The organism is Dyella tabacisoli (genome assembly GCF_003350925.1).
Lineage (GTDB): Bacteria > Pseudomonadota > Gammaproteobacteria > Xanthomonadales > Rhodanobacteraceae > Dyella_C > Dyella_C tabacisoli.
Genome location: NZ_KZ857184.1, coordinates 123,963 through 175,492, shown reverse-complemented (window position 1 = coordinate 175,492; position 51,530 = coordinate 123,963). Strand labels below are relative to the sequence as shown.

The following is a 51,530-nucleotide window of genomic DNA, read 5'->3' as shown; positions in this document are numbered from 1 at the left end:
GCACTAACGCGAAACACCGCATTAGCCAACGCAGGCGCCGCACTAGGCATAGCCAAAAAGCTCGCCCCAGTAGGATCGCGGTCACCAGGCACGACAATCACTTCCACACTATTGGGTAGCTGAGCCATGTTGGCCAGCGGATAGTCTTTGTAGCTGCGTTGCTGGATCTGGCCATTCTTGAAGGTGATCGCGAGATTGAGCGCGGTCGATAGGGCATCGAGCGTGGCGCCGGCGATTTGGCCTTCCAATCCGGTCGGGTTGATCGCGCGGCCTACATCGACGGCGCATACGACCCGCTCAATGGTCAGCTTGTCACGCTGCAATGAGGCTTCGATCGCATGGGCCACGTAGGCACCGTTGATGTGCCAGCAGGCGATGCCTAGTCCGTTGACGGTGCGTAGCCAGTTTTTCCACTCGATGCGTTCGGCGACCAGATTGAGCACGTTGGTGAGTCGTGCGGTGTCCATGGTGGTGCCCAGGCCGTGTAGCGGTATTTGCCGTGGCTGGCCGAGCAGGCGCAAGCGGGTGTCGAGTGGGTTTTCTTTCAGCGAGTGGGCGATTTCGTCGATGAAACTCTCGACTGCAAACGCGTTGTTCAAATGCGGCATGCCGCGAGCGTGGCCGCCCGGTATCGACGACTGCAGGGCGTACCAGTCACTGCGGTAATTCGGTATCAGGCCGGCCGGCAGTTGGTTGGCATCGAGTTCGGACGTCCATAGCCGTGGCTCGGGTACGCCGCGGCGCGCGCGCGCGGAGGCGCTTGCCATGCGCTGATTCCAACTGATGACCTGACGCTTGTGGTCAAGCGTGGCCGTGAGTTTGTGGACGCTGGCGGAGCGGTAAAAGTCGTGGGTGAAGTCTTCGTCGCGTGTCCATAGCAAGCGCACGGGCTTGCCGGCGGCTTTGGCCAGCATCACCGTTTCGGCGACATAGTCGTGATCGAGTCGGCGGCCGTAGCCACCACCGATGCGAGGTACGCGTATCTCGATCTGGTCGGGTTTGAAGCCGGTCAGTCGCTGCACGACGGCCCAGGCTTGTTGCGGCGCCTGGGTGGGGGCGATCAACAGAGCGTGGTCCTTGTCGATGCGTGCGAGGCAGTTCATCGGCTCGGCGGTGGTGTGCGCCAACCAGGGCTGCAGATAGGTGGCCTCGACGCGGAAGGCTGCTTTCTTGTTGGCTGCATCGACGTCGCCGTCGTTGCGCACCCGCGTGGTCGGCGCGTGGTTTTTGTCGTTGAGCAGGTCGATCGCCTGCAATTCCAGCGCGGCGCTGTTTTCAGTGTTGCTGGCGCCTGGTTTCCATTGCAGCTTGAGCTTGGCGCGGCCCTGTAGCGCAGACCAGGTATCTTCGGCCAACACCGCAACGGCCGGAGCGATCACCGTGCTGCCGAGTGGCTGGCCTGGCTCGGGTATCAGCGGCAACACTTGCACTACGCCTTTGACGGCCTTGGTCTCGGTGGCATCGATGCCATCGAGCGTGCCATCGGGCCATGGGCAGTGCACCAGCACGGCGACCAGGGCATCGCCGAAGCGGTGGTCGATGGCGAAGCGCGCCTGGCCGGTGACAAAGGCGTGTGCATCGACGTCGCCGGCCGGTTTGCCGATCAAGGTATAGCGGTCGGGGGTTTTAAGCGGCACCGGATTCGCCGGCGGCGAGATCTTGGCGGCAGCTTCGGCCAGGCTGCCATAGCCAAGGCGACGGCCATCGGCTGCGATCACCATGCCGGCCTTGGTCTGCAGTTGCTCAGCCGGTACGCCAAGCTGGCGGGCCGCCGCTTGCAATAGCAGCCAGCGCGCCAAGGCGCCGACTTGACGCAGGTCGGACCAGGCGGCGGGAGTCGAGGTGCCGAGGCCGTCGAGTTGGTGCCCGTAGATCCAGTTCGGCTCGTCATTGCCGTTTTCCACGCCGAGACCAAGCGGGACCACGGTAACGCGCGGCCAGTCGGCATCGAGTTCATCGGCGATGATGCGGGGCAGGGTGGTGGCACTGCCGGTGCCGCTGTCGGGGTCGCGCGCACCGATCAGCACATTGCCGTCGGCATCGATACGCACATAAACGCCGAGGCCGTAGAGGGTGTCGCCTAGAAAAGCCGGTGGCAGCGGTGCGTCGGCCGCTGCGGCAAATGGGATACCAACCACCAGTGCACCGGCTGTACCGGCGAGCACCTTGAGGAAGCCGCGGCGCGAAAGCCCGTTCGTGCCGCTCATACCCGGCCTCCGTTGAGTGCGGCGGCGGCGCGCATGATCGCGCGTCGTACCCGAGTTTGGCAGCCGCAACGGCATAGGTTCGGCAGTTGGTCGATATCGGCATCGGAGGGGTCGCGCTTGCGATCGATCAGCTCTTTCGCGGCGATCAGCCAACCGGGCGTGCAATAGCCGCAGCCGATGGCGTCTTCGTCGATAAAGGCTTGCTGCAGCGGATGCAGTTTACCGTCGGTGCTGGCCAGCCCCTCCACGGTAATGACCATCTTGTCGGCCAGGTCCTTCATGGGCACGGTGATCGCGGAAACGGCTTTGCCGTTCACCAGCACCAGGTCGGTGCCATCGCCGCCGTGTGCGCTGCCGTACTTGGTACCGGTGAGCTGCAGCACGTCGCGCAGATACCACAGCAGCGGCATCTGTTCGTCGCCGGTATGGCGAAAACGCTTGCCGTTGATTTCCAGGTCGACACCCTCGCGCGCTTTCTCCTGCACGATTTTGCTGTTCGAAATGTCGGGTGGAACCGGGACTTGCGCGTGCGCCATCGGGAAATTCTCCTCACGTATCGCGCGCATTGTGGCATCGCGTGGGGTGGGCAGCCTACCTTGGGTGTGGATTGAGTAGCGGTGGTGGAGGCGCAAGCTCAGTAGCGCCTGGCATTTTGAGATGTTTCAAAACCATGCTGCCCACTGGCTGGAGGCTGGTTGCGACGGATGGGGATGGCATGTCGCAAGCCATCCTCCAAACCATTACTTGTCGCTAAACAGCCGTTGCCATACCCAATAAACCGGTACGCCGGACAACATGATAAGCACGCCGATGCCGGTGTTGAGCGGGCTGTCGCGCAGGCTTTGCACCACCACCAGCCCCACCGTAGCGATAAACAGCAGCGGCAGCAGGGGATAGCCCGGCACGCGGAAATCGACCGGGCCGTGGTCATGGCGGCGATACCAGAACAAGGTGCCTACGCCGAAAGCGCAGGCCAGCCAGTCACCGAAGGTGGCGTAATCGAGCAGTTGACCGTAAGAGCCGGATAGCGCCAGTACACAGGCCCAGCCGGTGAGCAGCAGCAGGGCCAGATTGGGCGTGTGATGCTTCGGGTGCAACTGCGCCACGCTGCGAAAGAACAAGCCGTCCGCGCCCATCACCTGCAGCACCCGTGCACCTGCGACCAGGGTGATATTGCAAAAACCCAGCGTGGATATCGCTATGCCGATAGCCATCAATTTGGCGCCCAGCGGGCCGGCGACCTGCTGCATCACGTCGGCAGCCGGCGTGCGGCTGGCGGCGAGGCCGGCGTGTCCGAGTACCTCTAGATAGGCCACGTTGACCAGCCCGTAGATCAGGATCACCAGCAGCATGCCGACAAACAAAGCGCGCGGCAGGGTGCGTTGCGGCTCGCGTACTTCGCCGGCCAGATTATTGAGATAGGTGAAGCCGCTGTAAGCGAACAACACGGGTAGCGCCGCGCCCATGAAGCCGACGCCGCTGCGCGCCGGATCTACCGCGAATATCGAATGACTGCCGCTACCCACGCCGGCTAAAAACAAACCGCAAACCAGCAGCATCGCCACCGCCAACAGTTTGAGCAGGGTGAACAGATTCTGCAGTTGCACGCCCAGGCGCAGACCGAACAGATTGATGCCGGCCACGAACACCAGCGCACCGGCCGCCAGTGGCGGTATCGCGGTCGTCGGTAAACCAAACACCGCTGCCGAATAACTGGCGAACACCGTCGCCACGGCAGCGGCCGAGCCGGAGTAGATCACCAGCAACATGGTCCAGCCGAACAGAAAGCCGGCCAACGGCCCCAGCGCGTCGCGTAGATAGATATAACTGCCGCCGGCACGTGGGCGGCGTGCGCCGAGTTCGGCGTAGCAGAGCGCGCCGATCAAGGTGAGTACGCCGGCGCCGACCCACATCAGCAGCAACGCCAGGCCCGAGTTGGTGCGTTGCGCGATGATGCCGGGGTTGAGAAAGATGCCGCCGCCGATGATGCCGCCGACCACGATCAGGGCGGCGTCCCACAGACCGAGCCGGCGGATGTAACCGCCGGACGAGGATGAGTCGCTCATGAATTTTTCGCTGCGGGAAACCGCAGTCGAGCATGGCGGTTGACTCGGGCGACGGCAAGTCCTCTAGGGGGCTTTTTTACCGTCCGGCCCTCCCCCGCAAGCAGGGGAGGGCTTTCATACCTTAGACGTTGCTATGTTAGAAGCCGCTACCCAAGAACAGCGCGAGATTGGTCACGTTAAGCGTGCCGATACCCGCACCCGGGTCGTAGCCCCGTACCCCGTGATAGAACCAGTTGTCCCCGGCGCGTATGTCGTTGAAAGCCGACCACGGGCCGTAGCCAAAAGCGTTCTGCAGGAAGTAGATCTGCGGATTCCAGAAGCCGACGCGATGGCCCGAGCTCTCGGTGAGCAGAGCGGAAATGCCGTTGAGCTGAGGCGCCACGAAACTGGTGCCGCCGCTGCCGCTGCCGACGCCGCCGTCAGCGGTGGAGACGACGATATAGCCGGTTTCAGGATCGGCGTTCAACGAAACATCCGGCACGTTACGGCCACGGAAGTTACCCGGCAGGGTCAGCAGGGTCAGTGGTGTGGTTTGCGTATTGCCAGGAAAGACCAGGCTCGGGTTCTGCGCAATCAGTGACTGATTCGTCTCAGTGCGTTTAATGCCGCGCGTAAATTGCTGATAGAACGGCTCCCGCCAGAATATGCTTACGCCGCCGCCGCCGCCCACCGAGAACAAGTCATAGCGACCTGGGCGAACCTTGTCGAGATAGGTCTGCAGATAATCCCAGCCCCATACGCCCTCTTCGGTGATCGAAGCAACCGGCCCACCGGCAAACTGAAAAGTGAAGGGCGTGGTGGTGCCGCCCGCTGCCGTGATGAACGGATCAGAGGCAGGCGCATCGACGGTCAGCGGCGCATTGAACAACTGGTGGCCTAGCGCACGTACCGTGTCGTAAGCACCTGAGTCGCCCGTGGCAGCGAACATCGATTGGCCCTGCGCGGCGGCCTCTAGAAACATCTGATGGAAGCTGCGCAATTCACCGGTGAAGTCGCCGCCGGTGAGTAGCGAGTTGTAATAGAACACCTCCGGGTTGCCCCAGCTCACCGAGATCGTGTCGGCGCGGTTGTCCGAGACGGCTGCATTGAACGCATCGAGAAAGCCGGCATCGGTATTGGGCGCGTCATACACCAGCACATCGGCGAAGGGCGCCAGGCCACCCGATTGCTCCACATCGAGCGAGGTCTCGCCGCTGCCTGCCGCGCCGCTGATGACGCCGCCGCCATCCACATGCATCTGGGTGATGCGATTGGGTTTGGTAACCAGCCCGATCATGTTCCAGTAGCTGTAGGCATCGGCTGGGTAGAAGTCGGCCAGCGTGACGATACCGATGGTCGAGCCCTTGCCGGTGACGCCTGCGTTGTACAGCGGGTTGATGTTGTAGAAGTTGGCGACGTCGCCCACCGTGTACTGCCCCGGCACGCCGGTAGCGGTGCCGTTGGTGGCCGCCTTATTCGTCAGCAGGCCGTTCGCCATCGGGGCGAGCTTGGTCAGTTGCGGCGAGGCGAGGCTGGAGTGCATGTGATGCGAGACATATTTCGCCTCGGTGCTGAGGCCGGCGGCCATCACCACGGTGCCGGCCAGCGCCGACGGCAATACCGGTTCGCGACTGGGGCGATGGAAGTGCGAGCCTTCGCTCGATTGGTAGTCGCGGATCGTGGTTTGAAAGGCGTTATTGAATTGACTGATGGTGCCGCGTGTTTTGATCGCAAGGTGATTGGCCGTCACTTCGGTAGTGGCGATACCGTTGTGTTTTAGAAAAGCCTGCACCTGCGCGATTTCATCATCGGTGGCGCCGTACTGTCGGGCAAACTCGGCGGTGCTGAGAAACTTGTGATACGCCGGATCGCCGGGCGTCACAGTTCGATAGACATAATTCTCCAGCGCTTCCTGATGATGCAGGTTGAGCACCAGGGTAACGTTGACGGTTTGCGCCGTATTGGCCGTTCCCATATCGAGTGCCGGCCGTACATCGCGCGCAGCGGATGTGCCGGCAACGCCGCAAAGCAGCAGGGCGAGAGCGGTGGTGAGGGACTTGCGATGCAACTGCGTAAACATGTGACTGTCTCCTGTAGCGAAGAACTCTGACGCGAAGCGGCGACATGAATCCGTGACGGCATCGTGAAGACACCGCCACCGCACTTCGGCCAGGCCGTGAAGCGCATCTACATAAAACCAGTAACCCCTAACTACGTGTTGCTGTCCTTGCGGTCACGTCCCCCTGTCGACTGACACCGCCCTGACCGGCGCAACGCTAGCGCGAGTGAGCGTTTCGTGAAAGTGTCTGTGTGGCGCAAATTTTTGCGAAATTCAGCGGATTCGCACCTGAAACATGGCGTGAAAGCGATCGGGTCACGCATTCATCGCATGCCTACAGCGCAACGCGGCCTGCGCTGACTTGTTTTGGCGCAAGAAATTTCTATAATCCGCAGCCCTCTTCGCCGGGACTCGCGAAAGAGCGCAATCACCAACTACAGGGATCATGTATGACCAAGCGTATTTTGATGGCCGCTTTGGCTGTCGCATTGGCTGCTGCCGCAACCACTTCTTTCGCTGCCGACACCATCGACGGCAGCTTCTTCGTCAACGGCAATCTAGGTCAGTCGGAGTACCGTGCCAGCAGACACGATTGGAGCGACCGCTCCGATACGGCCGCTGCCGTGCGGTTCGGCTACACCTGGTACAACACCGTGGATTTCGGTGTGGAAGGTGGCTATGTCGATCTGGGCAAGCTCACGAACAAATACGACGCTTTGTTTTACAACGTGAGCCAAAGCGTCAAGGTCAAGGGCTTTTTGCTCGGTGCGAACGGTAAGTATCGTTTTGCGGGCGACTGGTATGTCTCCGCTCACGGTGGCTGGTTCGGTTCCAAAACCGATTTTCAGACGCGGGTAAATTTCCCCAACGCTGGCGCATCGAGCTATTCCACCAACGACACGGGTAACGGCTGGTACGCCGGCGTCGGCGCAGGTTACGACTTCACCCCGAACTTCAGCCTCGGTGTGAATTACGACAACTATCACGCCAAGTCGAATGTCCGTATTGGCAACGTGAGCCAGGACATCACCGGCAACGTCGGCATGTACTCGGTCTTCGCCGAATACCGTTTCCGCTGATTTTTGCTTTTGTTTTGAGTTATGGGACGGCCGCCTTGTGCGGCCGTTTTTGTTTTCATAAACAATTAGTTGAAGCTATTTTGAGTGTCGTTGTTTGTTGTTCATTACAGAATATTTACAATGCGCGTCCCGCTCGGACATCCCCCATCTGTGGTTCGAGCGGTGGACTTTCAAAAAAATATAATGGAGTTCCCCCATGAATAAGTTTCAGACGGTCGCCGTGGCTTTGGCCCTCGGCGCAGCATCGACCGCCTCGTTTGCCGATACCGGCAATTTTTTCGTCAACGGTAACCTCGGCACGTCCGACTACCGCGTGAGCAACCCGGCCAGCGGTATCCCTGGCGTCCAGAGCAGTCTCGACAAGAAAGACGCCGCCGGCGCGCTGCGCATCGGTTATCGCTGGAACAGCGTGGTCGACTACGGTGTCGAGGCCGGTTACGTGAACCTCGGCAACGCCGAAGGCAAGCTCTCCAACAGCCTCGGTCAGTCCTACTTGAAGCAAAAGAGCCGCGGCTGGCTGCTCGGCGGCAACCTCAACTACAACATCAATGACAACTGGTACGTCTCCGCTCGCGGTGGCTGGTACCGTGCGCACAACGCGTTCCAGCTCCGTGCCTACACCCCCGGCGGCAATTTCCGCAGCTCGTCTTCCACCACCGGCACCGGTGAGTACGTTGGCGTTGGCGTGGGCTACAACATCAACAAGGCATTCAGCGTCGGCGTGAACTACGACAATTACCACAGCAACGGCAATTCGTCGGACGTGAACAAGCTCAGCACCAACATCGCGATGTACTCGGTGTTCGGCGAGTACCGCTTCAACTTCTAAGCGCCGGCTCTCAAAGCGCATGCTTGAAGTACCGCAACGGCCGCCTTGAGCGGCCGTTGTTTTTGGTCGGTTGACCCGCTTGCGGCACAATAGGCGGCTTATGCGTTGCAAACCGGTGGTTTGCGGCGCTACCCCATCCACGTAGCCACAGCCGCCGCCATGACCACGATCAAGCAAGACGACCTTATTCAAAGCGTTGCCGACGCTCTGCAATACATCAGCTACTACCACCCGGTGGACTACATCACCAACCTCGCCGCCGCCTACGAGCGCGAGGAAAGCCCTGCCGCGAAAGACGCGATGGCGCAGATCCTGATTAACTCGCGCATGGCCGCCGAAGGCCATCGGCCGTTGTGCCAGGACACCGGCATCGTCACGGTGTTTCTCAAGGTCGGCATGAACGTGCGCTGGGATGCCACGATGTCGCTGGAGGACATGGTCAACGAGGGCGTACGCCGCGCTTATAACGACCCCGACAACAAGCTGCGCGCGAGCGTGCTGGCCGATCCGGCCGGCAAGCGCAGCAATACCAAGGACAACACCCCGGCGGTCATCAATGTATCGATCGTGCCGGGCGATACCCTCGATGTGATCGTCGCGGCCAAGGGCGGTGGCTCCGAGGCGAAGTCCAAGTTCGCCATGCTCAATCCGTCCGATTCGATTGTCGATTGGGTACTCAAGACCGTGCCGACGATGGGCGCCGGCTGGTGTCCGCCGGGCATGCTTGGCATCGGCATCGGCGGCACCGCCGAGAAAGCCATGCTGCTGGCGAAAGAAGCCTTGATGGAGCCGATCGATATCCAGGACCTGATCGCGCGCGGCCCGAGCAATCGCGCCGAAGAATTGCGCATCGAGCTGTACGACAAGGTCAATGCGCTCGGCATCGGCGCCCAAGGCCTGGGCGGGCTCACCACCGTACTCGATATCAAGGTCAAGGATTACCCGACCCATGCCGCCAACTTGCCGGTGGCGCTGATACCCAACTGCGCCGCCACCCGCCATGCGCATTTCACCCTCGATGGCTCCGGCCCGGTGATGCTCGATCCGCCGTCGCTGAAAGACTGGCCGCAGCTTACCTACGACGCCAGCAAAGGCCGTCGGGTGAATCTCGACAGCGTGACCCCGGCCGATGTCGCGAGCTGGAAGCCCGGCGAAGTGCTGTTGCTCAACGGCAAGCTGCTTACCGGCCGCGACGCCGCGCACAAGCGTATGGTCGAGATGCTCAACAAGGGCGAGCCATTGCCGGTGGATTTCCGTGGACGCTTTATCTACTACGTGGGCCCGGTCGATCCGGTGCGCGACGAAGTCGTCGGCCCGGCTGGCCCGACCACGGCCACCCGCATGGACAAATTCACCGAACAGGTACTGGCGCAAACCGGCCTGCTCGGCATGGTCGGCAAGGCCGAGCGCGGCCCGACCGCCATCGAGGCAATCAAGAAGCATCAATCGGTGTATCTGATGGCGGTGGGCGGCGCCGCCTACCTCGTTTCCAAGGCGATCAAGGCTAGCCGTGTGGTCGGCTTCGCCGATCTGGGCATGGAGGCCATCTACGAGTTCGAGGTGCAAGACATGCCGGTGACCGTGGCGGTGGACTCGCTTGGTACCTCGGTGCACCAGACCGGGCCGAAGGAATGGCAGGCGCGTATCGGTAAAATTCCGGTGGTGGTCGCCTGAGCTGACATCAGGTACCGGCAGGTTTTGGCGATCTGGACGTCCAAACCTGCCAAAGCCGCGGCACCAGGCAGCCGCACCATTGCAATCGTGCTGCTGCGGCGCAACACTCCGAAACTATTTCCCAACGACTGACGCGAAGAAACCGTGAGCCTGCAAACCCCTGCGTCGCTATCTGCCGACGCCACCGCTCTTGATAAGCCCTGGATCGTGATGAAGTTCGGCGGCACCAGTGTCGCTACTTTGCCGCGCTGGCAGAACATTCAAGAGCTGGTCGCCAGCCGCCGCGCCGAAGGCGCACGCGTGCTGGTGGTTGTGTCCGCCCTCTCCGGCATCACCGATGCGCTCAAACATCTGTGCGCACAGGGCGATCAGGGTAAACGCATGGAAGCGGCCAAGGCGATCACGCAGCGGCACTACGAGCTGCTTGAGCATATGCAGTTGGCGTTGCCCGATACGCTGGCCGCGCGTCTAGGCGATCTCGCCCGCTTGGCCGAAGAAGGTCCTGCGGCGATGGGCGAATTGGCCTGGGCTGCCAAAGTGCAGGCGCATGGCGAACTGCTGTCGAGTGCGCTGGGGGCATCTTTTCTCACCCATAGCGGTTTGCCCACGCAGTGGCTGGACGCGCGCGAATGCTTGGCGGCGGTGGCGCTGCCGAACCAGAACGAGCGCAGCAAGCTGCTTTCGGCAATGGTCGAGGCCAAGCCCGATCCCGCCTTGTCCGCGCGACTCGGCGCACTCGGCGAGGTGTTTATTACCCAGGGCTTTATCGCGCGTGAAGCACAGGGGCGCACGGTCTTGCTCGGTCGTGGTGGTTCGGATACCTCGGCCTCGTACTTCGGTGCGCTGCTGAAGGCGCTGCGGGTGGAAATCTGGACCGACGTGGCCGGCATGTTCACCGCCAATCCGCGCCAGGTGGCCGGTGCGCGCCTGCTGCAGCGGCTGGATTACGAAGAAGCCCAGGAAATCGCCTCCACCGGCGCGAAGGTGCTGCACCCGCGCTGCCTGTCGCCGTTGCGCGAGCCGCGCGTACCGCTGCTTATCAAAGACACCAACCGGCCTGAGCTGGACGGCACCGTGATCGGCCCGGAGGTGCGCGAGCACGCGCCGAGCGTCAAGGCGATCAGTGCGCGCAAAGGCATCACCCTGGTGTCGATGGAGTCGGTCGGCATGTGGCAGCAGGTCGGCTTTCTGGCCGACGTGTTCACTCAATTCAAGCAACATGGTTTGTCGGTGGACCTCATCAGCTCGGCCGAGACCAATGTCACGGTCTCGCTCGACCCCACCGAGAACCTGCTCGACTCCGATGCCATCGCGGCCTTGGCCAGTGATCTGGCCAAGGTCTGCCGAGTGAAGGTGATTGCGCCGTGCGCGGCGGTTACCCTGGTCGGCCGCGGCATGCGCTCGATGTTGCACACGCTGTCCGGCGTGCTGGCCGAGTTCGGTCAGTTGCGTGTGCATTTGATTTCGCAGTCGTCCAACAATCTCAACCTCACCTTCGTGGTGGACGAGAACGTGGTCGACGAGCTGCTGCCGCACTTGCACGATCTGCTGATTGCCGCCGGCGCCCTGCGTACCGACGACAGCGCGCTGTTCGGGCCAAGCTGGCAAGCCTTGTACGGCAGCGGCGAAGCGCTGGTGCCGGAAGCTGCCTGGTGGCGCACGGAGCGCCGTCAGCAGTTGCTGGCATTGGGCGCGCAAGCGACCCCGCGCTATGTCTACCATCTGCCTACCGTGCGTCATCAAGCGCGTGAGTTGAAAACACTGGCCGCCGTCGACCGGCTGCATTACGCGGTGAAAGCCAATACCCATCCAGACATCCTGCGTGCGCTGGCCGAGGAGGGCTTCGGTTTCGAATGCGTCTCGCCGGGCGAGTTGAAGGCCGTGATGGCGGCCGTGCCGGAGTCGGCACCGCTATTGTTCACGCCCAACTTCGCCCCGCGCGAAGACTACGCCTGGGCCTTGAATACTCGCGCCACCGTCTCGCTCGATTCGCTTTATCCGATGGCGCATTGGGGCGAGCTGTTCCGTGGTCGCGAGATCGTGCTGCGGATTGACCTGGGACGAGGTCTGGGCCACCACGAAAAAGTACGCACCGGCGGCAGCGGCAGCAAGTTCGGTTTGCCGGTGGAATCCATCGACGCTTTCCTCAAGCTGGCCGATGCGCACGGTGTGATCGTGCGCGGTCTGCATGCTCACCTGGGCTCGGGCATTCTCGACGAGGCTCACTGGGGCGAGGTTTACAGTCAGCTCGCCAGCCTGGCTGAGCGCATCGGCAGCGTGGCCTTTATCGACATTGGCGGCGGCCTTGGTGTGCCTTCGCATCCGGGCGAGGCGCGGTTGGATATCGCCGCGCTCGATCGCGTATTGCGCGAGGTCAAGGCGGCTTACCCGCATTACAAACTGTGGATGGAGCCCGGCCGTTACCTGGTGGCCGATGCTGGCGTACTGCTTGCCCGCGTCACCCAGCAAAAGGGCAAGGGCGCGCTACGCTATCTCGGTATCGACACCGGCATGAACAGCCTTATTCGTCCCGCGCTGTATGAGGCTTGGCATGAAATCGTCAATCTCACTCGCCTGGACGAGCCGGTCACCGGCCTGTTTCAGATCGTCGGCCCGATCTGCGAAAGCGGCGACGTGCTGGGTACCGATCGCCGCCTGCCCGAGCCGCAAGAGGGTGACGTGATGCTGATCGCCCAGGCCGGCGCCTATGGCAAGGTGATGTCGTCGGAGTACAACATGCGCGATGCGGCTGAAGAAATCATCATCGATTGAGCGTCTTCCTCCCCGAATAAGGGGAGGGAGTAGGGCGATACAGACTTAAAGAGTGAGCAATGTGATCCAACCGCGTCTGACCCAGGTATTCCGTTTTGTACGCTCAAGCTATGCCGATGGCGTGGCCGAGTTGGTCTATGCCTTCGATGATGGCGAGGAGCTGATCGAGCGCGTGCGTTTTCCGCATGCGCCGACGCTACCGGCCACGCATGTGGACGCCTTCAACGCTGCGCTGCGCTTGCTGCATCTGATTGCCGGTGTCAGCTACTACAAGGCCGGGGTGCCGCCGAAAATCGAAGTGAGCGGCGAGCTGCTGGACGACAGTACGGCCGATTTGCTCGATGCCTTGTATCTGCATGGGCTGGCCGAGTTCGCGTATCGCAACGGGTTGGATCTGCGTGGACGCATCGCATTTCCACGCGGCGGCCATGCCAAACCGGTCGCCGGAAAGTTGGGCCTGCCGCAACGCACGCTGGTGCCGATCGGCGGCGGCAAGGATTCGCTGGTGGCGGTAGAGGCGGTCAAGTCGATCGCCGGCGAAGCCACCGCCGTATGGATCGGCAATTCCGCCTTGATCGCCGCCTGTGCCGAGCGTACGGGTTTGCCCACGCTCAATATCCAGCGCGAGTTGGCGCCCGGATTATTCGAGTTGAATCGGCTGGGCGCGTGGAACGGGCATATTCCGGTAACGGCAGTGAATTCGGCGATTCTTTCGCTGGCGGCGATTCTCTACGGATACGACAGCATCGCTTTCGCCAACGAACGCTCCGCCTCGGTGGCTACGCTGGAGTACGAAGGCCAGCAAGTGAATCACCAATGGAGCAAGGGTTACGCCTTCGAGCAGTTGTTGAGCGACTGGCTGCACAGCCACGTGGCTGCCGATCTCGATTACTGTTCGCTGCTGCGGCCGTATTCCGAGTTGGCGGTGACGCGCGCTTTCGCCAAGCTCACACCGTATTTCGATGTGTTCTCTAGCTGTAATCGCAACTTCAAACTGCTGGGCCCCAAGCCGGCCGATCGCTGGTGCGGGCAATGCCCGAAGTGCCATTTCGTGTTTCTTGCCTTGGCGCCGTTTTTGCCCAAGCCGCGCCTGCTTTCCATTTTCGGCCGTAACCTGCTCGACGATGAAAGCCTGGCCGCCGGCTTCGATGCGCTGCTGGAATACCAAGACCACAAACCGTTCGAGTGTGTAGGCGAAGGGGCTGAGGCACGTGCTGCCTTGTATGCCTTGAGCCAGCGCCCGGAGTGGCAGGAGGACGCCCTGGTAGCGCGCTTCCGCAGTGAAATTCTGCCGCAGCTCGATGTCGCTCAATTGGCTTTAGAGCCATGGCTTGAGCCCGCTGGTGAGCAACGCATCCCCGCGCGGCTGTTGCCTGCGCTGGCCGTATTCGATTGATCGATCGAAAGGTTATTCATGCGCATCGCTGATCTGGCCGACAAACGCGTCGCCATCTGGGGCTTCGGTCGCGAAGGGCAAGCGGCGATCAAGGCGCTGCGCAAGCGGTTGCCGCAGTTGCCTCTGACGCTGTTCTGCAGCGAAGGCGAAGTGGCATCCGCGCAGGCTTTCGACGCCGCGCTCAGCGTGCATGGGCACGAGCCCGACGCGATCGCACTGGCCGCGTTCGACGTCGTCGTGAAATCCCCCGGTGTCTCCGCTTACAAACCTGCGCTGCTGGCTGCGCGCGAGGCCGGGCTGCAAGTGACTTCCGGTACCGCGCTATGGTTTGCCGAGAACCCGTCAGCCGACGTTGTGGCGATAACCGGCACTAAGGGCAAAAGCACCACCACCGCCTTGCTGGCGCATCTGGCGCGGTCCTTGGGTATACGCACGGCGTTGGCCGGCAATATCGGCATGCCCTTGCTTGAGCTGGACGGCCAATCCGCCGAGTTGTGGGTTATCGAGTTATCCAGCTTTCAGACCGGCGAAGCCGGGCCGCTGGCGCTCGGCATCGTCACCAGCTTGTACGAAGAGCATCTGGATTGGCACGGCTCGCGCGAGCGCTACGTAGCCGACAAGCTCAAACTCGCCGATGCCGCGCAACGCCTGCTGGTGAATGGCCTGCAAACCACGTTATTGGACAAAACCTCCAACCACCCGCAGCGCTTGCTGTTCGGTCAGCCGCAGGGCTGGCACGTGCGCGATGGTTTTATTTGCCGTGCCGAGGTCAACGTGTTCGCGGCTACTCGGCTGCCGGTTCCCGGTGAGCACAACGCACTCAATGCCTGCGCCGCGCTGACCGCGCTCGAAGTGATGGGCTTCGATGCCATCAAGGCCGCGCCGGCACTGGCCAGCTTCCACCCTTTACCGCATCGGCTGCAGCCATTGGGCGAGCGCGATGGCCTGTGCTGGATCAACGACTCCATCGGCACCACGCCACAGGCTACGTTAGCCGCGCTGATGAGCCTGCAAGGCCAGGCGGTCACCATGATTCTGGGCGGCCATGATCGCGGTGTGGATTGGTCGGATGTCGCCGCAGCGATACGACGACATCCGCCGCATGCCATGGTCGTGCAAGGTGCAAATAGCGTTCGCCTGACGGCGGCACTGCAAGCGGAGCCGCTGAACTGCATTTTTGAACAGGTGGCCGATTTATCCGCCGCCGTAGCCAAGGCGCGTGAAATCACACCGGTCGGTGGCTATGTGCTGCTATCGCCCGGTGCACCGAGTTTCGACCAATTCCACGATTTCACCGAGCGCGGTCGCCGCTTCGCCGAGATGGCCGGTTTCGACGGGCAGGCGATCTCCGGTATCGAAGGGCTGGGTATCGGCTGACGTATCCAGTGCTGCGGGCGACATCTCCGATGGCCGGCGCGTCTACGGTGCCGGCGCAGCGGTTGACGATGTCCGCCTGTCGTGGCGCCGTCAATGCAACGTATAACCGGCAAGCCGCCAGGTGTTGTCGCCATCGAGATGGAACGAGATCAGCTCGCGCACGGGTTGGGTCGCGTTGGAGAACTCCGTGGCAAAGACCACATTGATATAGACCCCGGCCGGGATCTTCTGGCCGTTCGACTGGCTGCGGGTCACTGCCACAACGGTGCGTGTCTTTACGGTGCCTAGCGTCTTGCGATCTGCCGCCGTCTGTTTGATGAATGCGTCTCTGGTGGCGACTGTCTTGGCGATGGTGGATGCGCCATCCCATATGTCGCCCGCTTTGTTCTGATCGATCTGCTGCGCCACCTGAGTCGCGGCCTGAGCCATTTGCTGATTCTGCTTGGCCAGTTGAGCCTGTTGTTCAGGCGTCGGCGTGTTGGTTGCCTGGGGCGGAGCGGTTGCTTTCGCCGCCTGCTGTGCATGGGCGGCGAAAGCGGTACTGAGCAAGAGGGCAGGCAGCAAGAGTTTTGCGGACATGGTGGACTCCCTAGACGGCCGACACGGCCGCCGTGCGCGGGCAACGTTAGCACGCGGCACGGCGGTGTCCCGTTATCACCAGATCTTCACGCGCGCCTTGGGGTCCAGATAAAGCTTTTCGCCTGCCTTCGGCGTAAACGACTCATGCCAGGCGTCGATATTGCGCACGGTCTGCGCGCGGAACTCGCCCGGCGCATGCCCATCGGCCACTAGCTGCTGACGCAAGGCGGCGTCGCGGGTCTTGGTGCGCCACGACTGCGCGAAGGCGAGGAAGAAGCGCTGGTCGCCGGTCAAGCCATCGAGTACCGGCGCGGGTTTGCCATTCAACGACTTGTGATAAGCGGCATAGGCAATCGCCAGGCCGGAGACGTCGGCGATGTTTTCGCCCAGTGTCTGCTGGCCGTTGACGTGCAGCCCCGGCAGCGGCTCATAAGCGTTGTACTGTTCGACCAGACGCTGGCCGGCTGCCTTGAAGTGTGCCTGATCCTCCGGCGTCCACCAGTTGGCCAGGCGACCCTGAGCGTCGAATTCGGCGCCGGTGTTGTCGAAGCTGTGGCTGATTTCATGACCGATGACCGCGCCGATGGAGCCATAGTTGGCGGCGGCATCGGCCTTGGGATCGAAGAACGGTGCTTCGAGAATCGCCGCGGGGAAGTTAAGCGCGTTTTGCAACGGCAGGTTGACCGCGTTCACTGTCTGCGGGGTCATCCACCACTCGCCGCGATCGACCGCCTGGTCGAGCTTGGCTAGTTGATGCTGGTACTCGTGCGCTTCGGCGCGCAGGTGGTTGCCGAGCGCATCGTCCTGACGAATGTCGAGCGAGCTGTAGTCGCGCCAGGTCTCGGGGTAGCCCACGCCGACCTTCAGCGTTTCGATTTTCTCTTTGGCCTTCTTTTTGGTCGCGGCAGTCATCCAGTCAAGCGTGTCGACATGTTCGGCGAAGGCCGCGTTGATGTTGCTGACCATCTGCTGCACTTGTTGCTTGGACGAAGCCGGAAAATAACTCTTCACATAGAGCTGGCCGACGGCATCGCCCAGGTCGTTGTTGGTCAAGCCGACGCCGCGCTTCCAACGATCACGCTGCTTGGGCGTGCCCTGCAAGGCGTGCCCATAGAAGCCGAAGCTGAGATCGGCATAGGCCTTGGGCAGCAGGCCGGCGCTGTGATTGATCGCGTGAAAAGCGAGGTAATCCTTCCAGGTTTGCAATGGCTCGCTGGATACCAATGCGGACAGTTTGCGAATGGCATCGGGCTGCCAGGCCACGATCTGTTTCTGCTTGCTCAGTCCGGCGGCGTCGAAGTAGCTGGCCCAATCGAGCCCTGGCGCATTCTTGGCGAAGGCTGTTACCGGCCAGGGATTGTTCGCCTTATGCACGTCTTCGCTGTCGGTCAAGCTTAATTGGGCCTGGGCGATCTTCGTCTCCAGCGCAAAGATTGCCTTGGCTTTCGCTTCGGCATCGGCGATACCGGCGAGCTTGAGTTGCGCCGCGATATAGGTCTGATACTGGCTGCGAATCGCGACCATCTCCTTGTCGGCGCCGATGTAGTAATCGCGGCTGGGCATGCCCAGGCCGCCTTGCAGCAGATACGCGACGTTGTGCGAAGGATCTTCCAAGCCCTGCGTGACAAACAGGCCAAACAAGTGCTCGGTGTTGAAGTTGGTCGCATTGACCGGATCGACGTCGGCACGCAGCCCGCCGCCTAATACGCGCGCCAGATCGGCTGGCGTCTTGATGGCATCGATCTTGTTCAGCTCCGGCTTGAGCGGGTCGATGCCGCGCTTCTGAATCGTCGCCTCATCCATATAGGCGGCGTAGTAATCGGCGATCTTGCGTGCCGGGGTGCCGGCTGCGGGATTGCCCTTGCCGGCATCGCGGATCAGCTCGGCATTGCGCTTTTCGATGGTTTGAAACACCTGCAGAAAGATGCCGGTGCTGGAGCGATCCGCCGGAATCACCGCCGTCTTGCGCCACTGACCATTGGCGTAACCGTCGAAATTGTCGCCCGGTTTGATCGCCTTATCGATCCCGGCCAGATCCACCCCGGATGGGTTGGTCTTGGTCGGTGCGGAGGCGGGAGCTGGCTTGGGGGCATCTGCCGCGGCCAGGGTCGTGGCGCTGCCAAGCACGGCTGCCGTAAGAATCCATCGAAATCGCTGCATCACCGCTACCCTCATACGTTAAGAGGCGATCACGATAGCTCTAGCTTGGGGGCTTGTGAGCATGACCAATGGGCTAGCATGCCTACGCCCAATAGATCAGAGCATCCTTGGGGACATGAAACCATGACATTTGAACGGAGTGCGGCAAGTATGGTTTTTTTTGTTACGGCCCGGCGCAGCTTCATCGCGGCGATAGCCTTGTTCGCGCTGAGTGCGCCGGCGTTTGCCGCACTCGATGAGCAAGGGCAGAAAGAAGTCGCTGCCTTGCTCACCTTCGTCGGCAGCAGCAACTGCACCTTTATCCGTAACGGCAGTGACTACGATGCCAAGCGTGCGCAAGATCACCTGAAAAGCAAGTTCAATTATCTGCAGCGAAAACAGCAGATCGATTCCGCCGAAGATTTCATTGCACGGGCGGCTAGCGCCAGCAGCATGAGCGGCGAGCCGTACAAGGTGCGCTGCGATGGTCGCGAACAAGCTTCTGCTGATTGGCTGCGAGAGGAGTTGCGCAGGATGCGCCAGCAGGCCACGCCGTAAAGAATGGAAAGATTCCGGGAGCGCACAGGCTGCGCTCCCATTTCTTCAAGCCTATTCTTCGGGCCTATTCTCCAGGCCCATTCTCCTGGCCTATTTTTCGTAGCGGTAATTCAGGCTGGCACGGTTGAAATCGGTGGCGTTCTGCGCCTCAAAGTTCCAGCGATGACTGAGCTTGTAGCGTAGCGTGATGACTTGGCCGGGCTCGAACAGGCCGACGCCGTAGCTGAGATACAAGCGCGGCGAGAGATATTTGCCGACAGTGAACGCGGAGCTGCCGCCGAGCGCTTCGTTGGTGGAGACGCCGATGTCATCCACACCGATTTTGGAGCCGATGCTCTTGGCGAGCAGATCGCCGGCGGCGGAGCCGAGCGCCTGCGCGGCAGCGCCGACCATGCTGCCTTCGCCACCTTTCACTTGCGACAGTGGCTTGCCGGTAATCAGGTAAGAGAGCGCATCGGATTGCTCCATGGTCGGGTTAGAGAACACCGTCAGCACCGGCCGCTGCGCCGTGCCCGATACATACAGGCCGACCTTTTGTCCTTCGTCGATGGTGGCGTTGGGGTTGAGCTTGCGTACCGCGCGGATATCCAGGCCGGGGTTGTCGATCGGCGTGCTGGCGAACAGCAGGTGGCCTTGTTCGATCTGCAAGCTCTGGCCATAGGCTTTATAGATACCGTTCACGGTGATCTGGCCCTGGCCGGTGGTGGTACGGCCGGGGCGCTCGTTTACCGTCAGTACGCCACTGAGTTTGCCATCGAGACCCAGGCCGACCAGATGTGTCTTGTCGCCAAGATCTACTTTGACCTGCGCGGTAATCGGCAACTTCGAGGCCTGCTCTTGTTGCTTTTGATCGAGCACCACGACATCGGGCGAGGCTTTTGTGGCGCCTGCGCCGGGCAGCTTGGACACGTCCACGTCGGCGCTATCCAGATGCAGCGTGCCGCTGACGTCGGTGCCCTTGTTGTCTTGAGTGAGCAGCAGGTCGGGGGAAACCACCACTTTGGCGGCGGGAATATCGGCGGCGGTGAACTGGCTGCCTTTGATGGTCAGTTGGGTCTGGGCGTTTTCGCCGATGCCCGCCTGACCACTGATCGACAAACTGCCCTGGCCTGAGCGGGCGCTACCGCTGATGAGAAATTGCTGCGTATCGCTGGTACTTAGCGTCAGCTTGCCTTCGCTCAGCTTGAGACCCGCCGCCGGTACTTCGGCGGCGAAACCGTTGACGGCCGCCTGGCCGGTGATGGCCGGTTGCTTAAGTGTGCCGCCGAGACGGAAGTTGCCATCGATACCGCCTTTGACGTTGGCGATTTCGCTGGTGAGTAATTCGATAAAGGCGAGGTCATTGAGGCGTAGTTCGATCTGGCCATCGAGCGTCTGTTGCGCGCCGGTCATGCCTATGTGGCCGTCCAAAAGTCCGCCATTGCCGAGGCTGGCACGCAAGGTTGCGCGCTGGCTGCTTGGGCTCAGCTCGGCATGCAGCGCGAGATCGCGATAGGCGATCAAGGGACGTTCGGGGTGTTCGATATAGGTCAAAGCGCCCTGGCTGGACATGATCGACGCGGTGCCGTTGAGTGCGCCTGCCGCCGTACGGCGAATCTGGCCACTGCCATCAAGGACGCCATCGCCGCGCATCGGCATATGGGCGGACGCCGCGCTCATCAGCAAAGCCAGCGGCAGCTCGCGCAAGCGATAACTGGCATCGAGGTTGCCTGCTTTGTCTTGTTTGGCCGCCACACACAATTGCGGCGTACCCGCGCTGAGGCACAGTTCGGACAGGCTCATCGCAGCATCGTTGTAATTGAGCTGGGAGGGCTGCTGCAGACGCCAGTGCGGCAGGCCCTTCGGCTCCAGGTTCAAGGTCGATAGCGTGCCGCTCCAGGCGGAGCCTTTGAGTGCGCCGTTGAGTGCAAGCTCGGCGGAAAGCTCGTTGCCGCGCGCGTTGAGTTGCAGGTTATGCCGTGCGGCGGTGCCGTCGCCGCGCAAGTTGATGCTTTGGAAGGCGAGGCCGCCGGCGCTGACGCCGCTGGTTTCAAGATCCAGTTTGCCGCCGGGGTTGCTGATGTCCGGGATATCGGCGGTCAAGCGCAGGCTGTCGATTGTCTGATCTTGGTAACGGATCGCATGGCCTTGCAGATGGCCAGTCACAGCGAGCCTGGGTTGCTTGCCGCGAGCGCGGAACTCGCCGTTCAACGCGCCGGTCGCATCGGGTAACCAGTCACCGAGCGAGGCGACCGCCAGGGTGATGCCAATGTCGTTGCTGCTGCCCGGCTTGGCATCGATTTGCACCTTGCTGTTGGCCGAGCCGAGTTCGAGTTTGCCGTCAATGACTTCGTCGGGGGTGAGGTGCAGCTTGCCGCTGCCGCTGATCGCGCGATCGCGCAAACTGCCGCGAAGCTTGCGGATGTCGAGCACGGCATCCGGGCGATCTTTCGGCAGGCTGCCGTTGCTGGCGATGTCGAAATCCAGTGCGCCGCTCCAGCCGGCGAACAACTGGCCAGGATCGAATTTGTTGGCGGTGGCTTGCAGTTGCCAGCCCATCGCCGGTTGCAAGGTGAGTGTGCCGGTGGCTTGCAAGTCGCCTTGTGTTTGTTTGAGCGCCAACGTGTGCAGGGTGATCGCCTGCGGGGTGCCGTCCAGGTTGAGAGCGAGCTTGGCTAGCTTGCCGGGTGGGCCGATATCCACATCGCCTTCGGCGTGGAATTGATCGGCGCTGCCTTGGGCTTTCAGGCTGCCCTGGCTGAGCAGGTCCTGGCCGGCCAGATGGGCGGGCAGGGCGAGATCTTTCCATTGGATTTGCAAGTCGCCGCTGATCGGATGTGCACCGAGCTGCACGATGCCGCTGGCATCCACGCTGCCTTTGATTTGCGGCGAGCCGATGCTCAGTTGCTGCAGATTCAAGGTATGGAAGTCATCGCTGAAATGCGCGCGCAGCGGTTTCAGTATGAGTTGATAGTTATTGAGGTCGAGTCGGCCATTGAGCGTGCCGCCATGACGATCACCGTTGCCTTGCAAGTCAAACGCAAGCGCCGTAAGCGAGCTGCTGCCTAGCAATGGCTTGGGGTTGAAGCTCGGCGCATCGAGTTTGGCGGTCCAGGCATAGTCGCCGCTCTGCGCCACGGTGAGGTCGAGTTGCGCAGCCATCGGCTGAGTGAGCTTGAGATCCACCTTGACCTGCTTGCCGTCGCCATGGGCCTCGATGTTGCCGGCGTATTCAACGTCGGCGACGGTCCAGGCGAAACCGGCAGCGCCGTCGCCTTGCTCGTCGGCGCCGATGGCCAGCGTGCCGTCGAGATCGGCATGCCCCGCCGGCGCGCGCAGCACGAGCTTTTTCAGCTCCAGACCTTTGGCCGTCCATTGACCGGCCAGATCCAGGCTGTCGGAAACAAACAAGGGTTTGCCTTCCTCGGCGATACGCACTTTGCCGACGTGTGCGCGATCGAGGACGAAATCCATCGGCGGCTTGAGCGAAAAGCTGCTTTCGCTCGGCGGTTGGTTGGGTGCTGGCTTAGGCAGTGCCACGTCGATGCCATCGACTTGCAAGTCAACGATGTGCAACCGCTTGCGCAACAGCGGCACTACTCGTAGGTCAAGCTGCGCGCTGGCAAGTTTTACATCCAGCCCCTGACCATCGGCGTAGCGCAGGCCGGTGAGCTGCAAGGGGCCGATCAATCGCCCCTCGGCGTGTTGCACGCTCAGTGCGCCATGGGTGGCGCTTTGCGCACGTGCCAGTGCAAAACGCAGGCCCGAGCCGGTGCCTAGCAGCCATGACAACGCTACTACCACCAGCAGTACGAGTGCGCTCACGGCGAGAGCTGCACGTTTAAGCCAGGTTTTCATCGTCAGGCGCCTCATAGATCAGGCCCAATCACGAGGTGCAGTTCCACGCCGTGGTTCTGTGTATCGTGGATCGGCGTGCCTAGGTCCACGCGAATCATGCCTACCGGCGATAGCCAGCGCACGCCCAGCCCGGCGCCTACGCGTGGCCGGTAATCGAAGCCGTTGAACGCATTGCCGGCATCGACAAAAGCGGCGATGCCCCAGTTCTTGGTGAAGTAGTGCTCCACTTCGGTGCTGGCGACCAGCAGGTTTTTGCCGCCGATAACGCGATTGTATGTATTGCGCGGGCCGATGGATTGAAAGCCATAGCCGCGCACGGAGCGATCGCCGCCGGCGAAAAAACGTAGCTGCGGCGGCAGTGCGGTGAAATCGTTGGTCCAGGTATAACCGGCACTGCCGCGCAAAATGAGCCGATCGCGTTTGCTGAATGCGCGAATCCATTTGGCATCGACGGTGACATCGCTGAAGCGGGTATCGGAGAGCAGGGTGCCGACGGTGCTGCGCGCAGAGACGTCAATCGACCAGCCGCGCCGCACGAAGGTGGGGCTGTCAGCCTGTTTGCGCGATAGCGAAACCTCGGGGTAGAACAGCGTGCTGCGGCCATGTTCGATGCCGAGCGTGTTGGTGTTTTCGCCGCCTTTCTGGCCGACCGTAAACGTGCCTGAAAGTGCATGCAGGCCGATCGTGCGGGTCCAGCCATGCCATAAACGGGTTTCGTTGCCGACCAGCTCCAGCGTGCGTGATTTAGAGGTGTCGGTATTGGCATCGCGAAAGTTCGCGCCGATATTGAAGCTGCGCTGGTTGATGCCCGGCATCGGGATCGTGTATGTGGTCGATAAGGTCTTCAGCCGCTGCGCCAGCACGATTTCGTTTTTCCATTTGTGTCCGCGCCGATTGATCCAGCGACGCTCCATGCCGCCTCGCACGCCGACACCGGTATCGGTGCCGACAAACGGGCCGCCGGTATAAATCGTGCGCTTGGCCGGCGCCAGCTCTACTTTGACATCCACCTTGCCGTCGCCCTTGGCATCGATGTCGGGCTGTACATTGACCACCGAAAAATAATCGGCGCCATTCAATGCCTGCTGCAATTGCAGCAATTGGTATTGGTCGAAATAGTCGCCCGATTTGAAGGGCACATAGCGATCGAGGAAACCTTCGCGAAATTGCGAGCCATCGAACAGCACCTGGCCATAGCGGTAGCGCTGACCGATCTGCCACTCCAGCTTGATCGCCGCGCTGCGGTTGGCGCGATTGACCTCGACCTGGTGAGTGACGAGCTTTGCATCCAGAAAACCGTGCGCGGTGAGGTTGGCGCTCAACGCGTCGCGTGCCGCGTCGTAGCTGCCGTGATTGAGCGGCTGATCTTTTAATCGCTTGATGGCGGCTTCGGCGCGGCGAACCGAGGGAATCTCAGCCGCCTCTTTCTCCAGTGTGATCTCGACCTGGGTCACCTTCACCGGTTCGCCCAGTTTCACATGCAAGGTGACACGCCAGTCACTGCCGACTTGTTGCAGCTCGCCTACCGCCGTGGCGTCGTAATAACCGTAAGGCTCCAGCGACGACTTCACTTGGTCGGCTGCGCGAGCATATAGGCGCTGCACCTGGGCCTCACTGGCCTCGCGATTGGCGTATTGCGATAACTCCACACCGGCAACGACCGCCGTCTTGAGCGTGTCATCCACCCCATCTACGGCCAATTGCACCCCGGCGTGAGCCAGGGCGGGAAGTAGCAGCAGGGGCAGGGTGAGCAGGCCAAGGCGTCGATGTCGGCGCATGCGTAGATTCCGTCTACTTAAGGGGCAGTGGGTTCGTATGACGAACTTGTTTGGGTCAGCTTAGCGGGGTGGAGGTTGATGGCAAATGTACCGGGGGATCGGATGATTCCTAAATGTGGGGTGGGGCTGGGTTGTTCGCCTGCGGCGGGGTTTCGCCTGTTGGTGATGCTGCGCTAGCTGGTCGCCTGCGGCGGTTTTCGAACCCCTGCCGGGGTCCGAGTCACTTTTCTTTGCTTGCTCAAAGAAAAGTAACCAAAAGAAAGAGCACCCCGGTGCAGCGCTCTACGGGCATCCTGCCCTACGAGTGCGTGAGGCTTGGCCGGGCTTTTCGACAGGGCTTCCTGCCCTGGCGAAAAGGCATCGACATCCATGTCGATGCCCCTACGGGCCTTGTCGTCCAAGCCTCACCGCTGCAAAGGGGCCCCGAAGAGCAGCGCGCGTCCTGCGCGCACTCGGGAGCGACTGCACGCAGTCGCCGATATATGAAATGCACGCCGCACAGCCCCCTCCCCTGCTTGCAGGGGAGGGTTGGGGAGGGGTTCAATCTTGCGGCGAGGTTGGACCCCCTCCCAGCCTCCCCGGAGGAGCAAAAGCGGCGCGAGCAGCGGCTTTTGACGTTGCTCTTGACCTTGGGGCCCCTGTGCGTCGGTGAGGGTCGGACGATCAGGCCCGCAGGGGACTCGGCATGGATGCCGAGTCCTTTTCGCCAGTGCATGGATGCACTGTCGAAAAGCCCGGCCGACCCTCACAAGCCCGTAGGGCGACGCACCGGGGTGCTCTTTCTTTTGGTTACTTTTCTTTGAGCAAGCAAAGAAAAGTGACTCGGGCCCCGGCAGGGGTTCGAAAGCCCGCCGCAGGTGATCCAGGTCGCGTAAGCCTCAACCAGCCTTATCCCCAGCCTTATGCGCAATCCAAGCCCCAATCACCGCCGACACATACGGAATCGCCTGCGCAGCCAGAATAAACATCCACAAGAGGCCCTCGATGTACTGCGCGCCATAGTTCGCCGCCATACCAAGTACGCAGAACAGCAAGGCGCAGGCCATTAATAGCTCTTCGCGTACCGGCGCGAAGGCAGCGAAGTTGCTGCCGCCCAGCCGGCGGCTCTTGGCAGTTACTACGAACGAGGTTTTCTCGCGGGTCAGGCCATGCAGGATGCCGCGTGCAATCGCGTGTGACAGACCCATGCTCGCCAGCGAGGCCATCAGCGTGTCGTACCAGCTACAGGGCACGCGGGCGCGATACAGCACGATGCCGAAGATGGCCTTGGCAAAGAAGAATCCGATGACCGGCACCAAGAACAACTGCATGGGCAGGTTGAACAGGGCGGGGAAGGCGACCATGCCGGCGGTCCAGAAGATCGCCATCAGGGTGAACAACAAATGCAGCGCATCGGCAAACCAACTGAACCAGCCGGTGAGGAAGTGGAAGCGCTGACCGCCTGAGAGTGGGCCCTTTTTGGTCATCCAGTCCCAACGGCCCTTGAGAATCTGCATGGCACCGAAGGCCCAGCGGTAGCGCTGGCTCTTGTACGCCTTGAAGTCGGCGGGGGTGAGGCCCTTGCCCATCAGCTCATCGACGTAGACCAGGTCGTAGCCGGCGTGCATCAGGCGCAGGCCCAGCTCGGCGTCTTCGCAAATGGTCCATTCGGACCAGCCGCCGGTGCCTTCCAGCGCGGATCGCCGCACCATGGTCATGGTGCCGTGCTGAATGATCGCGTTGCGCTCGTTGCGGTGGTGCATGCCGATGCGGAAGAAGCCATCGTATTCCCATGCGGTCATACGGCGGAAGGTGTTGTGCTCGAACTCGCGGTGCGCCTGCGGGCATTGCACCACGGCCACCTTGGGATCGTGGAAGTGGCCGGTGAGGGCGGCCAGCCAGTCGGCGCGTACTTCGTAGTCGGCATCGATCACCGCCACCACGTCGGCGCGCGGGTCGGTTTCTTTCAGGCCGAAATTCAGCGCGCCGGCCTTGTAGCCGGGCCACGGTTCCAGATGGAAGAAGCGGAAGTGCTTGCCGAGCTTTTCGCAATACTCCTGCACCGGCTTCCACACATTCGGGTCTTTGGTGTTGTTGTCGATCACCAAGACTTCGTAATTGTTGTAATCGAGCGCGGCCAGCGAATCGAGCGTGACGATGACCATTTCCGGCGGCTCGTTGTAGCAAGCCAGGTGAATCGACACGAACGGCTGCTTTTCGGGCGGGTCGGGGCGCAGCATGCCGGCATGGCGCACCCAGCGCGGGCGCCACAGTACTTCGGTGAACTCAAAGCCGTTGATAAGCAGAATCGCCAGGATCGCGATCTGTGCCGGGAACAACAGCACCAACATGGTCCAGTCGATCCAGCTCAGGTAATAGTTGAACGGCAGTGTGGCCGACCACACGATCAAGCCGCAGGCCAACTGAATGAGGCCGGCGAAAAAGAATCGCCCGGTCAGCTTGAAACGGCGGAAACGGTGGGCGAACCAGATCATCGGCAGCAGGGCCAGCAGGCTGGCGGCAATCGCCTTCCACGGCCACTTCACGTCCTCGGTCACCGGGCCGGTGAAGGGGAACTTCGGCTTGCGGTCGGCGCTGAACATGCCCCAGTAGGCTTCGGTGCGGCCGGAAAGCTGCTCTTTCCACGGCTGATCGAAGGCTTCCATCACGTAGTAGTCGATGTTTCGTTTCTTGGCCTCGTTGAACCACTGACGCAGGAAGATCGCTTCGTTGGACACCGACGGGTCGGCGTACTGGAAGCGGTTGCCGTTGGAGGGCCAGCCGATTTCGCCGATGACGATCGGTTTGTTCGGAAACAGTTGGCGTAGCTGGTTGTAGCTGCCGAGCGCGTCGCCGATGGCGCTCTTGCGGTCGATGCCGTTCCAGTACGGGAACAGATGCACGGTGATGAAGTCGACGTGGTCGGCCAGCTCGGGGTATTTCGCCCAGATATGCCACGGCTCGGCGATCGATACCGGTTGATTGATCGCCGCGCGTACGCGGTCGGCATAAGCCATTAGCTGTTCGGGCGTGACGTTGTTACGGAACAGCACCTCGTTGCCGACGATGACCCGTTTGATCGAGGTGGGATAACGCCGCGCCTGGGCGATCAGTGTCTCGATTTCCTTCTCGTTGTTGTCCAGGCGGTTGTCGATCCAGGCGCCGGCCAGCACATTGAGGCCGTTTTTGTCGGCCAGCCGGTAGATCTGCGCATTCTCCAGCATCGAATAAGTACGGATGCGCGGGCTGTATTGGCTTATCAGCTTGAGGTCGCCGTCGATTTCCTCATCGCTGGGGAAATCCAGTTTCAACGGGTTCTGGTAGCGCTGGAACGCGGACAGCGCAAAGCCGCCGATCGGGCCTTTCCAGTCCTCCGGGCCATGCGGGAGATTGCTCCACCACCACAGGCCAATATTCATGGCAGCCACGACAAGCGCGAGCAGGATGGCTGCGAGCCGAGGATGCCGGCTGTCTGGACTGACTGGTGTAACGCTCAAAACGATCCCCGTGGCCGCCTCACACGAGGCCTGAAAGCTCGGCGAGCTTACTAACGCTGGGCGGTTGGCTCAATAAAAGACTGTAACCGGCGGTCAGCACCAGGTCAGGCGTTGAGGCTGCGGCTAGGTTTTGCCCATGTTTTCAGGCTGCCACCGAGCGCCGTTTGACTGCACTCAGGCGGCTCCCGACAGCTTAAGTCGATGGCCTGATGCCTCAGCGGCTGCCCGGAACCATGCAACGCGCGGTTGACGCGCTGCATGGTTCCGGCGGCTGGTTAGTAGTGGTACTGCACCGTGAGCCCAATCGTGCGCGGCTGATTGAGCGCTGCCCGACGGGTGGTCGGCAGGTCGGCGGAGATTGCCACCGGCAGGTCGGTTTCACCGCGTTTATCGAACAGGTTGGTGGCGTATACGGAGATATCGAATCCGTTGCGGCCCTCCACGCCGATCCGAAGGTTGGTCGTGGCAAAGCCACCGCGGCGGTAGAACGGGCTGGTTCTGTCGTACAAGTAAGTGGAGTTGCCGACGTAGCTGACATCGGCTCGTACGAAGCCGTTGTAGTCGGCATTGACGCGGCGGCGGTATTCGGCCGATGTAGACGCGCTCAGGCGTGGCACGTTGGTCAGCCGATCCCCGTTCTTGGCCGGGGTGCCGGGCACATTGCTCTTCAGATGGGCATCGGTATAACCGACGCCGGCACTGAGTGTCAGCGCGCTGATCGGCAGAAATTTGACTTCCAGCTCGCCGCCCTGGCTCACCGCATTGCCGAAGTTGGCGGTGATGTTATAGCCGCAACCCAGCACGATTTGCTGCTGCACCTTGCTCCAGTCGATGTGATAAACCGACGCGTTGACCATGAGTCGGCGATCCAGCCACGCGGTTTTCATGCCCAGTTCGTAGTTCCACAGGTAATCCGGGCCGTATTTGTTGAGCTGCGACTGGCTAAGCCCCAGGCCGGCCACCTCGGTGCCGCACAGCGAAGCCGGCGCCGGGTTATTCGGCCCACCCGGCCGGTAGCCTTGCGAGGCGGTGGCATAAATCATGTTGTCGGGCGAGAGCTGATATTGAAGTGTGTACTTCGGGGTGCTGCCGTAGTCCTTGGAGCTGCTCTTGACGCTGCTGGGGCCGCCGTTGAGCAGGCCGTCGCCGGTTTGCGCAAAAGACTGCTTCACCTCGAAAGCGCGCAGTCCGGCGCTGGCCTTCAACTTGTCGGTGATGTTGTAGGACACCTCGCCGAAGATGGCGTACTCGTCCAGATCCGCATGGCGGGTTCCACGATACATCGTCGCGTAATTCGGAAACGGCGTATTGAAGGTCTGGTTGAACCCGGCCGGGTAGGGAATGGATGACTCAAGCGGCGCTTTCACGTTGTGATAGAAGGCGCCGACGATGGCCTGAAAGGGGCCGTCGAAGGTGCTGGTGGCGCGTACCTCCTGGGTGAACTCCTTGTTCTTGTAGCTACCGTACATGGTCGTCGGATAGACGCTGGGTAGCCCGAAGAAATAATTGATGACCTTGGAGCTGTCGTCACGGATGTTCACGTCACGTGTGAAGTACGACGTCGAGGACATCAGCTCGACACTGCGAAACTGTTTGTGGATGGCGAGATTGGAAATCGTCGACTTCTGCACATTGGTTTCGTCGATATCGCGCACCTGATAAGGGTTTTGCAGATTGGCCGGAACCTTGTCGTAGGTGAACGGCGAGCCGAGCCGCGAATACTGGTAGATAAAGCTGGGCGTGATGGTCAAGGTGTCGTCTGGCTTAATCAGCAAGGCAACGCGGGTGCCGTAGGTCTTGAAGGTGTTGACGTTGTCTTTTTTCTTGCCGTTGGGGTCGGCGGCCAGATAGTTTTTCGGATCGATCGGGTAGCGGTCGATATAGCCATCGTCATTGCGGTAATACGCGGAGACGCGCAGACCCACTTTGTCCTGCACCAGCGGCAGGTTCAGCACGCCATTGAGGTTGCCGTTGAAGCCGCCGTGATAAGTGCCCGACAGGTCGGTCTTGATTCTCGCCTCGGTGCTATTGGCATCGGGCTGGTTGGTGACGTATTTGATGGTGCCGCCCATTGAGCTCGAACCGTAGATCGTGCCCTGTGGGCCACGCAGCACCTCGACGCGCTCGATATCGAACACCGATGGGTCGATGACCCCGCGCGTTGATAGCAGGGCGGCGTTGCTGGAGGCGGCGATCGGCACGTCGTCCAGGTAATAACCGACGGTTGCCGCCGACCCCGCGCTCGAAGAAATGCCGCGGATGATGAGGTTGTTTGAGCCCGGACCGGACGAGACGACGGTGAGTGCCGGCGCCATCCGCGCCAGGTCGGTAAGGCTGTTCACGCCCTGGCGTTCGAGCTGCTCGCCGGAATACGCCGCCATACTGATCGGCACCTTCTGAATATCCTGCTCGCGCTTGGCGGCGGTAACCACGATGCCTTGCAGGGTGGTTGCCTGCGGCGTTTCAGCCGCTTGGTCGATAGCCGCCGGTATCGGTTTTTTCTTGCCGACATCGCCGCTTGGCGATGTTTGTGCGTAAGCCATGTCTGCCAGCAACGCGCTGGCCAATAGGGACGTACAGAAAAGCACGCGTCCGCGTTTGTTGTTCATATCCTCTCCCCAACGATCCTGTTTTTGATTGCTAACCGCCACGGCGTAACCTCCCCATGTCGGGCTATGTGTTTTGCTCCGTGCCTGTGTAACGGCCTGTGTCTGACGGCCAAGTGGCCGTAGATGGAAATGCCAGATAGGTCTGGCGGCTGTCGCCACGCCTCTTTGCCGCGGAACGGCTTGCAATTACCGCCAGCAGTGGACGTTTACATGATTTTCATACGATCAAAAAGTTTTGATGGTGTCAAGTATTTTGGGTAGGATGCTTCCGTCGCCACTCGGTTATCCGTCTGGACTCCGTGGGCGGCTCATTCACTTATCTTGCGTGAGCGCTATGAAAACTATCCCGCTGCTGTTCTGTGCCGCTGCCGTCGTGACCATGCCGGTGATGGCTGAAACTCAAGCCGATTCGGTGCATGCGTCGATCGAGAAAGCGCTCAATGAGAGTGCCGCGTCGTGGACGGCCGGCGATCTGAAGACCTTCATGCAGGTTTACGAAAACTCGCCGACGACCCGCTACATCGGTTCCCAGGGCGTCACCACGGGTTATGCCGCGATCGAAGAGATGTACGCCAAGCGCTTCAAGAAAGGCGACGGCGCCAGCATGGGTCAGTTGTCCTTGCAACTCATCGACGTGAAAGAAATGGGGTCGCAGTACGCCTTTGTCGTCGGCCGCTATTTCTTGAAGCAGGACACCGGCGTCACCGTATCTGGCATTACCACGCTGGTGTTCCATAAGGTCGGGGCGCGCTGGCTGATCGTTGCCGATCACAGTTCGTAATCATGGCCGGCACGGTTTCATCCGTCGGTAAATCCAGCGTATCGAGCATCGGTACGGCTATTCGCGACCGGCGCCGGGGGCTGGGGCTTACCTTGCAGGGGCTGGCCAGCGGATCGGGCTTGTCGGTACCGTTCCTGTCGCAGGTAGAGCGAAATCTGGCGCATCCCTCGCTGCTCTCGCTGGAAGCCATCGCGCGTGCGCTGGACGTGGATATCGATTATTTCGTCGGTGTGCCCACGCCGGGCCAAATCGTCTGCCGCGCCGATGAGCACGATCGCATCGAGCTTAATTCACCGGTGATCTACGAACGGCTGAGCGGGCGTCATGCGGAGCGCAAAATGGAGGCGCTGCGGCTGATCGTGCCGCCGGGCCTGGAAGCGCCTATGGTGCACCGCGAAGGCGAGGGCTTCTGGTACATCCTCAGTGGCACGCTGGAGATGTGTGTCGGTAAGAAAAAATTTGAATTGCATGCCGGCGACAGCGCGCACTTCGATCAACGCCACCCTTACAGCATGCGCAATATAGGCGATACCGAAGTGCGCATGATCTGGGTCGGCACCCCAGCCATATTCAAGGATGGCTGAGGGGGTGAGCCGGGTGGGCGGCGATAGACGCCGCCGGCCCGGTTCCGTGCTTGGCCTACTTCAGCAGCGAGCGCAGCATCCAGGCGGTCTTCTCGTGCTCTTTCAGGCGACCGGTGACGAGGTCGGCGCTGCCTTCATCGCCGGCGGTGCTGGCGGCCTTGATCGTCTGGCGCGCGGTATGCGCGGCGATCTCGTGGCCTTCGACGAGCTGATTGACCATCACTTTCCAGTCCGGTACGCCGGACTCTTCCTTGATCGAGGTGAGCTTGCCGAACTGGCTGTAGGAGCCTGGGGCGAATACGTCCAGAGTGCGGATACGTTCGGCGACTTCATCGGCGGCCAGCCACAGTTCGTTGTACTGGGTCTCGAACATCGTATGCAGGCTGTTGAACTGCGGGCCGGTGATGTTCCAGTGGAAGCTGTGCGTTTTCAGGTAGAGCGAATAGGTATCGGCCAGCAGCTTGGAGAGATGCTTGGCGATTTGCTCGCGCTCTTTCTTGGGGATACCGATCGAAACGGCCATGAGTGCTCCTTCCTGTGGTGTAGATGAGAGACAAGGCCGAGCTTAGCGGGGGAGCGGGGCGGGGGGAAATGGATACTGCCAATGTCGGCCATAGTGTGCGGCTATCATGTGCGGTCCCATGAGTAACGTATCCCCTTCCTCCGCTACGCCCGAGCCCCAACTGCGCGCCCTGCGCAAGGCACTCGATGGCGTGTCCAGTCGCGATTTCGGCCGTTTGCTCGGCCGTTGGCGGGCGTTGTCGCGCAAGCCGGACGAGAAAAAACTCGCGGCGCTGACGTCTGATATTGAAACCTCGGCAGCAAAGCGCCGTGCCCGCGTGGCGGCCAAACCAGCCATTCGGCTGGACGAGTCGCTGCCGATCACCGCGCGTGCCGACGACATCATCAAGCTCATACGCGAAAACCAGGTGGTGGTGATTGCCGGCGAGACCGGCTCGGGCAAGACCACCCAATTACCCAAGCTATGCCTGGCGGCGGGTCGGGGCGAAGCGGGCATGATCGGCTGCACCCAGCCCCGCCGCCTGGCCGCGCGCTCGGTAGCGCGTCGCGTCGCCGAAGAGCTCGGCACCCAGCTTGGCGACAAGGTCGGTTTCCAGGTTCGTTTTAACGATCAGGTATCCGAGCAAAGCCTTATCAAGTTCATGACCGACGGCATCCTGCTCGCCGAGACGCAGGGCGATCCGTGGCTGAGCGCTTACGACACCATCATCATCGACGAGGCGCACGAGCGCAGCCTCAATATCGACTTTTTGCTGGGCTATCTGAAGCGGCTTGCGGTTAAACGGCCCGAGCTGAAAATCATCGTTACCTCGGCCACCATCGATACCGCGCGCTTCGCCGAGCATTTCGATGGCGCGCCGGTAGTGTCGGTGGAAGGGCGCGCGTATCCGGTGGAGGTACGTTGGCGCTCGCTGGACGAGTTGGCGGCAAGGCGCGGTCAGCGCGCGGGCGATATGCAGCAAGGCGGTGCCGAGCATATCGCTGCCGTGCTGGATGAAATCACTCACGACGACCCGCGCGGCGACGTGTTGATTTTCATGCCCGGCGAACGCGAGATTCGCGATGCGCATCTACTGCTGTCGCGCCGGCAATACCGCGAGACGGAGATTATGCCGCTGTACGCCCGGCTGTCCGCCGGCGACCAGGATCGCGTGTTCAAGCCCGGCACCAAACGACGCGTGGTGCTGGCCACCAATGTGGCGGAAACCTCGTTGACGGTGCCGCGTATTCGCTACGTCGTCGATAGCGGGCAGGCTCGCGTGAAGCGCTACAGCCAGCGCAGCCAGCTTGAACGCCTACATGTCGAGCCGATTTCGCAAGCCGCCGCCGATCAGCGCAAAGGCCGCTGCGGCCGCGTCGGCCCCGGTATTTGCTATCGCTTATATGACGAAGCCGACTACGCCAGCCGCGCAGCCTTCGCCGACCCCGAGCTGCTGCGTTCGTCGCTGGCCAACGTGATCCTGCGCATGCTGTCGCTGCAATTGGGCGAGGTGGACGAATTCCCCTTTCTCGAAGCACCCGACCCGCGAGTCATCGCCGACGGCTATCGCCGCCTCGCGGAAATCTCCGCGATTGACGAGCAGCGCCGGCTCACCGCCATCGGCCGCACCCTGGCGCGGCTGCCGATCGATGTGCAGTTGGCGCGCATGCTGGTCGAGGCGAACACGCTGGGTTGCCTGCGCGAACTGCTTACCGTCGTTTCATTCTTGAGTATCCAAGACCCGCGCGAGCGCCCCGCCGATGCGCGCCAGCAAGCCGATGCCGCTCATGCGGCCTTTGTCGATCCGAAATCCGATATCGTCGGCGTGCTCAACCTGTGGCGTGAATACCACGCGGTGCACGAGGAGCTGACGCAGTCGAAACTGCGCGATTGGTGCTCGCGAAACTTCCTCAGCTTTATGCGCATGCGCGAGTGGCGCGAGTTGCATCGGCAGTTGTTGCTGGTGGCGCAGGAGATTTGGGGAACGGGGAATGGGGAACGGGGAACATTGACGTCGCAGCCACCCAAAGCGGCGATGGACAACAGAAGTGGCAACAAAAGCGCTACGAAGAACGGCAAGGATAAGGGCAACGGTGACGCTCATGTTCCCCGTTCCCCGTTCCCCGTTCCCGACAACAACGAAGCCGATCGTCTGTACGAGAGCGTCCACCGCAGCCTGCTGGCTGGCCTGCCTACCCAGGTGGGCCGCAAAGACGAGAAGGGTGTATACCTAAGCACGCGCGAGCGGCGTTTCCAGGTATTCCCCGGCTCAGCACTAGCCAAAGTGCCGCCAAACTGGATCTTCGCCACGCAGATTCTCGATATCGGCGGCAAGGTGTGGGGCATGATGTGCGCCCGCATCGAGCCTTTGTGGGTCGAGCAGCAGGCCGCGCATTTGCTGCGCAGTGCCTGCCGCGATGCGCATTGGTCGAAGAAGCGCGGGCATGTGGTGGCTTACGAGCAAGTGAGCCTGTTCGGTTTGAGCCTGGTCGAGCGGCGGCCGGTGACTTTTCAGCAGCAAGATCCAGCGCAAGCACATGCGATTTTCCTGCGCGAGGCGCTGGTTCGTTGCGACATCGATGCGCGCGTGGATTTTATTCGCGCCAATCAACGCGTGCTGGACGACGCCTTGGGTATCGAGGCCAAGCAGCGCCGCGAGGGCTTAATCCGTCACGAGGACGAGCTGGTCAACTTTTTTGCGGACAAGCTGCCGCAAGAGATCGCCAGTAGCCGTGCGCTCGATGCGTGGTATCGCAAAGCACGCCCGGCCGAGCAGGCTGCGCTGCGCTGGTCGATCGATGACGTGATGGTCGGCGGCGCCGGACTCGATCCGAAAGCGTTCCCCGCCGCGATCGAGATACTGCCGCAGCGTTACCGTCTGGAATATCGCTTCGTTCCCGGCGACGAGGCCGATGGCGTCACCCTGCATTTGCCGCTGGCGATGTTGAACGCGCTGCCGGCAGCACGTTGCGAGTGGCTGGTGCCGGGCCTGCTCGGCGAGAAAGTGGCCGAATTGATTCGTGGCCTGCCAAAGCCGTTGCGACGCAACTTTGTGCCGGCGCCGGATTTCGCCCGCGCGTTTGTCGAGGCGGTAGCGCCCAGTGACGAGTCGCTGGCCAAATCGCTGGCCGGTTTCCTCAAGCGCACGACGGGTGTCGAGATCGGCGCGGCCCAATTCACGGCCGTTGAGCTGCCGGCGCATTTTCATATGCGTTATCGCCTGCACGATGAGCAAGGCAAGACACTCGCCTCGAGTCGTGATCTGGTAGCCATTCGCCGGCAGTGGGAGGGTCAGGCGCGCGAGGCGTTCTCGCGCAAGACCGATATCGAGCTGACCCGCGAAGACGTAGCCACCTGGGATTTTGAGGAGATTCCTCGCCAGGTCCGTTCCGACGGCGGCTTGCTGGCGTTTCCCGCGCTGGTGGATCTGGGCGAAACCGTCGCGCTGCGCGTGTTCGAGCGCGGTGATGAAGCGCGTGTCGCGCATCGCGATGGCGTGGTGCGTTTGCTGCGCAATGCATTGTCCAGCGATGCCAAACAAGCACGGCGACGCTTGCCGGTCGCCAATCCGCTGGCGTTGAAATACGCACCGCTGGGCAGTATCGATAGCCTGCGCGAAGACCTGGTCGAAGGTGGTTTTGCCGACCTGCTCGAACGCCACGAACTGGACGTGCGCACGGCCGCAGCCTTCGAGACCTTGCGTACTCAAGTCTCGCGCGAGCTGTTTGCCGCCGCCGTAGAGCGCTTAAAACTGGCCGAGCCGATCATTGAAGCGCAGGCCGATTTAAAGTCCTGGCTACAGCCACCCTTGCTCGGCTTCGCCCGCGCCAGTTACGACGACCTGCGCGAGCAACTCGATGGCTTGCTGGTGCCGGGTTTCTTGCGCGAACTGCCCACCGCGCGGCTTGCCCACTTTCCGCGTTACCTCAAAGCGATGCGCTTGCGCGCCGAACGCCTGCGCCAAGACCCGACCAAAGACCAGCAACGCATGCTGCAGGTGTTGCCGTATTGGCGCGAATACCTGAAACATCGCGCCGCCGGCACCGCGTCGCTCGACGAATTGCGCTGGCTGATCGAAGAGTGGCGCGTGTCGCTGTTCGCACAAGAGCTGAAAACCGCCGAACCGGTATCGGCCAAACGCCTGGCCAAGGCGCTGGAAGCCGTGAACTGAAACCCCAAACCTCAGCCCCCAACCTCGGTAGGTTGGGGTGAGCAACGCGAACCCCAACATCGCGGAATCCAATCGACCTTGTTGGTAATGCTGGGCCATCGACGTTGGGGTTCGCTTGCGCTCACCCCAACCTACCCAGCACGTCCATGCACGTCCACGCCCGCCCGGCCACGGCCAACCGCGTCTAGAATGGGGCGTCAGACAGGAGCCTCGCTCGTTATGGTTCAAGCCGCGCCACCATCAGCGTCAACACGTTTAGCGGCATGGCGCGAGCGTGCCTTGCCGGCGCCGCTGACCGAGGTGATCGAGTTGTGTTCGCAGCGGCCGATGAACGGCGACGAATGCGCCGACGTACTCGATCTGCTGGGCATGCTTGGCTGCGACGCGCAAACCCAGACGGCTGCACTGTGGTTTGAACTGGCGCGCGTCGATCCGGTGTTGTGGCAGCAACAGGCAGCACGCCTGCCTGCCGAGTTGCAGCGCCTGGTGGCAGGTCAGGAGGCGGCCGAACAAGTGTGGATGCTGCATGCGCAACGTGCGCCGGGTACCGGCACCGAAGGTTTGCGCCGTTTGTTGTTGGCGATCATCCGCGACGTGCGCGTGGTGTTTATTCTGCTGGCGCGTCAGCTAGCGCGATTGCGTGCGGCCAGCGCGCTACCCGAACCAGAACGGCAGGCGTTGGCCCGGCTCACCAACGATATCCATGCGCCACTCGCCAATCGGCTTGGTATTTGGCAACTGAAGTGGGAGCTGGAGGATCTGGCGTTTCGTCATCTGCAGCCGGAGACCTACAAGCGCATCGCCAAACTACTCGATGAGCGCCGTACCGACCGCGAAGGCTTTATCGAGGAATCGCTGGAGGTATTGCGCCGCGCGCTGGCAGCGGCAGGTATTGAGGCCAACCTGGCCGGACGGCCCAAGCACATCTACTCGATCTGGAAAAAAATGCAGCGCAAGGCGCTGGAGTTTTCCGATCTGTACGATATTCGCGCCGTGCGCGTGCTGGTCGACAGCGTGGCCGATTGCTATGGCGCACTCGGCGTGGTGCATACGCTGTGGCCGCACCTGCCGGGCGAATTCGACGATTACATTGCCCGACCCAAAGGCAATGACTACCGCTCGCTGCATACGGCGGTGATCGGCCCGCGCGGCAAAACCTTGGAGGTGCAGATACGCACCCACGACATGCATCGCTACAACGAGTTGGGCGTGGCAGCGCACTGGCGCTACAAAGAGGGCGGCAGCGGCGACAGCGAGTTCGAGGCGAAAATCGCCTGGATGCGCCGCCTGTTGGAGCCGCGCGGCGAGAACGAAGCCGATTCTGGCGGTGGCGATCTGGCGGCCGAGCTGCAAACCGAGTTGCTGGAAGATCGGGTCTATCTATTGACCCCGAAAGGGGAGGTGTTCGATCTGCCGCATGGCGCCACCGTGCTGGATTTCGCTTACCACATACACACCGAAGTGGGGCATCGTTGCCGCGGCGCCAAGGTCAACGGCCGCATCGTGCCGTTGAGTTTTCAGCCGCAGAGCGGCGATCGGATCGAGATCCTCACGGGTAAATTGTCCGAGCCTCGCCGCGACTGGCTGTCGGTACATCACGGTTATCTCAATACCAACCGGGCGCGCGAAAAAGTTCGGGTGTGGTTTCGCCGCATCGCTCACGACGCCAACATTGCCGCCGGCCGCGCCATGCTCGATCGCGAACTCAAGCGCAATGCCGTACCGGCTGCCGATCTGAGCAAGCTGCCGGCGCATTTTCATCTGAAAAGTCACGATGAGCTGTTGATCGCGTTGGCGCTGGGCGAGATCAATCCCGGCCAGATCACCCGCGTGTTGCAAGAAGCGGCCGCGCCGGCCGAGGTCATGCAATCGGCCTTGCCAGTCACTTCACGCCATGCCACCCACGAACATAGCGCGCTGAGCATCGAAGGCATCGGCAACCTGCTCACCACGCTGGCGCGGTGTTGCCAGCCGTTGCCGGGCGATCCGGTGCGCGGTTTTATTACCCGTGGCCGGGGTGTATCCGTGCACCGCGCCGATTGCAGCAGCCTCGCCTGGCTGGCCCAGCGCGATCCCGAGCGGGTGATCGACGTGGAATGGGGCAAGGCCGCCGCGCAGGCTTACGAGGTAGACATCGAGCTGCGCGGCTATGACCGCAAGGGCTTGCAGAAAGACGTCACCAGCCTTATCAGCAACTTCGGCACCCATATCATTGCCTCCTCCAGCCGGGTCTTTACCCGCACGGGCGAGGTGGAGATGCGCTTTACCTTGCGCGTGCGCGACTACGAGCAGTTATCGACCTTGCTGGGGCGGCTGGCGGCCTTGCCCAATGTGGTTGAAGTGCGGCGCGTCAGTGGTGGATAAGTAGGCTCCAGGGAGTTAAACGCGCATGAACGCAACGCCACTAATGCCCCAGGTACTCGTATAGCGCAATGCTAAGCTCTTGTCGTTGCCGTTGAGGCAAGGGATATATGAGCGGACATAAAGACCACCACGACCCCGAGCAACATGGCCGCACCGAGCCGACGCTGGGCGATATCGATCATTTGGATGAACCATCGCCCCTGTCGTCGGCACGCGATGGTCTGCCACACGTCAGCATCGACCCCGAGCGCCGCCGCCCGGCGCCGCCGCCGCGACCCAAGCGCGCCCGTAAGCGTGGCTGGCTGCTGCCTTTGTTGCTGTTGATCGTGATAGGCGTCATCGCCTTTGCCTGGGTTGAACAAGATCGTTTGCGCGGGCTGGTGCCGAGTACTGAACTCAACGATGTGCTGGGGCGTGCCGATCAGGCTTTTCAGAATGGCCGTCTAGACGGTAATGACGGTCATAGTGCGCGCGAGTTGTTCGAGGCGGCGCGTGCGTTGGAGCCCGACAACGATCGGGCGCGCGATGGTTTGCGCAAAGTAGGGCTGGCCGAAGTCAGCCGTGCGGATGCCGCGCTGCAGGCCGGTCGGCTGGATGATGCGGACCAGGCACTGGCCGCCGCGCGCGAACTGCTCGGTGGCGGCAGCGATGTAGAGCGCTTGACTCAGGCCATGGCCAAGGTACGCGGCGCTACCGTACAAACGGGCAGTTTGATCGAGCAGGCGCAAAAGGCCTTTGCCGAGGGCCGGCTGGACGGCGCCGATGGCGCGGGTGCCTTGTACCACCAGGTGCTTATCGCCGACCCCGGCAATGCGGTGGCGGCGCATGGTTTGGATCAGGTCGGCGACGCGCTTGCGGCGCAGGCGCGCAAGACGCTTACCGCCGGTGACCGGGTCGCAGCCAGCGCCATCATCGACAAACTCGCTGTACTGCTGCCCAACTATGGTGAATTGCCGGCCTTGCGCGCGAGCTTGGTGCAGGTACAAAAAGACGATAGCGGTGAGCTGGATGACGCCATCAAGCGCGGCCAGGATGCCTTGCGCGCCGGTCGCATGGCTGGCCCCGGTGACGACACCGCACTGGCGTATTTCAAAGCCGCCCTGGCGCTGGACGCAGACAATGCCGAAGCCAAGGCGGGGCTGGGGCAGGTCGCACAGGCGTTAATCGTGCAGGCTAATGCGGCGATCGACGATGGCGATACGGCACAAGCCGGCAAACTGATCGAGCAGGCGGCGGCATGGGCGCCCAAGTCAGCCGATCTGGCCGCAGCGCGCGCGCGACTCAGCGATGCCCAGAAACATGTGGTGCGCGAACATACGGCGCGCGCGGTGCCAAGTACCGAGGAGCCGGTCGAGGCCACGCCGGCAACCCTGACGCCGCAACAGAGCGCCGAGCTGGCGCGCATGCTGCAGCGTGCCGATGTGGCCGCCAAGCGCGGTCAAATCATGTTGCCGCCTGGCGAGAGCGCTTACGACTTGTATCGCAGTGCGCTGGCTATCGACGGCAACAACGAGACTGCGCGGCGTGGTTTGCAAGAGTTGCCCAATGTGGTCGCCCGTCAGTTCAATCAGTCGTTGGCTAGCGGCAATCTCGCCCAGGCCGGTAACCGGCTGGCCGATTTGTCCGACCTGGCGCCGGGCGATGTCGGGCAGGGCGAGCTACGCCAGCGTCTTGCCAGCGCATGGATGGATCAGGCCGATCAACAAATTGCGCGTGGCGATCGCCCCGGCGCCACGCAATCGCTGGATAGCGCGCGCAAGCTGGCGCCGGATCATCCGCGTCTGCGTGAGCTGACCGCGCGCGTGCAAGCAGGGCGATAGCCCTGGCCCCATATGACGAGATCCATAACGAGATCAGCATGACCGTATTGGTATTCGGCGGCAGTAGCCAGATTGGCCGCTTTCTATTGCCGCTTCTGCTGGCGCGAGGTGACAACGTGCTCGCGCTCAGTCGCCATCAGCGTGCAGCACAAGCCGGCGTGCAATGGTTGGTCGGCGAACTTCCCGACGCCATGCCGGCCATTGGGCCGGTATCGGCCATCATCAGCTTTGGCCCTTTGTCTGGCTTCGCCCGCTGGCTGGAAAGCGCCGACTTGAGTCTGCGGCCACGGGTGATCGCCACCAGCTCGATGAGCGCGGAAACCAAGCGCGACTCCGATGTGCCTGCCGAGCGCGCGATCTCGCAGCTACTGCATGCGGGCGAAAACGCATTGATCGATGTCTGCACACGGCATGGCTGCTCGTGGACGGTGCTGCGGCCCACCCTGATCTACGGGGCCGGGCTGGATAAAAGCCTGACGCCCATTGCCCAGCGCGCCATGCGGATGCGCTTGTTCCCCTTGCCGGCCGGCCGTGGTCTGCGTCAGCCGGTGCATGCACAAGATATTGCGCAAGCGGTGATCGCCGCGCTCGATCAGCCAGAAGCGGCCGGGCGCGTGCTGTCGATCGGTGGCGGCGAACGTTTGCCCGCCTCTGACATGTTTGCGCGTGTGCGCGCCAGCCTGCCGGTAACGACGGTGCCACTGCCATTGCCGGCCTGGCTGCTGCGTCTGGGGCGGCACGCCGTACCGCGCTTGCGTGGCCCATTAACCCGCCTCGAAGCCGACCTGATCGCCGACAACAGCGAACTGCAGCGCTTGCTTGGCGTGACGCCACGGGCGTTCAGGCCGGATGCGGGGTGTTGGGTGAGGCGGGGAACGGGGAATGGGGAACGGGAAACGTGATGTTCGAGGGGCTGTTGTAGCTCCGCGTTCTTTGCCCATTAACTCGCCTCGAAGCCGACTTGATCGCCGACAATAGCGAATTGCAGCGCTTGCCTGGCGTGATGCCACGGGCGTTCAGGCCCGGATGTAGGGGGTTGGGTGAAGCAGGGAACGGGGAATGGGGAATGGGGAATGGGGAACGTGATGTTCGAGGGGCTGTCCTAGCTCCGCGTTCTTTTTGATCTTGCTGTGTTCTGCTTCTGCCCTTCGGCACTTGCTCTTCTGTTCTTGCTCTTTAAGCTTTTCCCCGTTCCCCGTTCCCCGTTCCCCGTTCCCCGTTCCCCGTTCCCCGTTCCCCGTTCCCCGTTCCCCGTTCCCCGTTCCCCGTTTTTCCCCATCTGCGCCCCAAAAAAGCCATCCGCATTCAGATGCCCGCCGGGCGGCTGGTCCTATCATCGGCAAACTTTCGTTCAGGATTTCCCCCACCTTGGCTGATTCGACCCGACTTCGTTCCATCGCAGGTGCGTGCTGGCGTGTAGTGCGCATTCCGTTCTGGGTCTGCATGGGTCTGTTCTTTGGATTCGTGTTGCCATACACCGTGGTGCTGAACAAACGGGTGCAGGCCCGTTTCAACGATTTGGTTTTCGCTGTGCCTACGCGCGTCTACGCGCGGCCCCTGCCACTGGCGGCCAATACACCTATGACGCCCGCCGCATTGGAGCTGGAGCTGACGTTCTCCGGTTATAGCAATGATGGCCATGGTCAGGTCGCCGGTAGCTGGGCCAAAGATGGCAGCAGCTTCATCATCGCCTCGCGCGGCTATGCCGGCCCCGATGGCGGCGAAGTGCCCAAGCGCATCCGCGTGGCCCTGGGCAAGGGGCAGGTGGTCTCGGTGAAAGATGTCGCCAGCGGCAAGCCGCTGGATCTGGCACATCTGGACCCGGCCCGTATCGCCACCTTGTATGGCGCCCAGCAAGAGGAGCGCCGCATCGTGCGTCTCGCCGATGCGCCGCCTTTATTGCTGGCCGGCCTGCAGGCGGTCGAAGATCGCGACTTCAAGCATCACTTTGGTATCGACCTCACGGCGATTCTGCGCGCCAGCTTCGCCAATCTGCGCGCCGGGCATACCGTGCAGGGCGGCTCCACGCTGACGCAGCAGTTGGTGCGCAATTTGTTTCTCGATCGCGGCCAAAACTTCACCCGCAAGTTCAACGAAGCGCTGATGTCGATCTTGATCGAGGCGCACTACGACAAAGGCCGCATTCTTGAGGCTTACGTCAATCAGGTGTTCCTCGGCCAGCAAGGCAGCCAGGCCGTGCATGGTTTTGCCGCCGCCTCGGAATTCTTTTTCGGCCGCCGCATGGAAGATCTGCAGCCACAGGAAATCGCCCTGCTGGTCGGCCTGGTCAAGGGGCCGAGCTATTACGACCCGCGCCGTTATCCCGACCGCGCGCTGTCGCGCCGCAACCTGGTATTGCAGCAATTTGTCACCACCGGCTTGCTCACCGAAGAGCAGGGCAAGCAAGCGCAGGCCACACCGCTGGGTATCGCCGGCAATGGTCAGTTGCCGCATAACCGTTTCCCTGCCTTTATGCAGTTGGTGCGCACGCAGATCACCAATGACTTCGACGACGACACCCTCAGTCAAGGCAATCTGAGCATTTTCACCACGCTTGATCCGGCCGCGCAGCTCTACGCCGAGCAAGCCATTACCACCACCTTGAAAGGCCTCGGCAAACGCGGCGATGCCGCGCAAGCCGCCGCCGTAGTGACCGACGCGAAAAGCGGCGGCGTGCTGGCGGTGGTCGGCGGTAAAGATCCGGGCGATCAAGGCTTCAACCGCGCCATCGATGCGCGTCGGCCGATCGGCTCGCTGGTCAAGCCCTTTGTCTATCTAGTGGCGCTGTCGCAGCCCGATCACTGGAATCTCGGCAGCCCGGTCGATGATTCGCCGGTGGATATGCGCCAACCCGATGGTTCGATCTGGTCGCCCAAAAACGACGATGGCGAAATTCACGGCCAGGTGCCGATGGTCGATGCGCTGGTGCGCTCATGGAATCTTGCCACCATCCATTTGGGCATGAGTGTCGGGGTGCCGCGTGTCAAGGCATTCCTGGAATCCTTCGGCTTGAGCGACGTCAACCCCAGCCCGTCCTTACTGATCGGTGCCTTGGATCTCTCGCCGCTGCAAACAGCGCAGCTCTATCAGTACCTGGCCTCCGACGGCCATGCGTTGCCGCTGATCGCTGTGCGCGGCGTGGTCGATGAAAAGGGCGCGACCATCAAGCGCTACGAAGTCAAAACCGGCAAGGGCGAATACCAGGAGGCCGTGCGGCTGGTGACCTGGGCGATGCAGCAGGTAGCACGCTCGGGTACGGCCAGCGCGATTGGTAGTTCCAACCTGGCCTCCTTGAATGCGGCCGGTAAGACCGGTACCAGCAACGACATGCGCGATAGCTGGTTTGGCGGCTTTACCGGCGATCATCTGGCCATCTTCTGGATGGGTCGCGACGACAACAAGCCCAGCGGCTTGTACGGCGCCACCGGCAGCCTGCGCGCATGGCGCGAGCTATTCGCCAAATTGCCGACCAGCCCGCTCTCCGCGGCGCCAAGCAGTGGTTTGGAAATGGCACCGATCAATCCAGAGGGCAAGCGCAGCGACCCCGATTGCCAAGGTGTGCGACAGGTGCCGGTGATTACCGGTACCCTTTCGCAGGATCCAGCAGGCTGCTTCTGGCAGCATGTAGAAAATGTATTTGGCGGTGGCCCGGATGCGCCGCTGGACGCACCCGCACCCGCCACGACCGCCCCGATTCGGAATTAAAGATGTCGTCATTGAAATTGCCACGCCCCTCCACGCCGCACTTGATGTTGTCGGCAACGTTGTTAGCCACCTGCTTGCTTGCCGCCTGCACTCAGCCGAGCGCGCCCTCGCCATCCGTGCGCCCGGTGCGTCACGACAGCGACATCATTGCCGCCATTCGCATGGCCGGCGATAAAGAAAAATCGGCGATCAGCGTCAACCCGTTGCGTGATCCGGGCGTGGCCGCCCTGCAAGACGTGGCCGTTACCGATGAGCGCAACGGCCGTTACGACGATGCCATCGCCAAGCTCGACCAGGCGCTGAAAATCAGCCCGGACTCCCCCGATCTGTTGCAAGACCGCGCGGAGTTGGCGATACGCGCCAAAGACTATGCCGCCGCCGAAAAACTGGCTCGCCGTTCCTGGGAGCTTGGTCCGCGCCTGGGGCCGTTATGCGCGCGCAACTGGCAAACCATCGTAGAGATGCGTCAGCAGGCCAACGACGATGCCGGTGCTGCATCCGCACGCAAATGGGTGCAGCAGTGCCACGTCGAGGGTGTGCCTCGTTATTGATGGTGGACGGAGTCCGTGCTTGTAAGAGAAGGCGGAGGCTTGTGGCAAACCCCCAATAACATTTGCTTTTATCCCCATAGCGGCAAAGAAAAAGCCGGCACTAAAAAGTGCCGGCTTTTTTTGTTTCAGGCTCTTAGGCGTCAGCGCTCTGTAAGCAAGGCAAGCAACCCGGCGCGGCGTTTTTCACTTAGCTCGCGCATGGCGGCAATGACCGCGCGTTCTTGCGCCGAGAGGGTTTCGTAGACTGCCTTTTCTTCACCAACACGTTGATTTTTTAGACCTTTGTACGGGGCGCTCACCTCGCCACGCCCCAGCACCAGCCAATCCAGAGTGGTGCCGAAGGTATCGACGATCTCGATCAGTCGGGGTATCTCCGGCATCACCTTCCCTAAGAACCACAAGCGTGGTGTTTCACGAGCCACCGCAAAGATATTCGCCACAGCCGTGACGCGCCCACGGTCAGCAGGCACCGCGGCGCTGTCACATAAGTGATTGAGGCGGTTGGGAAACTCAGGATCGGGCTTGTGCTTCTTGGGTTTCTTGGGCTTGGTCTTGGGTTTAGTCATGGGCCAGGGCAAGGCTGCGCTAATCACGAAAGGCCGAGCCATTCTTGCAAGCGCCCCCAGCGTTATTGACAAATCAGATTTGCTATGCAAATTTGATTTGGCGTTTTTTCTTGCGACATCTCTGGTGGGCGCGTGCTGCTTGGGCGACATACGCGGGTATCACCAGGGAGGACGTAAGAGGTCAAACGCAATACCTAGGGAGGCCATGGAATGGCGAATGACCGTCCATGGCACAAGCAAATCATCGGATGGCATGCAGTTCGAAGGAGTGAGCATGATCACGAAATGTGTACGGGCATCGGCAAACGACAAACGTCATTTGCGTTCGCGTTGGGTATGTGCGGTGAGTCTGGCCATCGCCGGGGCAATTCCGGGGCAGGCGGGGGCCATGGCGCTTGAGCTGGCGCAAGACGAGCAGGCTGGCATTGGCAAGGTAGTGAAAAAGCTCGAGGCGGTGACGGTGACCGGCTTCGTTATGGCTGGCGAGGTATGGCAACAACCATCGCACTCCGCAACCGATATGCGAGTAAGTACGCCTAGCTTTGAGGAGGTCGGCGTATGAGCCTCCATAACTTGTGTATGTCGCGTCCCTTGCGTCGCACGGCTTTAGCCGTCGGTTTAGGGTTGTGCGTGATCGATACGGATGCGCTCGCCCAGTCGGCGGCAGGTGCGATCTTCGGCCAGACCGGCGTTTCATCTAGCAACAGCACCATTGTCATCGAAAATATGGAAACCGGTTTGACGCGCACCGTGCCGGTGGATAGCGCCGGCCGCTATCGCATCTCGGCTTTGCCCACCGGCAAATACAAAGTGATGTTGCGAAGCGATGGTGCAACGGTGAGTACGCGCGATAACGTCGTGGTATCCATTTCCGGTGGCACCGAGGTTTCGTTCGCTGCAGAACACGTGACCAAGAATCTCGAAGGCGTTTCAGTCGTTGCGTCTGTGCTGCCGCCAATTGACGTATCGTCAGTGGATACGCGCACCGTTTTCAGCGCCGAGCAGTTGTCGAAATTGCCGATAGGTCGCGATATAGCTGCCGCCGCCTTGTTGGCTCCAAGTGTAGTTACCAATTCCGCCTACGATGTTCCGAGCTTTGGTGGCTCGGCTTCCTCCGAAAACGCCTACTACATCAATGGCTATGCGGTAACCAATCCGCTGACTGCGATAGGTCACTCCACGCTACCGTTCGATGCCATCGACGAAATGCAGGTTTTGACCGGTGGCTATGGCGCCGAGTTCGGGCGCTCCACCGGTGGCGTCATCAACATTACAACCAAGCGCGGCACCAATGAATGGAAAGGTGGTGTCGCAGCCTATTGGTCGCCTGCCGTGCTGCGCGCCAGTCCGCGTAATACGCCTTATCCGCAAACGGGCTTTTATCCAGACACGGATGGAACCCTGCGCAGCTATCGCAACAAAAACCAGTATTGGACGACCTCATATGGTGCTTACATTGGCGGGCCGCTTATCAAGGATCGTTTGTTCGTCTACCTGTCCGGTGAAATCGACAAAAGGGAAGGCGCGAATGTGCGTGTTAGCTCAGCCGACCCGCGCGCAGCGAACGGCTTTAATCAGTACAGCTACAAAATGCCTCGCTGGGTCGCGAAGGTCGATTGGAACATCAATGACAGCAACATCGTTGAGCTGACGGCAGTCTCGGATAAAAAGCAATACGAGAGTGCGCTGACCGGGTTCGATTACAGCAACTACAGCCATAATGGAATTCAAACCGGTGGAATCTATACCAAGGACGGCGGCGAACTTTACATCGGAAAATACACGGGTTACCTCGCGGACAACCTGACGTTTACTGCTTTATATGGCGAGCAGACCGACAATCACATCGAGTCGCCCTGGAAATACGACCCGAACTGCCCGCGTATTGTCGGTAATACGACAGCCATCAACCAAATGCCAGGCATCACGTACAACGCTACATGCCAGTTCGCCAGAACGGTTATTCCTGACGGGAGCAAGGATAAGACGGAGGGCTGGCGCCTGGATCTTGAGTATCGCCTTGGCGACCACTCGCTGCGTATCGGTGCCGACAATCAAGAGGCGCGGTCCATCACGGGAGGGGAATATGCGGGCGGTTATGTCTGGGTGTTTCAGCAGACAGCCAATAAAAACTCCGCAGTGAATGCCGGCCTAGGCGTCGGTTCACCCGCTTCGGCCGGAGGTTCGGGTGCCGGCGTTTCAGGCTCCAATAAGGGCTATTTCGTCCGTCGTCAGTACTACTCCCAATTTGCCGATGTGAAAGTCGAGCAATCGTCGCAGTACATCGAGGATCGTTGGCAGGTCACTAACAACTTGCTGTTGTCGCTGGGACTGCGCAACGAGCAGTTCACCAATTACAACAGTGATAGTCTGTCGTTTATCTCCCAACGTCACCAGTTGGCGCCGCGCATCGGTGCATCGTGGGATGTTTTTGGCGACGCAACGCTAAAGGTGTTTGGCAATGCCGGTCGCTACCATCTGGCTCCGCCGAATAACGTTGCCGTGCGCGGTGCTTCCGCATCGTTGTATACCGTGGAGTACTTCACTTACACCGGTACCGACCCGCGCACTGGTGCGCCGATCGGGCTCAAGTCCATTCCAGTGGATGCCAGCAAGGGCTATACGTGTGCGGGCGGTAATGCCGTTTCCTCTAATCTTGAATGTGGTCAGTCACTCGATCCGCGTACCGTTGCTGCAAAGAATATGAAGTCGCATTTCCAAGATGAGTACATTTTAGGCATGCAGCATCAGCTTACGCCGGCATTCAACTGGGGCGCGAAGGCGACTTTCCGTACTCTGCGCAGCGCCATTGACGATACCTGTACACCGACATTGGGTGGCGCCTGCTATTTGTTCAATCCTGGGGTGGCAAATACCTTCGAGCAAGAGCAGATTGACGGCAGCTTCAAGACGGTGACTTACAGCGCTGCTGAACTGAATCTGCCCAAGCTCAAGCGTAAGTACTACGCCATTGATCTGTTTGCCGAGCATCCGTTCGATGGGAAGTGGTACGGCAAGCTGGAGTACACCTTCTCACGCAATTACGGCAATACCGAAGGTCAGTTGGCTTCTGATCTGGATACGGGCTCCGGTGGTCAGAGCGATGTCTCGCGGACACAGGATTGGGACCTGCCGCAACTGATGGTGGGTGCCAATGGTTTATTGCCGAATCATCGCAAGCATCAGATCAAGGCGTTTGGCTATTACCAGATCACTCCGGAATGGCGCATTGGTGCAACCGCGGTGGTGGCATCAGGTCGTTCGGTTAGCTGCAACAGCTACTATCCGACCGCCGATAGAGGTTTGTATGGAGGCTCTTACTATTACTACTGTGGCCTCGCAGGTTCCGGCACCTCACCAGGTTCGCCGAATTATGTGCCGCCCTCGGCCGACTACAGGTTCTCTCCGCGAGGTACAGCAGGCAGTACGCCGTGGACCTATACGTTCAATGTGAACGTGGCGTACATGCCGCGTTGGGCTGACAACAAGCTGACCTTCAAGGTCGACGCACTTAACGTATTCAATCGTCAAATCGCCCAGGGTTATATTCAGGGCTACGCGTCCGATCGTGAGACACCAAGTCAGACCTATCGACAAGAATTGAACTACACCACACCACGTCAGGTACGTCTGTCTGCCCGATACGACTTCACACTTTAAAAGCTTCACGCTTTAAGTAGAGGCTGCTAGCAAAGGACTCTCCCTCTCTTGGTTGTAAGGGAGGGGGCTGTCCAACAAGACGACCCGTATACCGAGCTCCGGTTACGGGCTTTTCCGACTTCTGTCGCTATTTGGTAGCAAACGCCTCAGCTACATCTGACAAAAAATTTCTACATATTAGGCAGTTAACACGGCCGATGAGCAACGATGCTCTGGGCCACCGCTGGCTCGCGGTGCTGACCAAGCCCACGAGCGCGCATTGTCACAAAAAGGGGATAGAGAGTACGTTCTTATCCGCGCTTGAATGTCCGCTTTCGACCCGAAGCGGACATTGCGTAGACGCCCAGTATTCTGCTAACCGGTGCGACTGCGACTCCACATCTCAATCGTTCGGTCCAGGACTAACCTATGGAAACTCTCGAAACACTGCGCAATTTGTTCGATGAGGTTTTAGCAGTCAACTCGGAGCCAGAAGCTCTGCCGGGCCTGTCGCGCCAGACAATTGAACAGGTGTTTACCGATCTCAAGCTGACGCCGCCAGGGATTCTTGTTTGCCTGTACGAGTGGCACAACGGCATTGAGTATCTCGACGCATTCATGTCGTTCCTGCCGCTTGAACGAGCCGTATCCATCTATCGCGGCTATCAGGCACTGACTGACCGCCTTGGCTTCTGGGGCTGGAAATCGAGTCAATTTCCCATACTCGACGAGAATGGCGACATTCAATTGTGTATCGACTGTTCGTCGGGGGAACTCGTGTCGGTCTGCCTTGAAAACGACGACAGCACTAGGCAAGTGGCCGCACACTACGAGCCATACGTTGAGGCAATGGCGCAGCTGTTTCGCCAGAAGGCCTATGCCTATGAAGAAGCTGGGGGCTGCATCAATGCCGACGCCATCGCTTGGCGTGGCATCGCTCAAGCCTATGGCGTCAAGGAGTCATGGTTGGCAACCTAGGCCCGACTATTTGCTTGAGGCCATGGCCCATATATCTTCCAGGCTTCAATCGATGCGTCTCGTGTAAGAGCCTCTTTAACGGCGCTCCGTGCGGGATCTCTCGAATGTCTGCTTTCGACCCATTGCGGACCTATCGGGACGGCAACTAGGAGATCACGTGGTCAAGAGCTACCGTCCGTCTTCGACTTCTCAGTTTGTGACACTTTTAGTCGGCCTTCCCGGGACCGCACTATGCTTCTGGGTTAGCGCAAAAGCCGTTGGGCAAGCGCCCATTCTTGTTGCCTGTGCTTTCGTCGCGCTGGGGGTTGTTCTAGCTATGCATGTATTGTTCGATTTGACGTTGCGCATCGCGATGGACGCTCATTCGATAACCCGATCCTGGTTGTTCGGGAGCAAAGTCGTCCCTGTGAGCGAAATTCATCGTCTCTCTTGGGGTGGAGCTCGCGGCGTACTCATATTGACCATTCACTACGGCGCGAAGCGGTTCATTCAGATTTCAAGTAACTCGCTGGCAAGACAGGAGTTGCGCGCCATACACAACGATGTACTCGTCGCTCTTGGGCTCGAAGGAGTGCCCATGAGGCCACTTTTTGCGGAGTACGTTGGTTACGTCGACATCGACGAAATGATCAAAATGAAGGGCTGATCGTGGTGGCAGCTCATGTCCGCTTTCGACCCGAAGCGGACATTCGAGGGCGGCAATCGACGGCCGCCTTTGCACCGGATTGTTAGCAGGACGTGGGCAGATAAAGTTCTCATAAGTCAGGGTTTTAGGGGCAGCGTTCAGCAGGGGCGCACAGATGTATAACCGGACGTCGACGTCCGTCTATTAGGTAGTTAGACCCTATGAAATCATCTCGGCTAGACAAACTAGAGGCAAAACTTTCTGCAGCCGAGACGTCGCTGTTGGACTCGCTTGTGCAGGTGCTTCCTCGTGTAGCTCAATCCGGTGAGATGCTCTTCTTCAACTCTGACTTCTTGCCGGAAACGATCCGCCCTCATTGGCTGCCGCAAGAGAGCGAAACGCTTCTTTCCCTCGCCAAAAACACTGTTTCGCTACGTGAGGAGTTGGGCTTGTCTGTGGTGGGCACCGTCGGCCAGCTTTACCTTTCTGCATGCAGCGAGTCAGCGAATTGCTCCAATGGCAATCGGCGCGGGCCACGTCAGCTTGCAACTTGGTTGCTTGGCGAGTTGGGGGCTAACATCTCGTTCAAGGCGGATGCCTCCAGCGCCGCTTAACTCAAGCGTTAGGCGTCATTGAATGCATGAGCACGCATACCTTGTTGGCGGAATCGTTCTCAGCGTTGTCGCCCTCGTAGCCGTTTATCTCATCCAGACGCGCCACCGACAAGCTGGGAGCAAGCGTTTCTTGGCTTCTTATTTTTTGCTCTGGTCGCTCATCTTCGACGCCGACAAAACAAGACGCGATGGTCACTTTCTTTCCTCGCGAGAGTG

General features: G+C 60.9%; 33 protein-coding genes. 20 read left to right on the top strand and 13 right to left on the bottom strand.

The features are described 5' to 3' along the window. The 4 genes from DVJ77_RS19670 to DVJ77_RS19655 all read right to left on the bottom strand — a co-directional run. Positions 1-2,207 (bottom strand): xanthine dehydrogenase family protein molybdopterin-binding subunit (locus DVJ77_RS19670; protein WP_162791602.1); only part of this gene is annotated, 2,207 nt, incomplete at its 3' end. After that, positions 2,204-2,743: a (2Fe-2S)-binding protein gene (locus tag DVJ77_RS19665; protein ID WP_114847230.1), complete on the bottom strand. Its 540-nt coding sequence runs from the start codon at positions 2,741-2,743 to the stop codon at positions 2,204-2,206. The genes DVJ77_RS19665 and DVJ77_RS19670, both read right to left, overlap by 4 nt. Positions 2,744-2,947: 204 nt before the next feature. After that, positions 2,948-4,273, bottom strand: a complete 1,326-nt coding sequence (locus DVJ77_RS19660) for an APC family permease (RefSeq protein WP_114847229.1) — start codon at positions 4,271-4,273, stop codon at positions 2,948-2,950. A 136-nt stretch (positions 4,274-4,409) separates the two neighbouring features. Next, entirely contained in the window at positions 4,410-6,332 is a 1,923-nt protein-coding gene (locus DVJ77_RS19655; RefSeq protein ID WP_114847228.1) for a S53 family peptidase, read from the bottom strand. A 428-nt stretch (positions 6,333-6,760) separates the two neighbouring features. Here DVJ77_RS19655 and DVJ77_RS19650 point away from each other — a divergent pair, with 428 nt between their 5' ends. The 6 genes from DVJ77_RS19650 (at position 6,761) to murD (ending at position 15,438) form a co-directional block, all read left to right on the top strand. Further along, positions 6,761-7,390, top strand: a complete 630-nt coding sequence (locus tag DVJ77_RS19650) for an outer membrane protein (protein ID WP_114847227.1) — start codon at positions 6,761-6,763, stop codon at positions 7,388-7,390. Positions 7,391-7,586: 196 nt separating this feature from the next. Then, entirely contained in the window at positions 7,587-8,219 is a 633-nt protein-coding gene (locus tag DVJ77_RS19645) for an outer membrane protein (protein WP_114847226.1), read from the top strand. A gap of 159 nt (positions 8,220-8,378) precedes the next feature. Beyond that, entirely contained in the window at positions 8,379-9,893 is a 1,515-nt protein-coding gene (locus DVJ77_RS19640; RefSeq protein WP_114847242.1) for a fumarate hydratase, read from the top strand. A gap of 150 nt (positions 9,894-10,043) precedes the next feature. Continuing rightward, a complete protein-coding gene (locus DVJ77_RS19635) occupies positions 10,044-12,665 on the top strand; it encodes a bifunctional aspartate kinase/diaminopimelate decarboxylase (RefSeq protein WP_263853835.1) in 2,622 nt (873 codons plus the stop codon). A 52-nt stretch (positions 12,666-12,717) separates the two neighbouring features. Beyond that, complete coding sequence (murL, locus tag DVJ77_RS19630) at positions 12,718-14,061, top strand: UDP-N-acetyl-alpha-D-muramoyl-L-alanyl-L-glutamate epimerase (protein ID WP_114847224.1); 1,344 nt, start codon at positions 12,718-12,720, stop codon at positions 14,059-14,061. 18 nt (positions 14,062-14,079) lie between these two features. Continuing rightward, a complete protein-coding gene (murD, locus tag DVJ77_RS19625) occupies positions 14,080-15,438 on the top strand; it encodes a UDP-N-acetylmuramoyl-L-alanine--D-glutamate ligase (RefSeq protein ID WP_114847223.1) in 1,359 nt (452 codons plus the stop codon). Between the two features lie 90 nt (positions 15,439-15,528). Here the strand turns inward: murD and DVJ77_RS19620 are convergent, their stop codons facing one another. Then, positions 15,529-16,017 (bottom strand): DUF4019 domain-containing protein, encoded by a 489-nt coding sequence (locus DVJ77_RS19620; RefSeq protein WP_191983725.1) that lies wholly within the window; start codon positions 16,015-16,017, stop codon positions 15,529-15,531. Between the two features lie 75 nt (positions 16,018-16,092). Beyond that, positions 16,093-18,177, bottom strand: coding sequence for a M13 family metallopeptidase (locus DVJ77_RS19615; RefSeq protein WP_114847222.1), 2,085 nt, complete (start codon positions 18,175-18,177; stop codon positions 16,093-16,095). 150 nt (positions 18,178-18,327) lie between these two features. Here DVJ77_RS19615 and DVJ77_RS19610 point away from each other — a divergent pair, with 150 nt between their 5' ends. After that, positions 18,328-18,714, top strand: a complete 387-nt coding sequence (locus DVJ77_RS19610; protein ID WP_162791601.1) for a DUF5329 family protein — start codon at positions 18,328-18,330, stop codon at positions 18,712-18,714. A 90-nt stretch (positions 18,715-18,804) separates the two neighbouring features. Here the strand turns inward: DVJ77_RS19610 and DVJ77_RS19605 are convergent, their stop codons facing one another. The 4 genes from DVJ77_RS19605 to DVJ77_RS19585 form a co-directional block, all read right to left on the bottom strand. Further along, positions 18,805-22,551: a translocation/assembly module TamB domain-containing protein gene (locus DVJ77_RS19605; protein WP_114847221.1), complete on the bottom strand. Its 3,747-nt coding sequence runs from the start codon at positions 22,549-22,551 to the stop codon at positions 18,805-18,807. Positions 22,552-22,562: 11 nt separating this feature from the next. Then, positions 22,563-24,329 (bottom strand): autotransporter assembly complex protein TamA, encoded by a 1,767-nt coding sequence (locus DVJ77_RS19600; protein WP_114847220.1) that lies wholly within the window; start codon positions 24,327-24,329, stop codon positions 22,563-22,565. Between the two features lie 878 nt (positions 24,330-25,207). Beyond that, positions 25,208-27,727 carry a glycosyltransferase family 2 protein gene (locus DVJ77_RS19590; protein WP_380039630.1) on the bottom strand — a complete coding sequence of 840 codons (2,520 nt, stop codon included), beginning with the start codon at positions 27,725-27,727 and terminating at the stop codon, positions 25,208-25,210. 353 nt (positions 27,728-28,080) lie between these two features. Next, positions 28,081-30,414: a TonB-dependent receptor gene (locus DVJ77_RS19585; RefSeq protein ID WP_225428105.1), complete on the bottom strand. Its 2,334-nt coding sequence runs from the start codon at positions 30,412-30,414 to the stop codon at positions 28,081-28,083. A gap of 334 nt (positions 30,415-30,748) precedes the next feature. On the opposite strand from DVJ77_RS19585, the gene DVJ77_RS19580 reads away from it, so the two are divergent. After that, the gene (locus DVJ77_RS19580; protein WP_162791600.1) at positions 30,749-31,195 is read left to right on the top strand and encodes a YybH family protein; all 447 of its coding nucleotides are present in this window, start codon (positions 30,749-30,751) and stop codon (positions 31,193-31,195) included. Positions 31,196-31,197: 2 nt separating this feature from the next. Next, the gene (locus DVJ77_RS19575) at positions 31,198-31,779 is read left to right on the top strand and encodes a helix-turn-helix domain-containing protein (protein ID WP_114847216.1); all 582 of its coding nucleotides are present in this window, start codon (positions 31,198-31,200) and stop codon (positions 31,777-31,779) included. Between the two features lie 55 nt (positions 31,780-31,834). Here the strand turns inward: DVJ77_RS19575 and DVJ77_RS19570 are convergent, their stop codons facing one another. Further along, the gene (locus DVJ77_RS19570; protein WP_114847215.1) at positions 31,835-32,302 is read right to left on the bottom strand and encodes a Dps family protein; all 468 of its coding nucleotides are present in this window, start codon (positions 32,300-32,302) and stop codon (positions 31,835-31,837) included. 118 nt (positions 32,303-32,420) lie between these two features. Here DVJ77_RS19570 and hrpA point away from each other — a divergent pair, with 118 nt between their 5' ends. The 6 genes from hrpA (at position 32,421) to DVJ77_RS19535 (ending at position 44,892) form a co-directional block, all read left to right on the top strand. Continuing rightward, positions 32,421-36,452 (top strand): ATP-dependent RNA helicase HrpA, encoded by a 4,032-nt coding sequence (hrpA, locus tag DVJ77_RS19565; RefSeq protein WP_114847238.1) that lies wholly within the window; start codon positions 32,421-32,423, stop codon positions 36,450-36,452. Positions 36,453-36,671: 219 nt separating this feature from the next. Next, positions 36,672-38,816, top strand: a complete 2,145-nt coding sequence (locus DVJ77_RS19560) for a bifunctional (p)ppGpp synthetase/guanosine-3',5'-bis(diphosphate) 3'-pyrophosphohydrolase (protein WP_114847214.1) — start codon at positions 36,672-36,674, stop codon at positions 38,814-38,816. A gap of 107 nt (positions 38,817-38,923) precedes the next feature. Beyond that, positions 38,924-40,636 (top strand): hypothetical protein, encoded by a 1,713-nt coding sequence (locus tag DVJ77_RS19555; protein ID WP_114847213.1) that lies wholly within the window; start codon positions 38,924-38,926, stop codon positions 40,634-40,636. Positions 40,637-40,674: 38 nt separating this feature from the next. After that, on the top strand, positions 40,675-41,538 hold the full coding sequence (locus DVJ77_RS19550) for an SDR family oxidoreductase (protein ID WP_114847212.1): 864 nt from the start codon (positions 40,675-40,677) through the stop codon (positions 41,536-41,538). A gap of 466 nt (positions 41,539-42,004) precedes the next feature. Further along, positions 42,005-44,341, top strand: a complete 2,337-nt coding sequence (gene mrcB, locus DVJ77_RS19540; protein ID WP_114847211.1) for a penicillin-binding protein 1B — start codon at positions 42,005-42,007, stop codon at positions 44,339-44,341. 2 nt (positions 44,342-44,343) lie between these two features. Further along, on the top strand, positions 44,344-44,892 hold the full coding sequence (locus DVJ77_RS19535; RefSeq protein ID WP_225428104.1) for a tetratricopeptide repeat protein: 549 nt from the start codon (positions 44,344-44,346) through the stop codon (positions 44,890-44,892). Between the two features lie 140 nt (positions 44,893-45,032). On the opposite strand, the gene DVJ77_RS21550 is transcribed toward DVJ77_RS19535, so the two are convergent. Beyond that, positions 45,033-45,608: a hypothetical protein gene (locus tag DVJ77_RS21550; RefSeq protein WP_225428103.1), complete on the bottom strand. Its 576-nt coding sequence runs from the start codon at positions 45,606-45,608 to the stop codon at positions 45,033-45,035. A gap of 124 nt (positions 45,609-45,732) precedes the next feature. Between DVJ77_RS21550 and DVJ77_RS19525 the strand changes: the two genes are divergently transcribed. The 5 genes from DVJ77_RS19525 (at position 45,733) to DVJ77_RS19505 (ending at position 51,314) form a co-directional block, all read left to right on the top strand. Then, entirely contained in the window at positions 45,733-46,020 is a 288-nt protein-coding gene (locus DVJ77_RS19525) for a hypothetical protein (RefSeq protein WP_162791599.1), read from the top strand. Continuing rightward, the gene (locus DVJ77_RS19520) at positions 46,017-49,118 is read left to right on the top strand and encodes a TonB-dependent receptor (RefSeq protein ID WP_114847209.1); all 3,102 of its coding nucleotides are present in this window, start codon (positions 46,017-46,019) and stop codon (positions 49,116-49,118) included. Before DVJ77_RS19525 ends, DVJ77_RS19520 begins: the two co-directional genes overlap by 4 nt. Positions 49,119-49,526: 408 nt before the next feature. Next, entirely contained in the window at positions 49,527-50,075 is a 549-nt protein-coding gene (locus DVJ77_RS19515; RefSeq protein ID WP_114847208.1) for an SMI1/KNR4 family protein, read from the top strand. A gap of 157 nt (positions 50,076-50,232) precedes the next feature. Then, positions 50,233-50,721 (top strand): hypothetical protein, encoded by a 489-nt coding sequence (locus tag DVJ77_RS19510; protein WP_114847207.1) that lies wholly within the window; start codon positions 50,233-50,235, stop codon positions 50,719-50,721. A 200-nt stretch (positions 50,722-50,921) separates the two neighbouring features. After that, positions 50,922-51,314, top strand: coding sequence for a hypothetical protein (locus DVJ77_RS19505; RefSeq protein ID WP_114847206.1), 393 nt, complete (start codon positions 50,922-50,924; stop codon positions 51,312-51,314). A 1-nt stretch (position 51,315) separates the two neighbouring features. Here the strand turns inward: DVJ77_RS19505 and DVJ77_RS21250 are convergent, their stop codons facing one another. Further along, positions 51,316-51,510, bottom strand: coding sequence for a hypothetical protein (locus DVJ77_RS21250; RefSeq protein WP_162791598.1), 195 nt, complete (start codon positions 51,508-51,510; stop codon positions 51,316-51,318). Positions 51,511-51,530: the final 20 nt, after the last annotated feature.

What these genes read in the sequence shown, in the direction of transcription:
- DVJ77_RS19665 (WP_114847230.1), bottom strand. Translation starts at nt 2,743, where the DNA reads ATGGCGCACGCGCAAGTCCCGGTTCCACCCGACATTTCGAACAGCAAA.
- DVJ77_RS19660 (WP_114847229.1), bottom strand. Translation starts at nt 4,273, where the DNA reads ATGAGCGACTCATCCTCGTCCGGCGGTTACATCCGCCGGCTCGGTCTG.
- DVJ77_RS19655 (WP_114847228.1), bottom strand. Translation starts at nt 6,332, where the DNA reads ATGTTTACGCAGTTGCATCGCAAGTCCCTCACCACCGCTCTCGCCCTG.
- DVJ77_RS19650 (WP_114847227.1), top strand. Translation starts at nt 6,761, where the DNA reads ATGACCAAGCGTATTTTGATGGCCGCTTTGGCTGTCGCATTGGCTGCT.
- DVJ77_RS19645 (WP_114847226.1), top strand. Translation starts at nt 7,587, where the DNA reads ATGAATAAGTTTCAGACGGTCGCCGTGGCTTTGGCCCTCGGCGCAGCA.
- DVJ77_RS19640 (WP_114847242.1), top strand. Translation starts at nt 8,379, where the DNA reads ATGACCACGATCAAGCAAGACGACCTTATTCAAAGCGTTGCCGACGCT.
- murD (WP_114847223.1), top strand. Translation starts at nt 14,080, where the DNA reads ATGCGCATCGCTGATCTGGCCGACAAACGCGTCGCCATCTGGGGCTTC.
- DVJ77_RS19620 (WP_191983725.1), bottom strand. Translation starts at nt 16,017, where the DNA reads ATGTCCGCAAAACTCTTGCTGCCTGCCCTCTTGCTCAGTACCGCTTTC.
- DVJ77_RS19615 (WP_114847222.1), bottom strand. Translation starts at nt 18,177, where the DNA reads ATGCAGCGATTTCGATGGATTCTTACGGCAGCCGTGCTTGGCAGCGCC.
- DVJ77_RS19610 (WP_162791601.1), top strand. Translation starts at nt 18,328, where the DNA reads ATGGTTTTTTTTGTTACGGCCCGGCGCAGCTTCATCGCGGCGATAGCC.
- DVJ77_RS19605 (WP_114847221.1), bottom strand. Translation starts at nt 22,551, where the DNA reads ATGAAAACCTGGCTTAAACGTGCAGCTCTCGCCGTGAGCGCACTCGTA.
- DVJ77_RS19600 (WP_114847220.1), bottom strand. Translation starts at nt 24,329, where the DNA reads ATGCGCCGACATCGACGCCTTGGCCTGCTCACCCTGCCCCTGCTGCTA.
- DVJ77_RS19590 (WP_380039630.1), bottom strand. Translation starts at nt 27,727, where the DNA reads ATGAATATTGGCCTGTGGTGGTGGAGCAATCTCCCGCATGGCCCGGAG.
- DVJ77_RS19585 (WP_225428105.1), bottom strand. Translation starts at nt 30,414, where the DNA reads ATGAACAACAAACGCGGACGCGTGCTTTTCTGTACGTCCCTATTGGCC.
- DVJ77_RS19580 (WP_162791600.1), top strand. Translation starts at nt 30,749, where the DNA reads ATGAAAACTATCCCGCTGCTGTTCTGTGCCGCTGCCGTCGTGACCATG.
- DVJ77_RS19575 (WP_114847216.1), top strand. Translation starts at nt 31,198, where the DNA reads ATGGCCGGCACGGTTTCATCCGTCGGTAAATCCAGCGTATCGAGCATC.
- DVJ77_RS19570 (WP_114847215.1), bottom strand. Translation starts at nt 32,302, where the DNA reads ATGGCCGTTTCGATCGGTATCCCCAAGAAAGAGCGCGAGCAAATCGCC.
- hrpA (WP_114847238.1), top strand. Translation starts at nt 32,421, where the DNA reads ATGAGTAACGTATCCCCTTCCTCCGCTACGCCCGAGCCCCAACTGCGC.
- DVJ77_RS19560 (WP_114847214.1), top strand. Translation starts at nt 36,672, where the DNA reads ATGGTTCAAGCCGCGCCACCATCAGCGTCAACACGTTTAGCGGCATGG.
- DVJ77_RS19555 (WP_114847213.1), top strand. Translation starts at nt 38,924, where the DNA reads ATGAGCGGACATAAAGACCACCACGACCCCGAGCAACATGGCCGCACC.
- DVJ77_RS19550 (WP_114847212.1), top strand. Translation starts at nt 40,675, where the DNA reads ATGACCGTATTGGTATTCGGCGGCAGTAGCCAGATTGGCCGCTTTCTA.
- DVJ77_RS19535 (WP_225428104.1), top strand. Translation starts at nt 44,344, where the DNA reads ATGTCGTCATTGAAATTGCCACGCCCCTCCACGCCGCACTTGATGTTG.
- DVJ77_RS21550 (WP_225428103.1), bottom strand. Translation starts at nt 45,608, where the DNA reads ATGTCGCCCAAGCAGCACGCGCCCACCAGAGATGTCGCAAGAAAAAAC.
- DVJ77_RS19525 (WP_162791599.1), top strand. Translation starts at nt 45,733, where the DNA reads ATGATCACGAAATGTGTACGGGCATCGGCAAACGACAAACGTCATTTG.
- DVJ77_RS19520 (WP_114847209.1), top strand. Translation starts at nt 46,017, where the DNA reads ATGAGCCTCCATAACTTGTGTATGTCGCGTCCCTTGCGTCGCACGGCT.
- DVJ77_RS19515 (WP_114847208.1), top strand. Translation starts at nt 49,527, where the DNA reads ATGGAAACTCTCGAAACACTGCGCAATTTGTTCGATGAGGTTTTAGCA.
- DVJ77_RS19505 (WP_114847206.1), top strand. Translation starts at nt 50,922, where the DNA reads ATGAAATCATCTCGGCTAGACAAACTAGAGGCAAAACTTTCTGCAGCC.